The organism is Paracoccus zhouxuedongae (assembly GCF_041927815.1).
Lineage (GTDB): Bacteria > Pseudomonadota > Alphaproteobacteria > Rhodobacterales > Rhodobacteraceae > Paracoccus.
On record NZ_JBHFHM010000005.1, the window covers coordinates 1 to 57,671 of the forward strand.

Below are 57,671 nucleotides of genomic sequence, written 5' to 3' on the forward strand. Positions count from 1 at the left end.
TCCCACAGCGCGGCCTTGCGCAGGCTGGCCTCGACCACCGCGTCCAGTTCCTCACGCCCGCGGGCAAGGCCGTGGATACGCGGGCCGTAAGCCACGTTGTCATAGATCGACTTCGGGAACGGGTTCGGTTTCTGGAACACCATGCCGACCTTGGCGCGCAGCTGCACCGGGTCGACCTTGGCGTCATAGATATCCTGCCCGTCCAGCCGGATCAGGCCGGTCACGCGGCAGATGTCGATCGTGTCGTTCATCCGGTTCAGGCAGCGCAGGAACGTCGACTTGCCGCAGCCCGAGGGGCCGATGAAGGCCGTCACTGTGCGGTCAAGGATGTCGACATTCACCTTTTTGATGGCGTGGGATGTGCCGTAGAACACATCCACATCAACCGCCGAAATCTTCATGTCCTTGGCCGTCACGTCGCGCTTTGCCAGACTTTGGGTATTCATGATCCGCTGCCGGTTACGGGGCCAGTTCCTTGGCCGCATCTGCCCCTTAACGCGGGCAGGTGACAAGAATGCAAAAGTATTATGACAGTTTCATGACAGCCGGTCAGGGAAGGGCGTCAGCCGCCCCCCAACCCGCCGATTGCATTTCCGACAGGCGGCTGGCCGTCCGCTCGAACTCGAAGGCGCCTTCGCCCTCGACATACAGGCGGTCGGGAACATCGGCCGCAGAACAGATCAGCCGCACCCGCGCCTCATACAGGGCGTCGATCAGGGTGACGAAGCGGCGCGCGGCGTTGAAATTGTCCGACGACAGGCGGGGAATGTCCGACAGGATCAACACCCGCACCGCCGCCGCGATCGCCAGGTAATCGGCCGGGCCAAGCGGCTGGCCGCACAGATCCCAGAACCGCGCCCAGGCCACGCCGTCATGATGGCGGGCCAATGTCAGATCGCGCCCCTGCACCAGCAGAACGCGCGGCGCGCCCGCCGCGCCGCCGGTCAGGTCCGACCAGATCGCAGCCAATTCCGCCTCGGCCCGCGAATCCGCCGGGGTGAAATAGACCTGCGCGCCATGCAGGCGGTGCTGGCGATAATCGGTATCGGATCGCAGTTCATGCACCGCCAGCCGGTCGCGGATCAGCGCGATGAAGGGCAGGAAAAGCTGGCGATTAAGGCCATTCTTATACAGATCCTCGGGCGCGCGGTTCGAGGTGGTGACAACCGTCGTGCCCGCCTGGAAGAGGTAATCGAACAGCCGCCCGACGATCATCGCATCGGCAATGTCGCTGATCTGCATTTCGTCAAAGCACAGCAGACGGGCTTGCGCGGCGATGGCATCGGCCACCGGGCGCACGGCGTCGGAATGGCCCTTGGCGCGGGCCTCATTCAGGCGGGCCTGCACCTCTTGCATGAAGGCGTGGAAATGCACGCGGCGCTTGGCAGGCACCGCGACCTCATTGAAGAACAGGTCCATCAGCATTGACTTGCCGCGACCGACCCCGCCCCAGATGTAAAGGCCGGGCACGGTCGGCGGCGGCTCGGGCCGGGCAAACAGCCGCATCAGCCCGCCTGCCTTGGGCGGCGGCGCGGCCTCAAGCTGCTGGCGCACGACCTCCAGCGCGGCAAGCGCGGCGCGTTGCGCGGGATCGCCGCGCAGGTCACCGGCGGCGATGCGGCGGTCATAGATGGTGGTCAGCGGCACGGTCGTGGTCATGGCGCCCCTTTTACCCCGCCCCCCGGCACGGCGCCAGAGACCGCCGCGCATGAAAAAACCGGCCCCAAGGGGCCGGTTTTTGCCGCCAGGCGCGCGATCAGCGGCCCGAGCGGACGAAGCTGCTGCGGACGTCCGGGCCGATGCCCAGCCAGCCGGCGGTGACTTTCGCCAGGTGCTGTTCGATCTGCACCTTTTGGGTAAAGCCCTTGCGGTCGGCCTCGTTGCCGGCCTCGCCCACCAAGGCCGGCAGGTCGGCCTGGATGAACTGCGGCGCGGTCAGCGGCTGGCCTTTGGCGTCGAACACCTGGGCGGTATACTGGATGTTGTGGACGCCCGCGGTTTCCAGCGAATAGCGCACCTTCGGGGTGATCGCGTGGAACTGCTTCAGGGTCACGGCGATGGTCACCGGCTGCGGGCCGCGCAGGCCCTTGGTCCCCGCGGTGATGCCGTCGTCCATGATCTTGGCGACCTGGGCGCGACGATCGCCATAGGGCTCGCCATGCCAGACGATGTCATAGTTCGGGGTGTAGGTGTTGACCTCACTGGTGGTCAGGTTCTTGGGCACCGACACCTGAACGTCGCGGACGGTCCAGTTCTTCGATTTCGCCGGGTCGATCGGCTGATAGTCGGTGGACCACGAACCGCCACAGGCAGCCAGCGCACCGGTCGCCGCGGTCACGAGCAGAAACTTCTTGATCATCATGTCCTCATTCGTTGTGCGACGCAGACCGCGCGCAGCCAGCCAGGGCCGTGTTTCCGGCCCTGAATCGCCCTATCCTTGCCCGGATTTGCGGATTCGTTCAACAGTTCATGGCAGGGACGGGCGGCAAAACGTGAAAAATCCTATTTTCTGCCGGGATTTAACGACGGCAATGTAACAATTCCACGCCTTGCGTGTGGTGTTCAACCGCAGGGGTGACGTTGCGGAAGCGGCTGACAGCGGGCTGGAAATGGCGTCGATCCTGCCCCAGCATGGGCCACGGGGCGGCCATCAAGGGGGCGCGGGGATGGATGCGGTGATCATCGGAGGCGGGCTGGCCGGGCTGGTCGCGGCCCTTGGGCTGATCGAGCAAGGGTTGCGGGTCACGCTGGTCGACCGCGACACGCCCGACGCCTTGGGCGGGCTGGCGCGCGAAAGTTTCGGCGGTTTGATGATCGTCGGCAGCCCCGCGCAGGCCCGCAACGGCATCACCGACACGCCCGAGATCGCCTTGGCCGACTGGCGACGCTTCGGGGAACTGGCCGAGGGCGACCGCTGGCCGCTGGCCTGGGCGTCATCCTATGTCGAACACAGCCGCGCGGGGATCCATGACTGGCTGGCGGGGATGGGGCAAAAGTTCCTGCCGATGCCCTTGTGGGTGGAACGCGACGGCAATTCGGTGCCGCGTTGGCATGTCTGCTGGGGCACCGGCGCGGGGCTGGTCGCCACCATCCTGCGCGCCCTGAACGCGCATCCGCAGCGCGCCCGGCTGGACCTGCGCTTTGGCATTCACGTCCAGCGCCTGCTGACCGAGGCCGGGCGCGTCACCGGCGTCATCGGCAGCGATGCCTCGGGGGGCGAGGTCACCCTGCGCGCCGCCCGCGTCATCATCGCCAGCGGCGGGATCACCGGCGATGACGGGATGGTCCGCCGCCACTGGCACCGCGACTGGCAGCCCGCGCCACCCGTCATCCTGAACGGCGGCCACCGCTTCGGTGACGGCACCCTGCATCACGCGGCGCAGGCGGCGGGGGCGGCGGTCGTGCAACTGGACCGGCAGTGGAATTACGCCGCGGGCATCCGCCACTGGGCGCCGAAGAAGCCGCGCCATGGCCTGTCGCTGGTGCCGGTGCGCCATGCGGTCTGGACAGATGCCACCGGCCAGCGGGTGATGCCGCCGCTGCTGACCGGGCTGGACACGCGCGATCTGGTGACGCGGATCTGCGCGCTGCCGGGCGGTTATGGCTGGCAGGTGACGAACCGGCGGATCGCGCTGCGCGAACTGGCGGTGTCGGGGGCCGAGATGAACCCCTCGATCCGCGACGGCTCGCGCTTGCGGTTTCTGCGCGACATCCTGTTTGGCAATCGCTGGCTTTATGACACGCTGACCGGGCAGGCCCCGGATGTGGTGACGGCCGAGTCCCTGCCCGATCTGGTCGCCGCGATGAACCGGCTGGACAGCCCCGGCCCGCCCGTCGATGCCGACCGGCTGCTGGCCAGCATCGCGGGCTTTGATGCGCAGATCGCCCAGGGCGCCGCCGCCACCGATCCGCAGCTGACCGCCATCGCCCGGATGCGGCAGTGGCGCGGCGACCGGGTGCGGCTGGCGCGCGGGCAGCGCATCCTTGATCCCAAGGCCGGGCCGCTGGTCGCCATCCGCACCTTCGTCATCGCCCGCAAGACGCTGGGCGGCATCACGACCGATCTGTCCTGCCGGGTGCTGGACGCAGCCGACCAGCCGATCCCCGGCCTTTACGCGGTGGGCGAGGCGGCGGGCTTTGGCGGCGGCAATGCCAATGGCCTGCGCGGGCTTGAGGGCACCTTTCTGGGCGGCGCCATCCATACCGGGCGGCGGCTCGCCCAGGCCATTGCGGGGGGAAACTGACATGCGCGCCACCGCCGCCAGTCTGGCCGTCGCCACGCTTGAGGAACTGGGCATCCGCCGCACGTTCGGCATTCCGGGCGTCCACAATACCGAGCTTTACGATGCCGTCAGCCGGTCGAACCGCATCCGCCCGGTCTTGGTCACGCATGAGGGGGGCGGCGCCTTCATGGCCGATGCCGTCAGCCGCACCGCCACCGATGGTGAAATCGGCTGCCTGCTGATCGTGCCAGCCGCCGGTTTCACCCATGCCGCCAGCGGCATTGGCGAGGCGTTCCTGGGCGGCATCCCGATGCTGATCCTGACCGGCGGCGTGCGTCAGGACACGCGCTTTGGCCACAAGCTGCACGGCGTCGACCAGATGGAGCTGGCGCGCGGCATCACCAAGGCCGCCTTCCGCGTCACCCATCAGGATCAGGTGGTCGAGACCTTGCGCCGCGCCCATGCGATTGCCACGACCGGCCTGCCCGGCCCGGTGCTGGTCGAAATCCCGGTCGACCTGCAACTGTTCGACGCCCCCGTACCCGAGGCCGGGCCGTGGTCGCCGCCCGCGCCGCCGCCGCTGCCCGCTGCCGCCGATCTGGACCGCGCGGCAGCGATGCTGAACGGCGCGGCGCGCATCGGCATCTTTGCGGGCTATGGCGCGCGCCGGGCCACGCCCGATCTGATCCGCCTGGCCGAGGCGCTGCAAGCCCCGGTCGCCACCACGCTGCAAGGGCTGGCGGTGATGCCGGGGCGGCACCCGCTGCACGTGGGCTTCGGCTTTGGTCCCTCGGCGGTGCCTGCGGCGCAGGCGGCCTTTGCGGGGATCGACCTTCTGCTGACGGTGGGCGCGCGGTTCGGCGAAATCCCGACCGGCAGCTTTGCGATCACGCCGCCGCCCGCGCATATCCATATCGACATCGACCCCGATGCCATCGGACTGAACTATCCCGCCGATCCGGGGCTGGTGGGCGATGCGGCGGCAGTCCTGCCGGCGCTGCTGGAACGGCTGGCCGCGCGCCCGCACGACACCGCCCTGTGGGCGCGCATCGCCCAGGCCAAGGACGATCACCGCGCCGCCTGGGCGCAGCATGACAGCCGGGGCCGCGTCAATCCCGCGCTGTTCTTTACCGCGCTGCGCCGCGCCCTGCCCGACGACGCGATCACCGTTCTGGACGATGGCAACCACACCTTCCTGACGGCCGAGCTGTTCACCTTTGGCGCCGGGGCCACGCTGCTGTCGCCCACCGATTTCAACGCCATGGGCTATGCCGTCCCCGCCGCCATCGGCGCCAAGCTGACCGCCCCGGACCGCGAGGTGGTGGCGATCGTCGGCGACGGCTGCTTTACCATGACCTGCATGGAGCTGCTGACCGCGCGCGCCCAGGGCCTTGGGCTGGTCATCTTCGTGTTCAACGACGGCGCGCTGTCGCAGATCGCGCAGGCGCAGAAGCTGCCCTATGGGCGGCAGGCCTGCACCGATCTGCCGGGGCTGGACGTCGCCGGGGTGGCGCAGGCGGTCGGCGCCGCCTACATTACCATCGACAGTGCCGCGTCCATCGCCCCCGCCATCGGCCAGGCGCGACAGGTGGCGGCCGCCGGTCGGGTCGCCATCGTCGATATCGCCATCGACTACAGCCGCCCGACCGCCTTTACCAAGGGCACCTCGGCCAGCACCTTCCGGGGCTTTGCCGGGCGCCAGAAGCTGCGTTTTCTGACCCGCGCCCTGTCGCGGCGGATCAAGGGATGACCGACATGACCGACCTTCGCGCCCGTTTCGACCGGATGATGGCCGCCGCCCGCGCCAACCCCTCGACCCCCTGGGATCTGCGCGAAAAGCGGCTGAAGGCGCTGCTGGCCCTGGTCACCGACCATGAGGGCGCCATCGCCAAGGTCATTTCCGAGGACTTCGGTCAACGCGCCCGCGCCGAGACCAACCTGGCCGAGATCTTCCCCACCATCACCGGCATCCGCCACGCCCTGCGCCACGGCAAGCGCTGGATGAGGCCGCGCCGCGCGCCGATCTCGATCCTGTTCCGGCCGGCTTCGAACCAGATCCTGCCGCAGCCGCTGGGGCTGGTGGGGATCGTCGCGCCCTGGAACTATCCGCTGTTCCTGATCACCGGGCCGCTGACCAGCGCCTTTGTGGCGGGCAACCGGGCGATGGTGAAAGCGTCGGAATCGGTGCCGCGCTTTGCCGATTGGCTGGCCGCGACCGCGCCGCGCTATTTCGATGAGGATGACCTGGCCATCATCACCGGCGGCCCGGATGTCGCCCAGGCCTTTGGCGCGCTGCCCTTTGACCATCTGCTGTTCACCGGCTCGACGCAGATCGGCCGGCAGGTGATGGCCGCCGCCGCGCCGAACCTGACCCCCGTCACGCTGGAGCTGGGCGGCAAATCGCCGGTGATCATCACCGACACCGCCGATCTGGATCACGCCGTGGCGCGGATCATGACCGGCAAGCTGCTGAATGCCGGGCAGACCTGCGTCGCCCCCGATTACGTCCTGATTCCGCGCCCGATGATGGATGATTTCATCGCGCGGTCAAAGGCTTGGGTGGCAAAGCATTATCCGAAGATCGCCAAATCCGCCGATTACACCCGGATCATCAACGACCGCCAGTTCAGCCGCCTGACCGGCCTGCTGGATCAGGCGAACGACAGCGGCGCGGTGCTGCACCCGCTGACCGACGCCCATCCCGATGCCGCCAGCCGCCTGCTGCCGCCGGTGATCGTCACCGGCGCGGCGATGGATGGCGACCTGATGCAGCAGGAAATCTTCGGCCCGATCCTGCCGGTGATCCCGACCGACGGCCTGCCCCAGGCCATTGCCACGATCAACGCCCGCCCGCGCCCGCTGGCTTTGTATGTCTTTGCGCGCGACCTCGACCAGATCGCGGCGGTGCAGTCGGGCACCGTCGCGGGCGGCGTCTGCATCAACGAAACCATCATGCACGTCGCCCAGGACGACCTGCCCTTTGGCGGCATCGGCGATTCCGGCATGGGCGCCTATCACGGCCAGGCCGGGTTCGACACGTTCAGCCATCTGAAGCCGGTGTTCCATCAGGCGCGCTGGAACGGGCTGGGCCTGCTGGCCCCGCCCTATGGTCCCCGGTTCAAGTCGATGATGCGGCTGATCCGCAAGCTGGGCTGATCAGGACCGCAGCCCGACCTCTTTCAGGATACCGCGGCGCTTGGCCTCATAGTAATAGCCCTTGGCATACCACATGACGGCGCGGCTTTCGCTGCCATCGGCGCACATCCAGGCGCCGCGCAGATATTTCACCGCATAACGCAGGTTGGTATCGGCATCCAGCAGCGCCTCGGCGCTGCCACGATGACCCATGGTCTGCGCGGTCTGCGGCAGGATCTGCATCAGCCCGTAATAGGGACCGTTGCGAGCGCCCGGATTATAGTTGCTTTCGCGCTTGACCACGCGATGCACCAGACTGACCGGCACGTCATAGACCCGCGCATAATGGGCGATCAGGCGGTTCAGCTCGGCATTGGGGCCAGGATGGGCGGGGCCTTGCTCGAACAGTTCGGCCTGTTCGACGCGGGCATTGCTGCCCCCACAGGCGGTCAGCGGCAGGGCGGCAATCAACAGCAGGGCAAGGGCGCGCATCATGTCCTCAGGTCGTGGCTGCGCCAGCCATAGCGCCCCGCCGCGCCGCCGCAAAGCCCCCGAAAGCGGATGCGGCGCGCAGATCGGCGGCAGCTTGCCGATCAGGCCTGGCCCTCCTCCCAGACCGCGAATTCGGCGGCGCGCTTGCGGCGCAGGATCGCCTCGATCTTGGGCGACAGCGTCAGTTCCGCCTTGGGCGAGACGTTCAGTTGCTTGAACTGGATCTTGATCGACAGCCGGTCCTCAAGAAAGGCGATCAGCCGGGGCTGCGCCTCATAGCGGAACAGATGGGTGACGGCGATCTGGCCATCGGCATCGGTCAGGAACTTGGCCTGCGTGCCAAGCGCGGCATAGGGCGCGGGCTTGTCCTTGCAGAACTCGCGCACGAACTCATCGAAGGTGACACCACGGGTGCTGTTGGGATGGCCCACCAGATCGTCGCGCAGACGGTATCGATACCAACTGCCCAGCCAGTCGATCGGATGCCGCGTCACCGCCAGCGTTTCCAGATCCTTCGGCCCGCAGGTGGCGAAATAAGGCTCCAGAAATCGGCGGTAACGATAGACGGGCGTATGCTTCAACGTCGCCGGATCGCGCAACACAAGCGAGGCCCGCGGCGCCAAGGCCCCCTCGATCGCGGTGGTGCCGGTCTTGGGCACGGCCAGAAACACCAGCCTTTCGTTCCAGAACATCAGCATCGGTCACCCCCTTGGCCCTTGCTAACCGCTGCCGGGGCGCCAGGCAATTGCCGGGCCGCGTTCATGCTTCGTCAAGGGATTGGGCTTACGAAGATGACAAGGATGGCGATTCGGGGCGGATGATGCGCTGGCTGGTGGCAATGCTGATCTGGGCGGGGCTGGCGGTGGCGGCCATCGCGCGCGATGTCGCCGTGCGGTCGGGCGAACATGCCGACTTCTCGCGTCTGGTAATCGCCGGGGCGAAGGCCGATTGGGTCTGGCAGGCGGGCGATGGCGGCGGCACGCTGACCATCACGGATGGCGACGGCTTTGATCTGCAACGGGCCTTCGACCTTATCCCGCGCGATCGGGTGACGGATCTGACCGCCGATGGCTCGGTCTTGACCGTGACAGCCGCCCCCGGCACCACGGTCAGGGCCGCGCGGCAGGGGGATCTGTTCATCATAGACATATCCGGCACGCCAACCGCACCAAGCGCCGCCCCCCCGCCGCAAGTCGCGCTGCCCGCAGTGCCCCCGAAAGAGTTGGGCCAGATCGACGGCCCGGCAGGGTTGGGCCAGCCTGCCGCCACCGCACCCTCGGCCCAGGCCCAATCCATTGAACAGGCGCTGCTGTTCCGCATCGCCAAGGCCGCGGGCGATGGCAGCCTGACGGTCGCAGATCAGGCGACGCTGGACGCGCTGCGCCGCGCGGGCCTTCTGCCAGGCGCGCCGCCCCCGGCCGCACCTCAGCCCGAGGCCGCAGTTGAAGCCGGCGGCCCGTCACCGATCACCTGCGAACAGGCACTGGCCGCGCTGACCTTTGATCCCGCCGCACCCGATACGATCCGCGCCTATGAACAGGCCTATCTGGCGATGGACCGCGCCCGCAACGATCAGGGGTTGATCGACCTTGCGCGCGGCTATCTATCGCTCGCCCTGCCGGGTGAGGCCTTGGCGATCCTGTCGTTGCGCAGCGATCCCGACGATGGCACGGCGCGCGTCCTGACCGCAGCCGCCGCCGCGCTGGACAGTCGCGCGGATGACGGTGTGGATCTGCCCGGCCTCGCGCAATGCGGCGCGCAGGTCGAATTGTGGCAGATGCTGCGGGCGGATACCGGCCCCGGTCATGCCGATGCCTATGCGATATATCAGGCGATGCTGACGCTACCGCCACACCTGCGCGCACGGATGACCGAACGTCTGCTGCCCGTGTTGCGCCGCAACCCCGACAGCGCTTCAACCAGCCTGGCGCAACTGATGGACAGCCTCGCGCCCGCCTGCGCGCCCGATAGCCCTTGCCCCGGCGATCCGGGTGCGGCCGATCTGGGGCAAACCGTGCGCGGTCTATCGCAATTGCCCGCCCCATCGCTGACAGATCGGGCCGAGGCCGTGTTTCAACGCCTGTTGACCGACCCTGCACCGATAGCCATCGAGACCGCCCATAACCTTGACGCCATGGCCTTTGAGCGCGCGGCCGAGCCAGGCGGCCGATGGATGCGCGCGGCCGCCCTGCTGGCTTATGCGCGGGCGGGCGATCCCGCGACCGCTCTTGCGGGTCTGACCGGCATGACCACGCCTGGCGGTGGGAAAGCCACCGACCCGATCATGTCACGGGCCGCCGATGCCGTGGTGCAAACCTTCGCGTCCCAAGCCTCGGACGGCGAATTCCTGCGCCTGGCCTTTGCCCATGCCGCGCTACTGGACACCTGCTGCACCGCCTCGACCAGGGATCAGGTGCAGGCGCGCCTGGGCCAGCACGGGTTTGGCAGCAACCCCGCCACAATCACGACCCCGGCGACCGACCACAGCCCGGTGCCGGGCGCTGAAGCAGTCCACGCCCAGCCGCCCCGTGAGGTCGAGGCCGCCACTGCACTGCAATCCGCCACCTCTGCCCCCCACTCGCCGCCCGCGACGCAGGCCGATCAGCCGCCGCCGGTCGCCCCGGCAGGCCCTGACGCCGCCAAGCCTTCACCAACGCCCACCTTGCCGCCCGCTGACGTGGCGAATGAAACGACCTTGGTCGCGCGCAGCCGAAAGCTGACCAGCGATAGCGCGGCGCTGCGGGCATCGGTTCTGGCTGAACTGGACGCAACCGAACATCCAGCAGCAGACCCGGCCGCCGCCCAGGACGCACCTTCGCCATCGGACGCCCCGCCCACGGCGACAACCGCGACGCAGCCATGACCCGACGTTTTCCAGCATGGACCCCGCCAGGCGGCTGCCCTAGAACTGCGGGCCAAACGGCCCGCTCGCGGCCCGCCCTCGCCCGACTGGATAACGCCCGTGGCCATCACACTGTCATCGCTGACCGATCTGGACCGGCTTGGCTTCGACACGCTGATCGACGCCCGCACGCCGCTGGAACATGCCGAGGATCACCTGCCCGGCGCGGTCAACCTGCCGGTGCTGTCGAACCACGAACGGGCCGAGGTCGGCACGATCTACAAACAGGTTTCGCCCTTCAACGCCCGCAGGATCGGCGCCGCCCTGGTCGCGCGCAATGTCGCGGCGCATCTGCAAGGCCCGCTGGCCGACAAACCGGGCGGTTGGCGTCCCTTGGTCTATTGCTGGCGCGGTGGCCAGCGCTCGCAGTCGTTCGCCACGATCCTGGGCCAGGTCGGATGGCGCGCGGATTTCATCGCCGGCGGCTACAAAAGCTGGCGCAGTCTGGTGGTCGCTGCCCTGTACGACCGCGCGCCAACCGCGCCGGTCATTGTGCTGGATGGCAACACCGGCTCGGCCAAGACCGAATTGCTGAACCTGCTGCCCGAACGCGGCGTGCAGAGCATCGACCTGGAAGGGCTGGCCAACCATCGGGGGTCGCTGTTCGGCGCGCTTGGCCCGCAACCCAGCCAACGCGCGTTCGAGGGGCGACTGGCGCTTGCCCTTGCGCGCCTCGACCCGACCCGCCCCGTGGTTGTCGAGGCCGAAAGCGCCAAGGTCGGCAATTGCCGCCTGCCGCCCCGGCTGTGGCAGGCCATGTGCGCCGCCCCGCGCATCGCCATCGACGCGCCCCGCAGCGCGCGCGCCGACTATCTGACGCGCGCCTATACCGATGTCACCGCCGACGCCACCCGGCTGTCGGCCATTATCGACAAACTGCGGCCCTATCACGCCACCGACCAGATCGCCGCATGGCAGGCGATGGCTGCGGCGGGCCGGTTCACCGACCTGGCCGACGGGCTGATGGCCGCCCATTATGACCCGCGCTATGGCCGCCACCGCGGCCGAATGGCGGTCCCCATCACCGATCTGGTGCTGGACCGGCTGACCCCCGACGCCCTGCCCGAGGCCGCCGACCGTCTGGCCGCATTGATCCTGCGTTGATCGGCACCCGTCGGATGCCGCCACGGCGCGACCTCATGCCAGTTCGCGCCAACGATCCACCGCTGGGCCGCCGCAGCCTGACGCATGACCCGTCGCCGCCGACCGTTCGCCCCCTTGGCCTGGCCCTTGCCCTTCTTTCTTGCCCAAATACGCCTGCCGAACGCCGCCACCCCGCGTCACGTCCGGAAGACGCGGTAGATCGCCGGGATCACCAGCACCGTCAGCAGGGTCGAGCTGAGCAGACCGAACAGCAGCGAAATCGCCAGCCCCTGAAAGATCGGGTCGGTCAGGATAACCGCCGCCCCGATCATCGCCGCAATCGCGGTCAGCAGGATCGGCTTGAAGCGGATCGCGCCCGCCTCGATCAAGATTTCGGCCCTAGTCTTACCGGTCGGATCGGCATGACGAATGAAATCGACCAGCAGGATCGAGTTGCGCACGATGATCCCGGCCAAGGCGATGAAACCGATCATCGACGTGGCCGAGAACGGCGCGCCGAACAGCCAATGCCCCGCCATGATCCCCAGAAAGGTCAGCGGCACCGGCGTCAGGATCACCAGCGGCAGCTTGAAGGATCCGAACTGCGCCACCACCAGGATGTAGATGCCCAGCAGCGCCACCCCAAAGGCCGCGCCCATGTCGCGGAAGGTGACCCAGGTGACCTCCCATTCGCCGTCCCACAGCAGGGTCACGACGCTTTCATCCCGTGGCTGGCCGTTCAGCGCGATCTGCGGCTTGACGGCGCCGGTCCAGTCCATCGCCTCGATCCGATCGGCAACGGCCAGCATCCCGTACAGCGGCGCCTCGTAATCGCCGGCCAGTTCGGCGGTCACCATCTCGGCCTCGCGGCCATTGTGGCGAAAGATCGGGAAGCTGGCCTGTTCGTCGCGCAGGGTCACGACATCGCCCAGTTCCACGACGCCGCGCGCGCCGGGAAGCAGGTTGGCGGGGATCGGTGTGGTCAGCGCGGTCTGATCCATCACCCGGTCGGCCTTGTCGCGGCCCAGCGTGATCGGGATCGGCGCGCGCCCCTGGCCGCGATGCGAATAGCCGACGGTTCGGGTGCTGTTCAGCAGGCCCAAAGTGTCGAACACATCCTGTTCGGCAACCTGAAAGAAGTCCAGCTTGTCGGTGTCGGCCACGGCGCGCAGGCGGCGGGCCTGCGTGCCGAAACTGTCATCGACATCGACGATGAAGGGCACCGCCTCGAACGCCTCGCGGACGCGGGCGGCGGTGGCGCGGCGGGTCTCGGGGTCGGGACCGTAGATCTCGGCCAGCAGGGTGGCCATGACCGGCGGGCCGGGGGGCGGCTCGACGGTTTTCAGCACCGTGCCGGGCGGCAGATCCAGCCCCGCCAGCCGCTGCCGGATGTCCAGCGCGATGGCGTGGCTTTCGCGGTCGCGCGCCGATTTGGGAGTCAGGTTGACCTGCACATCGCCCATCTGCGGTTCGTTGCGCAGGTAGTAATGCCGCACCAGGCCGTTGAAGTTGAACGGCGCGGCGGTGGCGGCATGGGTCTGGACCGACAGCACCTCGGGCAGTCGGGTGACGTTTTCCGCCACCATCTGCGCCACCCGGTCGGTATCCTCGACGCTGGCGCCTTCGGGCAGGTCGATGATGACCGACAGTTCGGATTTGTTGTCAAAGGGCAGCAGCTTGACCGTCACATCCTTGGTATACAGCAGCCCGAGCGAGCCGAAGGACAGCACGACCGTCACCAGCAGGAACACCAGCGCCGAGGTCTTGGACCGCAGCACCGGCCGCGCCACGCGGGCATAGATCGCGCCCAGGGTGCCGCCGTGATGGGTGCTGTGGTCGGGGTCATGGGCGGGCGCGCGGCCGGCGACCTTGACCATCAGCCAGGGCGTGACCATGACCGCGACGAAGAAGGAAAAGATCATCGCGGCACTGGCATTGGCCGGGATCGGCGACATGTAAGGCCCCATCAGCCCGCTGACGAACAGCATCGGCAGCAGCGCCGCGACCACCGTCAGCGTGGCGACGATGGTGGGGTTGCCAACCTCGGCCACGGCCTCGATGGCGGCCTGAATGCGGGGCTTGCGCGCGTCCAGCGCCCAGTGGCGGGCGATGTTTTCGATCACCACGATGGCGTCGTCGACCAGGATGCCGATGGAGAAGATCAGCGCGAACAGGCTGACCCGGTTCAGCGTATAGCCCATGATCCAGCTTGCAAACAGCGTCAGCAGGATGGTGACCGGAATGACGATGGCGACCACCACGGCCTCGCGCCAGCCGATCGCCAGCCAGACCAAGGCGATGATCGACACCGTGGCCAGGCCCAGGTGGAACAGCAGCTCATTGGCCTTTTCATTGGCGGTTTCGCCGTAATCGCGGGTGACGGTCACCGTCACCTCATCCGGGATCAGATGGCCTTGCAGGCTGTGAACCTTGTGCAGGATGTCCTCGGCCACGACCACGGCATTCGCCCCGGCGCGCTTGGCGATGGCCAGCGTCACGGCGGGGCTGCGGTGGATCACGCCATCCGCGTCGCGGGTCACATGGGCGGCGATGTGGTCGGCGGCATCCGGCACAAAGGCCACATCGGCCACATCCGACAGCCACACCGCCCGCCCGTCGCGCGCGGTCAGCATCAGCCCGGCGATCTCGGCCGGGGCGGTCATCGTCTGGCCGACCGACAGGCCGATCATCTGGCCCTGGTCGCGCACCATGCCCGCCGAAAAGGTGCGGTTGGCCTGTTCGACCTTGCCCGCCAGCTGTTGCAGGGTGATGCCATACAGCGCCAGCCGCGCCGGATCGGGGGTGATGCGGATCGTCTCGCTCGCCTCGCCCACCAGATAGGTCAGGCCCACATTGTCGGCCTTGACCAGTTCGGCCCGCAGTTCGCGCGCCACCCGCGTCAGATCGCCCGCGGTCAGCGGCGATCCCGGCCGCGCCGACAGCGTCAGCGCGACAATCGCCACATCGTCGATGCCGCGCCCGATCACCAAAGGCTCGGGGATGCCGACCGGGATCCGGTCCATATTGGCGCGCAGCTTTTCATGCACGCGCAGGATCGCGGCGTCGGACGGCGTGCCGACCTTGAAGCGCGCGGTCAGCATGGCGCGGTCATCGGCGGTCTGCGAATAGACGTGATCGACGTCATTGATCGACTGGACGATGGTTTCCAGCGGCTCGGTCACCAGCTTGACGGCGTCGGGCGCGCGCAGGCCGGGCGCCTGCACAAGGATGTCGACCATCGGCACGGAGATCTGCGGCTCTTCCTCGCGCGGCAGGGTGATCAGCGCGATCATCCCCGCCGCAAGGGCCGCCATGATGAACAGGGGCGTCAGCGCCGAGGCGATGAAGGCGCGCGTCAGCCGCCCGGCGATGCCCAGCCGGGCCTCGGGCAGCGGGTCAGTCATGCCGCACCGCCGCGACTGGGCTCACGCGGTCGCCGGCGCTCAGACCGGTGACGATCTCGACCATCTGAACCCCGTCGATCAGGTGCTGCGCACCCGGAAGGACGACACGCTGCACCGGCCCGTCCGGCCCGTCCAGCGTCACCATGTCCAGACCGGCGCTGCGCCGGATCGCGGCGACCGGCACGACCAGCGCCTGCCGCTGGCCGACCGGCACCCGCACCAGCACCCGGGCATCGACAAAGGCGGCGTCCAGATCGGGCAGTTCGACATCGGCGATGACGCGACCGTTTTCGATCTGCGGATAGATGCGCGCCAGCCGCCCCTCGGTCGTGGTGCCGCCCAGATCGACCGGGATCGCCGCGCCCTGCGACAGCGCATCGGCATGGCGTTCGGGGATCGCCAGGCGCAGATAAAAGCCGCCGCCGCCGACCGTCGCCACCGCCTCGCCGGGCATCACCACCGCGCCCGGCGCCTGCGGCACCGTCAGCACCCGGCCCGCGACAGGCGCCAGCACCTGACCTTCGGCCTTTTGCTGTTCGATGACACGGGCCTGCGCCTGCTGGGCGGCGATCTGGCCGGCCAGCACATCGACCTGGGTGCGCAGGGCATCCAGCCGCTGCGCGGTGGTCACGCCGCGATCCTTCAGCGCCTCGCCGCGCTTCAGATCGGCCTCGGCATTGGTTTTCTGGGCGCTCAGCGCCTCGATCTGGGCGCGCGCGGCGGTCAGTTGAAAGTCCAGCTTGTCGTCATGAATCACCGCGATCGGCTGACCAGCGGTCACGCTGTCGCCCTCGGCGACAGTCAGATCGGCCAGGGTGCCGCCGATCCGGGCGCGGGCGGGCAGGCTGTCGCGCGCCTCGATCCGGCCATAAACCGGCTTCCAGTCGGTCAGCGTGACCGGCGCCAGCGGCACCACCTGCGCGGCCACCGCCCCCGTCGTCAGCAGCCACAGCAGCGCACCCCATTGCAGCAGGCCGGCCATCGCACCCTCATCGTTATATTCCTGAACATGAATATAACGCGCGGCGACGGCTTGTCCAGACTAGGTGTTCAGATCGGCAAAGTGCCCGCCCTGATCGGCCAGCCGCAGCAGCAGTGCCGAGGGCTGCCAGGCCACCGGATCTTCCGCCGCCATATCCCGCAGCCGCGCCGCGATCCCGGCCAAGCCCTGCGCATCGGCCCAGTGCAGCGGCCCGCCCTTGGCGCGCGGAAAGCCGTAGCCATGCAGCAGCGTCACATCGACATCCAGCGGGCGCTGCGCGATTCCCTCCTCGACCACCTTGGCGGCTTCATTGACCATCGCAGCCATGTAACGGTCGATGATCTGATCGTCGGAAAAGGCGCGCGGGGTCAGGCGCAGTTCGGCGCGCACGGCGTCCAGCAGCGCGGGCAGGTCGGGGTCGGGTCGGCCATTCGGCGTCTCGGCATCATAGATATAGTAGCCGCGCCCGGTCTTGCGCCCCAGATGGCCGCGTTCATACAGCCGGTCGGCAAAGACCGGCACCCGCTCGCGCGGATCGCGGGTCGCGGCCTGCCGCTGGCGGTTGAAATAGCCGATGTCGAGACCGGCCAGATCAGAGACCTGATACGGTCCCATCGGAAAGCCGAAGGCGCGCACCACGCGGTCGATCTGCGCAGGATCGGCGCCGTCCAGCACCATCGCATCGGCGGCCTTGCGATAGGCGTTCAGAATGCGGTTGCCGATGAAGCCATCACACACCCCGGCGCGCACCGCGATCTTCTTCAGCCGCTTGGCCAGCGCAAAGCCGGTGGCGACCACATCGGGCTGGGTCGCGTCGGCCACGACGATTTCCAGCAACTTCATCACATGCGCCGGGCTGAAGAAATGCAGGCCGATCACATCACCGGGCCGTGCCGTCGCCTGCGCGATCAGGTTGACGTCAAGGTAGGAGGTGTTCGTGGCCAGCACCGCGCCGGGCCGCGCCACCGCGTCGATCTGGGCGAAAACCTGTTGCTTGACGTCCAGTTTCTCGAACACCGCCTCGATGATGATATCGGCCTGGGCCAGCGGCGCATAATCGCTGACGGCGTGAAAGCGGCCCATCGCGGCGTCGCGGGCCAAGGGGGTCAGCTTGCCACGATCGACGGCGCCGGTCAGCATCCCGGCCACCCGATCCGCCCCTGCAGAGGCAGATGGCGCGTCGCGTTCGATCAGCGTGACATGCAGCCCCGCCAGCAGGCAGGCGGTGGCGATCCCCGCGCCCATCGTGCCGCCGCCGATCACCCCGATCCGCTCAAAGGCACGCGGCGCGATCCCGGCGATCTGGGCGGGCTGGGCGACCTTGCGTTCTGCGAAAAACGCATGGACCAGCGCCGCCCGCTGCGGGGTCTGCATCAGGTCCACAAAGGTCGCGCGTTCATGCGCGAGGCCTTCGTCAAAGCTGTGGGTCAGGCCAAAGGCAATGGCATCCAGCGCGCGCCCCTGCGCGACCTGGCCCGGCGCGCTGCGCGGCAGGCCGGCGCGCAGCCGGTCGATCAGCGCTGGATCGGGGGCGGGTGCAGGCAGATCGCGCGTCCGGCGCGGGGCAGTGCCCGTCAGGCGCCGCGCGGCCGCCATCGCCGCCGCCGTCAGTTCGGCATCGGGCACCACGGCATCGACCAGACCGGCGGCCAGTGCCTCATCCGCGCCGATCTGACGGGCGGAGGTGATCGCCTCGGCGGCCAAGGCCAGCCCGGCCAGACGCGGCAGGCGCTGCGTGCCGCCGGCCCCCGGCAGGATGCCCAGGGTGCATTCCGGCAGCCCCATCCGCGCACTGGCAGCCGAGATCCGGTGATGCGCCCCCATCGCCAGTTCCAGCCCGCCACCCAAAGCGGTGCCGTGGATGGCGGCCACCACGGGCTTGTCCAGCGCCTCGATGGCGTTGATGACATCGGGCAGGAACGGCGCCTGCGGCGGCTTTCCGAACTCGGATATATCGGCGCCTGCGACAAAGCTGCGCCCGGCGCAGATCAGCACCGCCGCGCCCGCCGCGTCATCGGCGGCAAAGTCGGCGGCGGCCTGCATCAACCCGGCGCGCACCGCCTGTGACAGCGCATTGACGGGCGGATGGTCGATGGTGATGACCCCGACCCCATCCTGATGGCGATAGCTGACAACACCCATGCGGCCCCCCCTTCGCTGCGCGTCACCCCATGAATCGGGCGCGCGGGGGCAAAGGTCAAGGCTTTGTCCGACCGGTCGGTCAGCTTTTGCGGCTTAGCGCCGGGCGACCGCCATCTTGGGGCCGAACAGGAACCAGGCGATGAAGCCGATCACCGGCAGCAGCACGATAATCGCGATCCACATGAGCTTGCGCCCGCCGGTCGCGTCGGAATTGATGACCGAGGCAATGGCGATCACATCCAGAACGAACAGGATGGCGCCGAACAGCCAGCTAATCAGACCCATGGAACTTTCGCCTTTCATCGCGGTTTTGCGGTCAACGTCGCCAACCGGCGCGGGTTCCCATCGTCAAGGTTGCTTTTCATGTCCGCCCGTCTTGTCACGTCTGCCCGTCTTGCCCTGTCCGTCGTTGCGCTTGGCCTGCTGGCCGCCTGTTCCACCTCGGCGCCCATCGGGATCACCCCGGTCACCGGCTTTCAGATCGACCGCTACCTGGGCACCTGGCATGAGATCGCACGGCTGGACCACCGCTTTGAACGCGGCATGACCCATGTCACCGCGACCTATGCCCTGAACCCGAACGGCACGGTGGCGGTGAACAACCAGGGACTTAAGCCCGGCTGCGAATGGGATCAGGCGCTTGGCCGCGCACGGTTTCTGGGTGATCCCGGCACCGCCAGCCTGGGGGTGACCTTCTTCTGGCCGTTCGAGGGCGGCTACCACGTTTTCGCGCTGGACCCCGACTATCGCTGGGCGATGATTTCCGGCCCCGATCGCGGCTATTTCTGGCTGCTGGCGCGCGATCCGCAGATGGACCCGGCGCTGCGCGACCGGCTGCTGGCCCAGGCCGAACAGGCCGGATTTGACCGCAAGGCGATGATCATCGTCGATCAGGGGCCGACCGACTGCCCGGCCCCCGACGCCGCGCGTTAAAGCACATAGCGCGACAGGTCGGCCGAGGCCGCCAGGTCGCCCAGATGCTTATCGACAAACCCCGCATCGACCGTGACGGTATCGCCGCCACGGTCGGGCGCGGTGAAGGACAGATCCTCGAACACCCGTTCCATCACCGTATACAGCCGGCGCGCGCCGATGTTTTCGACGCTGCGGTTCACCTCGGCGGCGATCCGGGCCAGGGCGGCGATGCCGTCATCGGTGAACGTCACGGCGACCTGTTCGGTGCCCATCAGCGCCTGATACTGGCGGGTCAAGGCGTTGTCGGTCTCGGTCAGGATGCGGATGAAATCGGCCTCGGTCAGCGGACGCAGTTCGACGCGAATCGGCAGGCGGCCCTGCAATTCCGGCAGCAGGTCGCTGGGCTTGGCGACGTGGAACGCGCCCGAGGCGATGAACAGGATGTGGTCGGTTTTCACCGGCCCGTATTTGGTGCTGACGGTCGTGCCCTCGATCAGCGGCAGCAGGTCGCGCTGCACCCCCTCACGGCTCACATCGGCGCCACGGGTTTCGGCGCGGGCCGCCACCTTGTCGATTTCGTCGATGAAGACGATGCCGTTCTGCTGCACCGAGTCAATCGCGGCGGCCTTGACAGCCTCGTCGTCCAGCAGCTTGTCGGCTTCCTCCTGGATCAGGATGTCATAGCTTTCGGCCACGGTCATGCGCTTGCGGGTGCGTCGCGCGCCAAAGGCCTTGCCGAAGAAATCCTGAAGGCCCTGCATCTGCGCCTCCATGCCCGGCATGTTGGCACCCATGCCGGGCATGGCGGGCATGGGCTCGGCCACGTCGATCTCGATCATGGTGTCGTCCAGATCGCCGCGCTTCAGCTTGTCGCGGAACATCTTCAACGTCGCCTCGCGCGCGCCGTCACCGGCGATGGCGGCCAGCACGCGATCTTCGGCAGCACGATGGGCGCGGGCCTTGACCTCATCCCGCATCCGTTCGCGGGTTTCGACGATGGCGGCATCGGCCAGATCGCGGATGATCTGTTCGACATCGCGGCCGACATAGCCGACCTCGGTGAACTTCGTCGCCTCGACCTTGATGAAGGGGGCGCGGGCCAGACGGGCCAGACGGCGGCTGATCTCGGTCTTGCCGACGCCCGTGGGGCCGATCATCAGGATGTTCTTGGGGTAAACCTCATCGCGCAGGTCATCGGGCAATTGCTTGCGCCGCCAGCGGTTGCGCAGCGCCACGGCCACCGCGCGCTTGGCATCGGCCTGCCCGATGATGAAGCGGTCAAGCTCGCTGACGATCTCGCGGGGGGTCAGGTCGGACATGGTTACCTCGTGTATGGGGGAAGGCGGTGCTTGCCCGGAAAGTCCGGCAAGGCCCGCAACAGCGCACCGCGCAGGGCCACCCACCAGGTGCCGATCACGGTGATCAGACCGCCCAGCAGGATCAGGATGGCCGCGTTGCGCAGCAGCGGGTTTTCAGTCGCGTCGATGAACCAGTAAAGGACGAAGGCGATATAGATGATGCCTGCCGTCAGGAAGGATCGCCGGTCGATGATCAGCGCCAGCAGGGTGATCAGCACCAGGGCGGCGGCGGTGGCCAGCATCCCGGCATTGCCGCCGATGTTCATCAGCGTGATCGCGGCGGTGTTCACCAATGCTGGGGCGGCCAGAAGATGCAGCCAGAAAGCGGTGGCCGAGGCCCGCCCGATCCGGTGCGGATCACGCAGGTCGAACCACATCGCCCCGGCAAAGGCCAGCACGCCAAAGCCCAGCGTCGACCAGGCGAAGGCGGAATTGCCGCGCAGATCCAGCAAGTTGCTGCCCTGACCATACAGCGCCACATCGACCAGCGCCGTCTCGGTGGCTGTCGCGCCATAAATCGCGATCAGTCCGAACCCCGCCAGCACGGCCATAGAAAACGGCAGGCGGAAGCGGCGGAACCACAGCGCCACGGCAGCGACCGCAACCAGGGCGGGAAAGGTCAGCGCCAGTCGCGGGTTCAGATCGACCCGAAGGGCAATTGCGACCCCCGACAGGAACACCCCGATCCCATAGGCCAGCACCAGCACCATCGACGGCAGGTTCATCCGCCGGTGCAGCGTGAAATAGCGCGCCAGCCACCAGGCCGCGACCGCCCAGATCGCCGGCAGGCCGATCAGCACCGACGGCCCCGCCGCCACGCCCAGCACCATCGACAGGCCGACGAACAGGATCACCAGCCCGACCGACACGAAGATTTCCGAAAAGCCACGGAAGAACTCGAACGGTTCGTCCTCGGCAGTCATGCTGTGGCGCTGCCCGGCGCGGGCCTGGGCCAGGGTCAGAACCCGGCTCGCCTGCGCCTCGGTCAGGTGACCGGCGGCCACGGCGGCGCGCAGATCGGTGTCATTCAGATTGGTCATCGGCCCTCCCGGCCCCGACTGCGGATGAGTATTTGGGCAAAGAGGAATGCAGCTTCCGCTTTGCCCGATCCTCAGGCGGCTGTGCCACCTGCCAGCGTTTCGACCGTCAGGCGGCCATTGGTATAGACACAGATATCGGCGGCGATCGCCATCGCCTTGCGGGCGATGGTTTCGGCATCCTGATCGGTTTCCATCAGCCCGCGCGCGGCGGCCAGGGCGTAATTGCCGCCCGACCCGATGGCGGCGACATCATGTTCGGGCTCCAGCACGTCGCCGGCACCGGTGATGACATAAAGCTGGTCGCCATCGGTGACGATCAGCATCGCCTCGAGGTTGCGCAGATATTTGTCCATGCGCCAGTCCTTTGCCAGTTCGACACAGGCGCGCTGCAACTGGCCGGGGGCGGATTCCAGCTTTTTCTCAAGCCGTTCCAGCAGGGTAAAGGCATCTGCCGTCGATCCGGCGAAACCGGCGATCACCTCATGCCCGCCGGGGCGCAGGCGGCGCACCTTGCGGGCGCTGCCCTTGATGACCGTCTGGCCCAAGCTGACCTGGCCGTCGCCCGCGATCACCACCTGACCGCCCTTGCGCACGCCGATGATCGTTGTGCCGTGCCAACCGGGAAACTTGTCTTCTGCCATCTGGCCCCTCATTCCTTTGCGATCAGATATGAGGGGCGCGTGCCCGTGGTGCAAGGCAAAGGCCGCGCTTGACCGGCGCGGTGGCGCTGATAGCGTGCCGTGCATGGATGATGTGCGCCGTTTGACGATTTACCTGGATGACGCAAGCCTGGCCCAACATCAGGCCGGGCAACACAATTTTTTCGCGCGGCTGACGGCGGCCCTGCGCGCCCGCGACTGGCGGGTGGATGCGCTGCCCGCCTCACCTGAGACGCGCGCCGCCGCGCCCGATCAGCCCGGCTATGCGCTGTTTCACATGGATGAGCCGACGCATGACCGCGCCCTGACCTGTCGGCGCGCCTATGTCGGGGCGTTCTGGCGGATCGAGGCAACGGGGCGCCGGTGGGATTGGCCGGTGGCCAAGGCGCAGTTCGACCCCGCTGCGATCGACGCCGCCGCCGCGCAGGGGTTCGCGCGCGGCTGGCGCAAGCGGCTGTTTGACGATCCGCAGGTGCCGCCGCCCAGCGATCTGGTGCTGATCGCTCTGCAAGGGCGGCTCGACCAGCAGCGCAGCTTTCAGTCGACCTCGCCCATCGCAATGATCGAGACGACGGCCCGCCATTTCCCGGATCGCCCGCTGCTGGCGACGCTGCACCCCAATGAGGTCCATACCGAAGCCGAGCGCAGCGCGCTCGATCAGTTGGCCACGACCTTTCCCAACCTGCGCATTCGCAAGGGCGGCAGCGATGCCGCGCTGCGCCAGGCCGGGCTGGTGGTGACGCAAAACAGCGCCACCGCCTTTCGCGGCTTTTTCCTGCATCGCCCGGCGCTTTTGTTCGGTGAGGTCGATTTTCACCACATCGCGGCATCGGTGCCGCGCGACGGGTTGGACCGTGCGGTTCAGGCGGCGCGGCAGCGCAGGCCCTCGTTCGACCGCTATCTGTTCTGGTTCCTGCGCCAGCAGGCGATCAATGCCCATGCGCCCGATACCGACGATCAGATCATCGCGGCGCTTTCCCGCCACGGCTGGCCAGTTGCATGAAAAAGGGGCGCCAGGCGCCCCTTTCCGGTCTGCATCTGGCGCGATCAGATCGCGCTGTCGATCCAGCTTTTCAGCGCGGCCTTGGGCGCGGCGCCGATCTTGTTCGACACGACCTGGCCGTCCTTGAACAGGAACAGCGCCGGGATGCCGCGCACGCCCAGAACCGCCGGGCTTTCCGGGTTCTCGTCGACGTTGACCTTGACGATCTTGACCTTGCCCGCATATTCGCTGGCCAGTTCCTCAAGCGAGGGGCCGATCTGCCGGCAGGGGCCGCACCATTCGGCCCAGAAATCGACGACGACGGGGATCGGGGATTGGCGCACTTCGGCGTCGAAAGTGGCGTCCGAAACGGCGACGGTGGCTCCGGCCATGGGTGGTCTCCTGCAAATGGCGTGGTCAGGGGGCAAGGTAGGGTCGCCCCCCGCGCGCGTCAAGCCAACCGCCCCGGCGCCGCTGCGGCAAAGGCCCGCGCCGCTAGATCGGCAGGCACCGGCATCAGCAGCCCGGTCGCCGTCCACAGGATCGCCAGTTCGACCGCGCGCCCCGGATAAATCTGCGTGACCGCCGCATGATAGGCCCCCAACTGCCGCAGCAGGCCGTCGGGGATGTCGTCAGCGGTGGCGGGCACTGCGGCGTTCGATTTGTAATCGACGATCCGCAGCCGATCGGCGGTGATCGACAGCCGGTCGATACTGCCGATCAGCGGCCCGGCACCGGGCCAGGGCGGGGGCGCGGCAATGTCGACCTCGGTCAGCACCTCGGCACCCGGCAGGTCCAGATCGGCGCGCGCCAGAATCGCCTGCGCGCGCGCCAGTTCTTCAGGCGTGGCCTCCAGCGCGGCGGCAAGGCTTGCGGGATCGGCCGCGCCGGGCAGCAGGTCCAGCAGCCGGTGCAGCCGATCCCCGGCCTGCATCGCCTGGGCGCGGATCAGTTCGGCCCCCGGTCCAGGCAGGTCCGAGGCCCCCGGCGCATCGGTTTCCGCCCGCACCATGGCCTTGGCCCCGCCAAGGCCCGTCGCGGTGACCGGCTGCGGGCCGGGCACGGGGGGCGGCGCGGGCGTCAGCGCCCAGTGGGGCAAAGGGTCGGCGGGCGCGGGCGCAGGAACGACGACGCCCCCCGAGGGGCCAAGCGCCGCAGCGCCAAGCGTCTGTGGCCAATCTCCATGCGCCAGCCGCAGCACCGGGCCGGGCAGGTCATCGCCCGCCGGATCGGCGCAGGATGCGGCGCCACAGCGCGCCAGACCGGCGGCGACATCGGCGTGCCAACTGGGCGCCGCCGCATCGCCTGCCGCCGCGACGATCAGCCAGCTTTCCGCCCGCGTCATCGCCACATACAGCAGCCGGGCGCGTTCATGGTGCTCGGCCAGGCTCGCGTCCTCGGCCAGCGTCGTCATCGCTGGCGGGCGGTCGGGCTGGGCAGCACGCCACAGCAGCGGGCCGCCGTCAGACACCGGCATCAGTTGCGGCGGCGCGCGTTCGGTCTTGGGCTTGGCGGTGTCGGGCATGATGACGATCGGCGCCTCAAGCCCCTTGGCGCCGTGGACGGTCATCACCCGGATGGCGTGGCCCGCCCCCTCCATCTGCCGCTTGACCTGCACGTCATCGGCATCCAGCCAGACCAGGAAACCGGTCAGGCTGGGCACCTCGGCGCGTTCATAGGCCAAAGCCTGCGCCAACAGCACGTCGATCCCATCTTCGGCCTCGGGACCAAGGCGCGCCAGCAGGCGTTCGCGGCCCCGGTGGCGGGTCAGCAGCCGGTCGATCACCTCATGCGGGCGCAGGAAATCGGCGCGGTCGCGCAGGTCGTTCAGCAGCGCCAGCGCCGGGCTGTCACCGGCGTTGCGCAGCGCCTCCCACAGGGTTGCAGGGCGGGGCTGGGCCAGGGCGAACAGCTCGGCCTCGGTCCAGCCGATCAGGGGTGAGCGCAGCACCTCGGCCAAGGCAAGGTCGTCATCGGGCGTCGCCAGCACCGACAGTGCCGCGCGAATGTCGCGCACGGCGATTTCGGCCGCCAGCTTCAGCCGGTCGGCCCCGGCCACGGCCAGCCCGGCGGCCTTGCATTCGGCGATGATGGCGCCGAACAGATCGGACCTTCGCTGCACCAGGATCAGCACGTCGCCTTCGGTGATCGGGCGCGGCGGATCGGCGGGACCACGGCCCGGCACCTGTTCGCGGTTGTCGATCATCGCCCGGATGCGGGCCGCGATCAGCCGCGCCAGTTCGATCGCCGGGCGGTCCGGGGCCTTCAGGTCGACCGGATCATCGTAATCGCGGATCTTTTCGGCATCATCGCCCACAATCGCAGGCCACAGATCGACCCGGCCCGGATGATCGCCGTGAAAGGCGATGTGATGCGGCGCACCGCCCAGACCGGCGGCGGCTTCGGCAAAGGTCGCGTCGACCGCCGTCAGGATCGCGGGTGAGGATCGGAACGAATGGGCCAGCGTCAGATCCTGCATCGGCTGCCCCGCGGCGGCAAAGGCCTCCAGAAAGGCGGCGCGGCGGCGGTCGAACTCGGTCAGGTCGGCACCCTGAAAGGAATAGATCGACTGCTTGCGGTCGCCCACGACAAACAGCGTGGGCGGGCGACGGCGCGCGCCCTCGCCCGCTGTGAACTCGCCGGTCAGCCGGTCGATCACCTGCCACTGGCCGGGGCTGGTGTCCTGCGCCTCGTCGACCAGCACGTGATCAATGCCGCCATCCAGCCGGAACAGCACCCAATCGGCAACCGAGGGGTCGGTCAAGAGCCGCCCGGCATGGGTGATCAGATCGTCGAAATCCAGCCAGCCGCGCGCCATCTTGGCGGCGCGGTAGCGGGCGAGGAAGGCGCGGGCAAAGCGGTGCAGGATAAGGCTGCGTTCCGCCGTCAGCAGCCCCAGGCGGCGCGGCCGGGCGGCCTCGACCCGCGCCATCAGGTCGTTCAGGCGGTCCAGGACCGCGGGTGGCAGCGCCTTTTGGCTGGCCTTGGTCGGCACCGCGCCGATCTTGGCGGTGAACGGCCCGGCCTTCGCTTTTGCGCCGTAAAGCAAGGCCCCTTCCAGCGCGGGCAGGGCCGTCAGGCCAAGGGGCATGGGCAGACCGGACAGCAGATCGGACAGCTTTCGATCATTCCCGCCCGCCGCCGCCAGCACCGGGATCAGCGCCGCGAACAGGTCGGCCTCGGCCCCCAGGAACACTTCGGCGGTCAGCCGCGCGGCGTCGTAGCCGGGCAGCAGGTCCAGCGCCGCGCGCAGATCATCGGGCGCCGGATCCGCCGACAACACCGCGGCATGGCGGATGATCGCGCCGGTCAGGCCGTCGATCGCATCGCCGCCAAAGATCGTCGCCAGATCGTCCAGCACGGCGCGGTCATCGCCGCTGGCCATGTCCTCAAGAATGTCGGCGGCCAGCAGGCGGGCAGTGCGGTCGTCCATCTCGGTGAACTGATGCGGCACCCCGGCCTCCAGCGGAAAGCGCCGCAAGAGGCCCGCGCAAAAGGCGTGGATCGTCTGGATCTTCAGCCCGCCCGGCGTTTCGATGGCGCGCGCGAACAGGCGGCGGGCACGCGCCAGAGCCGCGTCGTCGGGGGCCTCCTCACCCAGGGCCAGCAGCGCCTGGGTCAGATCGGCGGCAGGCAGCATCGCCCATTCGCCCAGCCGCCGCAGCAGGCGGTTCTGCATCTCGGCGGCGGCGGCCTTGGTATAGGTCAGGCACAGGATGCGCGCCGGATCGGCGCCGTTCAGCAAAAGCCGCGCCACGCGGTCGGTCAGCACGCGGGTCTTGCCCGACCCCGCATTGGCGGTCAGCCAGGTGGACCGGCCGGGATGCGCGGCCCGTACCTGGGCCAGGGTGGCGGCGTCAAAGGCGGGCTGGGTCATGGCATGTCCTGCGGCACGGGGTCATCGGCCAGCGACCATTCGCCAAAGCGCGACAGGTGATCGTAATCGCTGCGGTCGGTCAGCCGGTGCATGGCGCGGCGCGCGGTATAGCCCTGCGCCGGGTCGTCATAGGCCGCGATCAGCGCCGCCAACTGATCCCCGATGCGGTCCAGCGTGTCGTGATCGACGGGCAAGGCCACCTCGCGCGCGTCGCCGCCCAGGCGGATATAGCGCAGGTCGCTGACGTCGCGCGGGCCATCCAGCGCGGCAAAGGCCCCGGCGCGGGCCATCACCGCCTCAAGCAGAAGCTGCCGGTCATAGGCCAGCGCCTGCGTTTCCGACGGCGGTGTGCCGGATTTGTAGTCAAAGATCGCCGCCGTACCATCGTTCAGCAGGTCGATCCGGTCGGGCCGTGCGGTCAGGGTGAAATCCAGCGCGGGCAGCACCATTCGACCCTGCGCCTCGGCCTCCAGATGCGATGCCGCGATCAGCGGGCGACGCGCGGCCTCGGCGGCGATCAGCGCATCGGCGAAACCGGCAACGCGCGCCAGCCAGAACCGGCGCTGCGCGGGCCAGGGAACGGTCGCCTCGAACACTGCCTCCGCCTGGTTCAGCAGGCGGGCGCGGGCCTGCGCCGGGGTCTCATCCCCGTCGGGACGCTGCGCGATGAACGCCTCGATCACGTCATGCAGAGCGGTGCCGCGCAGCGCCGCATCGGGCGAAGGCCGGATCGGGTCCAGCGGGCGCAGGCGCAGGATGCGGCGGGCGTAGATCGCATAGGGGTCGCGCAGCAGCCGGGCGATGTCGGTGACCGGCAGTTCGCGCGGCCGCAGCGCCGCCCCCGGCCGGGGCGAGGGGCGCGGCGCGGGCTGGCGCACCGCCACCGGCAGATCGTCGCGCGGCAGATCCAGCCGCGCGGCCAGATCCAGCCAGACCTGACCCCGCGCCCGCGCCTGCGCCAGCACCTGCGGGCCTCCCCGATCCGGCAGCCCACCCAGCAGGTTCGCGATCCGCGACACCCAGCGGGATGGCACCATCTCGGCCTCGTCATCGCGGCGGGCATGGCTGATGACCACGCGCGGCGCGTTCACCGCTTGCTGGAAATCATGCGCCTGAAGGCCGATGCGCCGTTCCGGCAGCAGCAGCCCCGCCTGCATCCGCATCGGCCGCGAGAGCCAAGGGTCGGGCGCGGGCGCGGCGGGCCAACTGCCTTCGGTCAGCCCGCCCAGAATGACCAGATCGGCGGTGATCGCGCGGGCCTCTTGTGTGCCCAGGAACTGCACCTGCGGATGCACGCCGATCACCGGCGGCACCCGCAGGCCGGTCAGCAGGCCGCCCAGCAGATCGGCGAAATCGGGGGCCGACATCGCGCCGCCATGCGCGGCCTCGGCGGTCAGGCCGTCCAGAACGGCACGGGCGGCGCGGCCATCGGCCTGATCCCACAGCGCGGTTTCGCCCATCGGGCCGCCACCGATCAGCGCCAAGGCCGCGTCAAGCCGGGCGACCCAATCGGGCAAGGGCGCGGCCTCGGGTGGCTGGTTTAGCGCGGCGCAGACCTGGCTCAGCCACTCCGCCCAGGCCACCGCCACCGGATCGCCGCGCCGCGCGGCCCATGCGGTCAGCGCCGCGCCCTCGGGGAAGGCGGGGCCGCGACGGCGCAGATGCAGTTCCAGCGCGCGGGTCAGCCGCAGGTGATCGCCGCGCGCCGCGCCCGCCGCCGTCAGCGGATGCTTGAGAATCACCAGCAGCGTCTCGATCCCCACCCGGCGACCGAAAGCGGCGGCGACATGGCGGATCAGGCGGCCCGGCGCGGTCTGGGGCAGCGGCTCACCGGCGCTGTCATCGGGGCGGATGCCCCAGCGATCCAGCGCAGCGGCGACCCGCCGCGTCAGCACCCGGTCGGGGCTGATCAGCGCCGCCTGCTGCCCCGCATTGACCGCATCGCGCAGGATCAGCGCAATCGCCCCGGCCTCGGATCGCGGGTCGGGGGCGTCGATCAGCGTGACCCCGGCCATGGCGGCGGCCAGATCGGGCAGGTGCGGCCCCTCGTCCAGCCATTGATCGGTGACCGGTGCCGGGCGCAGCGCCATCGACACCAGCGCCGCGCGCTCGGGCACGGGCGCCCCTGCCCCCAGCCATCGGCCCACCTGCGACGGGCGCAGGCCGAGCGACTGCAACAGCGGGCGAAAACGGTATTGCGGGTGATCCTCGGCTGGGGTGGGATCGCCGTCCAGCGCCTCCCAGACCGCATCGGGAAGGTCGGTGTCGAAACCCGGCAGCACCACCGTGCCACCCGCCAGTCCGGCAATCGCCACCATCAGATCGCGCGTCGCCCCGCGCGACCCGGTAGAGCCTGCGATCACCACCGGATTTTCGGGCGGGCGGCGCTGCCATTCGGCGATCTGCCAGGCGACGGCGCGGGCCTGACGCGCGGCGGCATCGGGGGCGGCGCCATCGTCGAAATAGGGCGCGATCAGGTTCAGGAACCGCAGGCTGCGATCCCAATGCGCGGCGTGGCCTTCGACCTCGATGGCGGCCAGGCGGTCGGGGGTCACGCCCTCGGTCTGCATCTCGGCCAAGAGCGCCGCCAGGCTGTCGGCAAGCGCGTGAACCGAGGTGCCCGCCGCCATATCCGCCTGTCCCGCCGTCAGCCGCGCGACCAGTTGCGCCAGCTCCAACCGGCGGCGCAGGGAGGGCACAGCGGGCGGGAACGGCAGGCGCGGATCGGCGCCCAGATCGGTGACCAGCCGCAGGCGCGGCAGAAAGCCCGCGCCCGCCTCGGCGAAGGCTGTCCGCACCGACCGCATCATCCGACCGGCATTCAGGATCAGCGTGACGCGCGCCATCGCCTCGGGCGGCTGATCGGCCATCGCGGCAATCAGGCCACGCACCAGAAGCCGGGCGAAATCGGCACCGGGCGGCAGCGCATGGACGCCGGGCGGGATCATGGCGCGCCGCCCGCCAGGAGCGCCTCGGCCAGCGGGATCGACTGGGGCTGGCCGACATCGCACCAGCCGCCGGGATGGATCAGGCCGAACATCCGGCCCCGTGCGATCATCCGGTTCCACAGCAGGTTCAGCGAAAAGGCGTCCTGATCGATCAGCGCCAGATCGGCGGGGTCGATGGCCTGCGCGCCGGTATAGACAAAGGGGCCGGGGCGGGTGATCCGGCCCTGATCATCCAGCGCGAAATCGCCGCTGCCGCGATGGCCGGTGGCGCGGTCCAGCGGCACCAGCGCGACCAGCGCCCCCATGCCGGGCCGCCAGGCCGTGCGCAGCGCCGCCAGCACATTCGGCCCGGTCCAGACCGCATCGGTGTTCAGCGTCAGCACCGGCCCCGCACCCAGCAAGGGCAGAGCCTTGCGCAGGCCGCCCCCGGTTTCCAGCAGCTTGTCGGTTTCATCCGAAATCGCCACATCACGCCCGGCCAGATGCGCGCGGATCTGATCGGGAAGGTAGTGGACATTGGCCACAACGCGCGGCAGGCCCGCGCCCTGCGCCAGATCCAGCGCGTGATCCAGCAGGCAGCGCCCGCCGACCGGGATCAGCGGCTTGGGCCGGGTCGCGGTCAGCGCGCCCATGCGGGTGCCAAGCCCGGCGGCAAACAGCATCAGCGCATCGGGTGTTGTCCGCATTCGGCCCTCATCTGATCCAGTCGGTCATCGGTCGGCGCGGGCAGGTGGGCGGCCACGACCCGCGCCAGATCGGCCAGCGCCGGATGCGCCAGGTTGCGCTGGACATATCCCCAGACGCGCGGCAGCAGCGCGACATAACCGGCCTTGCCGCCTGCCCGGCACAGTCGCGCGAACACCCCCAGAATGCGGAGGTTCCGCTGCGCCGCGACCAGCGCATAGGCAGCGGCAAAGCGGTCGGGATCGGCCCCGGTCAGGGCGGCATAATGCGCGCGCTCGGCGGCCTCGATGGCGGGCGGCACGTCGCGCCGCGCGTCCTGCAGGGCCGAGGCAAGATCATAGGCCGGATGCGCCAGAACCGCGTCCTGATAATCCAGAAGGCCAAGCGCGGCGGAGCCGGGGCGATCCATCAGAATGATATTTTCAGCGTGAAAGTCGCGCAGCGCCAGCACCATGGCGCCGTCCAGAAGCCGGTCGGCGGCGGCGCGGATCGCGGCCTCAAGCGCGTCGGCGGCGGGGCTGGTGCCGGGGGCACTGTCGCCGGGCTGCGCGGTGGCATACCAATCGACGGCGATGCGGGTCATCTGCCCCAGCGCCTCGGGCGTCAGGACGGTCAGACCGTCGGGCGGGGCGTGGCGGTGCAGATCGGCCAGGAGCAATGTCAACGCGCGATAGGCCGCCGGCTCGGACAGGGGCTGCGCCGGGGGCGTGGTTCGCGGCACTGCCGGATCGTCGGGCGGCATTCGGTCCGGTTCACCGCCGGGCAGATCGGCATTCACAATGCCGCATTGGGGCCGGTCGGGATGTGGGAACAGCCGCCCGGCGCGCGCCGCCTGCGCGGTAGGGTGAAGGTTACTGGTTACGGCACCGTCGGGTGCTGCCAAAGGTTCGCCAGTGCCCTTCGCTGCGCCCTCCGCTGCGGCGTCGGCCTTGTCGCCGTCATGGCACGGTTCGTTGGGGCGGTTGGCGCCCGTCCCGGTGCGGTCAGGTTCGCCAGCGCCTTTCCACACAGTGTCAGCCTGGTCACCGTCGTGGCTCTGGTCGGTCGGCTGCGGCTGGGGCAGCCGCGCCAGCTCGTGCGCCAGCAGGCGGTCGCCCAGATCCTCAAGCAGGATCAGACCGGTTTCGGGGTCTGCGGCCAGAACCTCGGGCGCGCTGTAGCCGTGGCCGCGCAGCCAGTCGGTCATCCGCAGGAAGGGCGCGGGTGATCCGCAGGTGCCGGGCGGGGCGTCCATCAGGATCGCGCGGCGGCCATCGTCTCGCCACAGCCGCAGATAGCGCCGGGCCGAGGCATCGGCAGCCAGCGGCTGACGGGCGGCGTCACCCCAGTGATGACGCGCCAGAAAGGCGCTGATCTGCACCGACCGCGCCACGGCCACCGCCGCCACCCCCAGCATGGGCGCCCAGCGGGCCGGGCCAACCAGCCGGGCACGGCGACCAGGCAGCGCGGCGCCCGCCGATTCGACGACCGTCAGATCAACGTGCAGCGCCTCGGGCGGTGTCCCATCGCCTAGTCGGTCAGGCCATTCGATCAGGCAGATCGCCTGCCCCATCGCCTGATCCAGCCCCAGTTCGGCAACCTCGTCCGGGCCGGTCAGGCGATAAAGGTCGGCGTGCCAGATCTCATCCGCCGCAGCCTGATAGGTCTGCACAAGGGTAAAGGTCGGCGAGGGGATATCCTCGGCTTGGCCGTGCCGGGCCAGCCGCGCTGCGATCAGGGCGCGGGCGAGGTGCGATTTCCCAGCCCCGACCGGGCCGTTCAAAAGCAGCGTATCCCCCGGTCGCAGCCATGGCTCGATCGCCAGGGCCAGCGCATCGCTGGCGGCGGGGTCGGGCAAAGCCAGGGTCAGGTCAACGGGGGCGCAGCTCATGCCCCGTCTTAGCGCCCCGCCCCGCCTGAGGGAAGGCCGACGGACCTTGCCACCCGCCCGCCGCCGCCAGCCGCCGCCGCACTGCCATCGCCCCCGGCAGCCGCGCCGACCTCGCGCTATCCGTCCCGCCACCGCGGTCGCGCCCTGCCCTCCGCGCTCCGCCCTTGGCGCGAGGTCGTTCAGGCTGTCGTCTGCGGTCGCATCACCATCGCGGGTGAGCGGAAGGGAAAGCCCGGCGCCGCCTCGGCAAAGCCAGCGGATGCCAGGGCTGTGTCGGCCAAGGCCGCATCTGGCTTGGCGATGTCGGGCTGCGCAAGGGCTTCAGGTGCGGGCGACGGGGCCTGGACGCGACGGCGGGCCACGGCCGCCATCGCGCGGGCCTGGCGCGCGGCGGCGCCCATCGGCGGGGTCGCGGCGGGCAGCGGCGTCAGCTGCACCAGCAACATGCCGCCCGCAATCGGCCCGGCCTGCGCGGTCACTTGCCGATGACCGGGAAACGTCAGCACCCCGTGCCAATTGGCATGGGCGCCGATCGCCGCCCCAAGTGCGTCGCGCGCGTCAGGCTGCGCGCAATCGGCCAAGACCGCCCATTGCGCGTGATCGCCCGCCAATGCGGGGACGAGGGCGCGCGCCGCCGCATTGGCGGTCACCACGCCTCCCTCGCGTGAAATCACGCACAGCGGCAGGTCAAGATGATCCAGAATCTCGCGGCCCAGGTCGATCTCGGCCCGGAACTGGCGGGTCAGGCGCATCGCTGTCGAGATATCCTCGATCAGGAAGGCGATGGCGCCCCCCGGATGCGGGCGACCGGTCACGCGATAGGTCTGCCCGCCCGGCAGCGACCAGGTTTCGCAGTGATAGCCCGCCGCCGCTGCCGCCTCGAGCGTGACAAGCCGCTGGCGCCAACCGCGATAATCCTTGGGTTCGGGCATCATCCGCGCCTCGCGCAGGCGGTCGAGGAAGTCCTCGAAGCTGGGCCGTGCAGACAGGAAGGCGGCCCCCAGCGTGGTCAGATCGGTCAGCGCCGGGTTGAACACCTGCAAGCGGCGCTGACGGTCAAAGACGGCCAGGCCGATGGGCAGATCGGCGAAGGTCTTGGACAGCGTTTGCACAAACTCGCGCAGTTGCCCCTCGGCGCGGACGGCGGCATCGGCGGGTATGGCAAACCGCAGCCGGTCGCCGGTATCGGGACCGTCGTGCAGATCGAACCAGCGGCCCTTTGCCGCGGTGTCGCCAAGTGCCTGCTGGCGGGGCATGGCCTGGGCGTCGAAGGGCGCGAACAGCGTGGGCAAGGGCCAGGGATGGGCGTCATCCGGCCCCAGAACCAGCGCGCGATAGGCGGCGTTGGCCCAGATTACCTGACCCTGACCGGTTTCGCGCCAGGACAGGATCGGCGCAGCCTCGATCATCGTGCGCAGCCGGTCGGTGTCGTCATCCTGGGCCAGCCGCGCCAGATCGGCGGCGGGCTGCGCGCCGACAGCCGTCAGCGTGACGCGCAAGCGGTCATCGCGCCGGTCGAGGTTCAGGCGCAGCCGCGCGGCCCCACCGGCATCAGCCCCCACGAACACCTGCGCGCCCTGCCCCGCACCGCCCAGATCGGCCAGGGCCTGCGGAAAGCGCGGCGCCAGATAGGCAACCAGCCGCGACCAGTCCGAGGCCGCCGGCGGCAGCCCCCCCAGCAGATCCAGCGCCGCGGGCGTGGCGTCGATCAGACGGTCGCCCTCAAACAGAAAGACGGTCTGACGGGCCGCCGCCTCGGCCTCGGCCTGGGCGCGGTTATGGCGCAATCGGATGCGCGCCAGAAGTTGCGGTATCACCGCCATGACCAGCGCCGTCATCACGATCAGCCCGGCCAGCACCCAGTTTTGTGCCATGATTCGCCCCGGTTATATGTCTGTCCCGGTCGGACACTGGCCGATCAAGGGTTAAGACGGGGTTAACCGGGGACGGTTATTCGGGCATGGAGGGGTTGCGGCCCAAGCCACCGGGGGGCGGCGCGGCCTCAATCCGGTTGCGCGGCCAGACCAGTTCGACCACCGCGCCGGTCCGGCCCTGGTTCTCGGCATCGGTCAGGAACGGATCGGCGGCATTGGCAAAGCGCAGCCGCGCGCCGCTGCGTTCCAGCAACGTCTTGGCAATGAACAGGCCCAGGCCCATGCCGTCATAGCCCGGCCGTTCGCTGCCGCGCCGCTGACCCAGAAACGGATAGCCGATCTGCGACAGGATCTGCGGCGGAAAGCCCGGACCGTCATCGGTGATGCGCAGCCGCAACTGGCTGTCGGTCCAGTCGCTGTCGATCCAGACATGGCCGCGCGCGAAATCGACCGCGTTCTGAATCAGGTTGCGCAGGCCATGGATCAATTCGGGCATCCGCTGAACGATCAGCCCGCCGTCTCCATGCTCTTGAAACGAAACGGTAATACCGGCGCGGCGGGCCTGATGCGGCTCGGCGGCTTCGGCCAGCAGCGCGGCCAGAGGGGCGTGGCGCAGGTGCAGATCGTCGCGGCCGATGCGGCCCATGTCGCGCAGGATGGCGCTGCATCGGTCGGCCTCGGACCGGATCAGCGCGGCATCCTGCGCCAGATCGGGATGATCCGGCGCGACCCGGCGCAGGTCGCTGGCCAGTTCGGCACTGGCCAGCTTGATCGTGGCCAGCGGGGTGCCCAGCTCATGCGCGGCGGCGGCCACCACGCCGCCCAGATCGCACAGCCGTTGTTCGCGCGACAAGGCAAGCTGGGTGGCGAACAACGCCTGCTCCATCGCCTGCATCTCGACCGCGACACGGCGCGCGTAAAGGCCAAGGAAGACGACGCCGATCACCACCGCCAGCCAATGCCCGAAGGCCACTTCGGCGGGCATGGCGATCACCCCGCCATCGCGCAAAGCCATCGGCGGCGCCCAGATCGCCAGGGCGGTGACCAGAACCACCGTCAGCGCGCCCAAAGCGACCGTCTGCCGACTGCGCAGCGCGGTCGCGGCAATCGTCACCGGCGCCAGCACCAGCAGCGCAAAGGGATTGTGCATCCCGCCGGTCAGCCCCAGCAGCACCACCAGTTGCACCGTATCAAGGACCAGCATGGCCAGCGCCTCGGATTCCGAAAGGCGGCGGCGGGCGGGATACAGCGCCATGATCGCCAGATTGGCCGCCATCAGCACGCCGACGGCGATCAGGCTGGGCCACAGGTGGATGTCGATGTCAAACCGGTGCCAGGCCACCAGCAGCGCCGCCGACTGCCCGATGGCCGCCGTCCAGCGCAGCAGGATCAGCGTGCGCAGGCGGATCCGTTCGCCGCTTAGCACGGGCTGCAAGTCATCGGTCGCTGTCATTTCTGTCACGCTGCGGGGCGCCCCGCGAAAGATAGGCGCCGGATGCGACAATTCGCGCCCCGAATTCGCGCCCCGACAGGGATTGATAGATGCTGCCGGGCAGGCGATCAATATGTGGGCCGAAATGCCGCAGTTGGCGGATCGGCCGCAGCCGGAAAGGAACCGCCATGACGCTGACCCCTCGCACCGCCGCGATTGCCGCCACCGCGCTTGCGCTGATCGGATTGGGGGCGGGCTGGTGGGCCGTCAACCGGGGCGGCGCCAGCGCCGATGCCTTTGCGCAATGCCGCCAGGGGGTCGTGTCGGGCGGCGGCGCGATCGGCGGGCCGTTCACACTGGTCGATGAAAACGGAAAGACCGTCACCGATCAGGAAGTGTTTACCAAGCCCAGCCTGCTGTATTTCGGTTACACATTCTGCCCCGATGTCTGCCCGCTGGACAGTGCCCGCAATGCCGAAGCCGCGACCCTGCTTGAGGAAAAAGGCATGGATGTGACGCCGGTGTTCATCTCGGTCGACCCCGCGCGCGACACGCCCGAGGTGGTGCGCGATTTCACTGATGCGCTGCATCCGAAAATGATCGGCCTGACCGGCAGCCCCGAACAGGTGGCCGCCGCCAGCCGCGCCTATCGCACCTATTACAAGGCGCAAAGCCCGGATGACGATTATTATCTGGTCGATCATTCGACGCAGACCTATCTGGTGCTTCCGAAAACCGGCTTTGTCGAGTTTTTCAACCGCGACGTCAGCCCGCAGCAGATGGCCGACCGGGTGGAATGCTTCGTCAAGGCGGCCTCCTGACGGGGGACGATTTGACCTTGCTCGCCATGCTGCCTAGATTGGCGCAAAGCCATCCGAGGACATGATGACCGACAGCGCCCAAACCGACCTAGGCCCAGATCGCAGCCTGCTGTTGGTCGATGATGATGCGGTGTTCGTGCAGCGCCTGGCCAAGGCGATGGAAAAGCGTGGTTTTCAGACGCGCACCGCGGAAAGCGTGGCGGATGGCAAGGCCGCCGTCAGCGCCGCGCCCCCGGCCTATGCGGTGATCGACCTGCGGCTTGAGGACGGCAACGGCCTTGACGTGGTCGAGGCCCTGCGCGAGCGCCGCCCCGATGCGCGCATTATCGTGCTGACCGGATATGGCGCGATTGCGACCGCCGTGGCGGCGGTCAAATTGGGCGCGACGGATTATCTGTCGAAACCTGCCGATGCAGATGACATCATGAATGCGCTGCTGGTGCGTGGCGAAACGCTGCCGCCGCCGCCGGAAAATCCGATGTCGGCCGATCGGGTTCGCTGGGAACATATCCAGCGCGTCTATGAACAATGTGATCGCAATGTCAGCGAAACCGCCCGGCGGCTTTCGATGCATCGCCGGACATTGCAGCGCATTCTGTCAAAGCGCAGTCCGCGTTAACCATTTTCGGTTGCCTTGCATTTTCGGGCCGGCTGGTATTATCTGCCGGCAATGACCATTTTGGGGACCGGAAATGAACCTGAATCTTGACGATCTGTCGCTGTCCGAATTGCGCGAATTGCGCGGCCGGATCGACCGCGCCATTGCCTCGTTCGAGGATCGCAAGCGCCGTGAGGCGCTGACCCGGCTTGAGGAAAAGGCCCGCGAACTGGGCTATAGCCTGGCCGATCTGACCGGCGCCGGGCGCAAGCGTCGCGCCAACGCGCCGCGTGCGGCGAAATATGCCAATCCGGCCAATCCGTCGGAAACCTGGTCAGGCCGTGGCCGTCGCCCCGCCTGGGTGAATGAGGCCCTGGCCGCCGGCAAGGGCCTGGACGATCTGACGGTGTAATCAGCCCTTTTGCTGGCCGTCGATGGCGGCCAGCAGATCCGCATGGCGGGCGATGTAATCGGCCCGCACCTGCGCCGGCGGACGCAGGGCGATCGCCATCCCATCAACCAGCCCCGTCGGGGGCTGGGTGAACAGCCGGTCGGCCTCGGCCTGCGAAAAGCCCGCGATGGCGGTCGCCTCCATCCAGGCCGAGATGCCATCGGCGCGCTTGATCGCGGCCTTGATCGGCGCGGGGATCTGCGCGGGCAGGCCAAAGCGGCGGTGGATCGCTGCCGTCAGCCGCTGATCCAGCGCCGCATATCCCGCCCCGACCGCCGCCTTGACCGGGCTGATCATGTCGCCGATCACATATTCAGGCGCGTCATGCAGCAGCGCCGCCAATTGCCAGACCGGCCCGCAATCGGGATTGGCGCGGGTAAAGATCCGCTCCACCAGCAGCGAATGTTCGGCCACCGAATAGGGCCAGTCGCCCTGCGTCTGCCCGTTCCAGCGTGCGACGAATGCCAGCCCATGCGCGATGTCGGCGACCTCGATATCCATCGGCGTGGGATCCAGCAGATCCAGCCTGCGCCCCGACAGCATCCTTTGCCAGGCGCGGGGCGCGGCAGTGCGGGGCGTTCGGCGGGGTTTAAGCGGCTGTGACATGGCCGCGACATAGACCGACCGCCCCCGCCTGTGAACCCGCTCCGTGGAACCGGGTGGCGATTTTCCCCCCGGTTTTGCGCCGCTGCCGCGATCTGCCACATTGTCATGCGATTAAACTGGGTTAATCTGCCTGGGCCTGTTGCGGTCTTGCGCGGGCGCATCAACGACAGTGGAGACGGACATGGGCAAGCGCGACGAGCTGATCGCAAAATACGCAGCCGATCTGAAGGACAAATGCGGCATGACGCCGGATATGGACCTTTTGACCAAAGTGACCATCGGCTGCGGCCCGGCGATCTATCGCAGCGATGCCGAGCTGGTGGCCGCCAGCCAGCAATCCGAACTGGACACGATCAAGCAGAACTTCCTGATCAAGAAGCTGGGCCTGAAGGACGGACCCGAGCTGGACGCCGGCATCGACGCCGCGATCGAGACCTATGGCCGGTCGAACCGGTCGAAGTTCCGCCCGGTGCTTTACTACCTGCTGGTCAAGCATTTCGGACGTGAATCGGTCTACGCCTGATCCGCGATCATCGCCTTGATCCGCGCGGCATGGCCCGGGGGCGCCGCGCGGACAGCCTCGGTCAGGCTGGCGACGGCCTGGCCCAGATCGCCCTCGGGGACGATGCGGTCGATCAGGCCCCAGGACAGGGCCTCCTCCGCGCCGATCTTCTGCCCCGCCATCAGGATCATCGCGCTGCGTGACCGGCCGATCAGCGCCGCCATCCGCCGCGGGTCAGATGGCTGCGGCAGAAAGCCAAGCCGCATCACCGGGTAAAAGAACGCGGCCCCCGGCACGGCGATGCGCAGATCGCAGGCCAGCATCATCCCCAACGCGCCGCCCGCGCAGGTGCCGTTCAGCGCCGCAATGGTCAGGCAGGGCAGCGCCGCGACCGCCGCCGACAGCCGTTCCCAGACGGCATCGGTGGCCAACCCGGCCCGCGCCTGATCCAGATCGGCCCCAGCCGAAAACACCCGCCCCACGCCGGTCAGCACAAAGGCGCGCAGGTCGGGATCGGTGGCGGCCTGGCGTGCGGCGGTCTCGACGGCCTCCAGCATGTCGCGGGTCAGCGAATTGGCCTTGTCGGGGCGGTTCAGCGTCACCGTCGTGACACCTTGGTCGGTTGTGATGACGATCATGTCACTGCCCCCCGTGATCGTGGAACTTGGCGCGTCAGTGACGATGTGGCACAACTGGAATGGCCTTGACCAGATGGTCGCGGGGCAAGCGGAAAAAGAGGTATTGGAATGACGATGCGGATGCGGTTGACCGCCGGGGTGGCGGCTTTTGCGTTGATGGGCGGCACCGCCTGGGCCGATGTTACCCCCGAACAGGTCTGGCAGTCTTGGCTGGACTATTACAAGGCCAGCGGCGTGACCGTGACCGAAGGCGCGCGCAGCCAGCAAGGCGATACCCTGCTGCTGACCGATGTCGTCATGGAATCCTCCGCCCCCGTGAACTCGCCCGAGGACGGCAAGGCCACCATCACCCTGCCGCAGATCAGCCTGCGCGACATGGGCGATGGTCGGGTGGAGGTGACCATGGCCGAGACCTCGGACTTTGTGTTCACCGGCGAGAATGCCGAAGGCAAACCGACCGAGGCCAAGGGCAAGCTGGTGCAGTCGGGCATGACCTCGGTCGTTTCGGGTCGGCCCGAGATGATGAATTACGACGTCAAGATGCCGACCGTCACGCTTTCGATCGATGAGGTGGCCGAGGATGGCAAGCCGGTGCCGATGGGACTGACCGCGACGCTGACCGACACGACCGGCACCTATGTGATGGATCAGGCCAGCGGCCAAAAGGTCGTCGCGGCGCTGAAATCCAAGGGCGCGTCGGTGGCGATGAAGGGCGAAGACCCCGACAGTGACGGCACCTTCGACCTGAACTGGACGCTGACCGACCTGGCGATGGACAGCACCACGCTGCTGCCCGCGGGCGTCAACGCCGAAGATCTGAACGCCGCGCTTCACGCCGGGATGGATGTGCAGGGCACCATGACCTATGGCCCGGGCACCATCACCGCGACCTTTGCCGGAAAGAATGAGGATGGCAGCGACAACAACGGCAGCCTGAACGGCACCGACAATGGCGGCAGCGGCAGCTTTCAGATGTCGCAGGCGGGCATGAACTATGACCTGCAAAGCAACGGCGGCAAGGCCACGCTGACGATGGCCAGCCTGCCCTTCCCGATGGAATATGGTGTGGGGAAGGCAGTGATGGGCCTGACCATGCCGCTGGTGAAATCCGACACCGCCGCGCCCTATGGGGTCCGGTTCGGGATGACCGGGCTGACCTTCTCGGACGGGCTGTGGGCAATGTTCGACCCCGAACAGAAGCTGCCGCGGGATCCGATCAATCTGGACATCAACCTGGCCGGTCTGACCAAGCTGACCGCCGATCTTTTCGATCCGGCGACGATGGCGCCCGAAAACGGCGATGTGCCGTTTGATCCGCAGACGCTGGACATCAAGTCGCTGGCGATCAGCGCCGTTGGGGCCAGCCTGACCGCGAATGGCGCGCTGAAGTTCCTGCCTGCGCCCACGCCGCCCGCGACCGAGGGGATGGAAGGCATGGACGGCATGTCGGGCATGGACGGCATGTCGGGCGACGCTGGCACCAAGAACACGCCGGACGCCACCGATCCCGAGGCAGCCGAGCCTGATATGGCCGAACAGGGCGTCCTGCCGGTCGGCACGATCGAGGCCCGCGCCACCGGTGTTGACGCGCTGCTGGATAATCTGGTCGCCATGGGCTTTGTCCCGGAAGATCAGGTGGCGGGCTTCCGCATGATGCTGGCGCTGTTCGCGACCGCCGATGGCAAGGGTGGCCTGACCTCGAAGGTCGAGTTCCGCGAAGACGGCGGCATCTATGCCAACGATCAGCGCATCCAGTAACGCGGATGCAGGCAGATCTTGAAAGTCTGACCGCCGCGCTGCTGGATGCGGCGCGGCGGGCGGGGGCTGAACAGGCCGACGCTTTGGCGGTGGCCGGGCGGTCGGTCTCGATCGATGTCCGGGGTGGGCGGCTGGAACAGGCCGACAGCGCCGAGGGCGTCGATCTGGGCCTACGGGTGCTGATCGACGGGCGGCAGGCCTGCGTGTCCTCCTCATCCACGCGGGCCGACACCTTGGCGGAAATGGCCGAACGCGCCGTCGCCATGGCCAAGGACGCGCCGCGCGATCCGCATGTGGGGCTGGCCGATCCCGCCGATCTGGCCGCCGACCGCGATGCGGGGCGGCTGGAACTGGAAGATCCGGCCGCCGACCCGGACCCTGCCGATCTGCAAGCCCTGGCCGAACGGGCCGAAGCCGCCGCCGCTGCGGTGGCGGGCGTGTCGCAGGTCGAATCCGCCTCGGCTTCATTCTCACGTCGTCGGCTGTTCATGGCGGCCAGCAATGGTTTTGCGGGCGGCTATGGCCGGTCGGGCCATGCGGTTTCGACCATTGCCATCACCGGACAGGGCACCGCGATGGAACGCGACATGGCCGCCGAGGGGCGGGTGTTCGCCGCCGATCTGCCGGCGCCCGAGGCCATCGGCCAGTTGGCGGGCGACCGGGCCGTGGCGCGCGCGGGTGCGCGCAAGGCGCCGACCGGGGCGTTTCCGGTGCTGTTTGACGAACGCATCAGCGCCGGGCTGATCGGGCATCTGCTGGCGGCGGTCAACGGGCTGGCGATTGCGCGCGGGGCGTCGTGGCTGCGCGAGGCGCTGGATCAGCCGGTGCTGCCCACCGGGCTGGACCTGTTCGAGGATCCGCACCGCGCCCGCCGCACCGGCTCGCGCCCCTTTGATGCCGAGGGGCTGGCGACGCGCCCGCGCCATATCGTGCGGGATGGCCGTCTGATGGGCTGGACGCTGGATCTGGCGACGGCGCGCAAGCTGGGCATGACCTCAACCGCCAGTGCAGCGCGCGGCACCGGCAGCGCGCCGGCGCCCAGCGTCTCGAATGTGGCGCTGACGCAGGGGGCGGCCAGCCGCGACGATCTGATCCGCGACATGGGGACCGGGCTGATCGTGACCTCATTCCTGGGGGCCTCGATCAATGCCACGACCGGCGATTATTCGCGCGGCGCGGCGGGCTTCTGGGTGGAAAACGGCCAGATTGCCTATGCGGTGAACGAAACCACCATCGCCGGCAATCTGCGCGACATGCTGATGCGGCTGACCCCCGCGAATGATGCCCGCACGCATCTGTCGCAGGTCGTGCCCAGCCTGCTGGTCGAGGGGCTGACGCTTGCCGGGGCCTGACCTGGATCTGCTGATCGCGGCGGCATGGGCGGCGGGCGACACCGTGCGCCCGTTCTTTCGCAACGCCGCCCGCGCCTGGGAAAAGGACGGCGGCGCAGGCCCGGTGACCGAAGCCGACCTGGCCGTCAACGCCGTGCTGGAACGCATCCTGCGCGAGGCCCGCCCCGATTACGGCTGGCTGTCCGAGGAAAGCCCCCCGGACGACCGCCGCGCCCATGCCCGGCGCAGTTTCGTCATCGACCCGATCGACGGCACCCGTGCCTTTATCGAGGGTCAGGACAGCTTTTCCCATGCGCTTTGCGTGGTCGAGGACGGCCAGCCGATTGCCGCCGTCGTCTATCTGCCGATCCGCGACCGGCTTTATGCCGCGCAGGCGGGCGGCCCCGCGACCCGCGACGGCCAGCCGATCGCGGTGTCGGCGCGCGCGGGGGTGGCGGGCGCACAAATCCTGACCACCAAGGCCAGCCTGTCGGCCGAGCATTGGCGGGGCGACGCCCCCGCCTTTGAACGGGTGTTCTGCCCCTCGATCGCCTGGCGGCTGTGCCTGGTGGCGGAAGGGCGCTTTGACGGCATCCTGTCGTTCCGCCCGACCTGGGATTGGGACATCGCCGCCGGGTCGCTGATCGCCGCGCAGGCCGGGGCGCGGGTCACCGATGCGCGCGGCCAGCCGCTGCGCTTCAACGGCCCCGCAGCGCAGAACGATGGCATCTGGGCCGCGCCGCCCGCCCTGCATGGCGCGCTGCGCGACCGGATGGCGCTCTAGACGTCCAGGTTTTCGACGCTCAGCGCGTTCTGCTGGATGAACTCGCGCCGGGGTTCGACGACATCGCCCATCAGCTTGGTGAAGATGTCGTCCGCCTCGGCCAGATCGTCGATCTTGACCTGCAACAGAGTCCGGGCCGAGGGGTCCAGCGTGGTTTCCCACAGCTGTTCCGGGTTCATCTCACCCAGGCCCTTGTAGCGTTGCAGGCTCAGGCCCTTTTCGCCCTCATCCAGGATCGCCTCAAGCAGGGTGACCGGGCCATGGATCGGGATTTCGCGATCCTTGCGCAGCAAGGCGGCAGGGCCGGCATAGACTTCCGACAGCTTGTCGGACAGCGCGCCAAGACGCCGCGCCTCGCCTGAACGCAGGACCGCACCGTCCAGCACGCGCGCCTCCTCGACGCCGCGCAGCATCCGGGTGAAGCGCAGGCCGTGATCCTGGGTCGGACGGCCCTGCCAGCCGCGTTCATATTCCAGCGCCACCTGATCCAGCCGCCGGGCCACCGCATCGGCGGTGCCCTGCGCATCGGCATCGACCTGACCGGCGCGGAAGGCCCCGGCGATCGCCGCCTGCTCCAGGATATGATGGGCATAATGGGTGGGGAAGGCACGCAGGATGCGGCGCACGCTGCGCGCATCCTCGACCAGCCGGATCAGGTCGGCGCCGCTGATCTGCTCACCACTGGCCAGACGCAGGATCGCGCCTTCAACCCCTTGGGCGATCAGATATTGTTCCAGCGCGGCCTGATCCTTCAGATAAACCTCGGACTTGCCGCGCGCGACCTTGTACAGCGGCGGCTCGGCAATATACAGGTGCCCCGCCTCGATCAGCGACGGCATCTGACGGAAGAAGAAGGTCAGCAGCAGCGTGCGGATATGCGCGCCGTCCACATCGGCATCGGTCATGATGACGATCTTGTGGTAACGCAGCTTGTTCAGCGCGAATTCGTCGCGCCCGATGCCGGTGCCAAGCGCGGTGATCAGCGTGCCGACCTGATCGCTGGACAGCATCCTGTCGAACCGCGCGCGTTCCACGTTCAGGATCTTGCCGCGCAGTGGCAGAACGGCCTGGTTCTTGCGGTCGCGGCCCTGCTTGGCAGAACCACCGGCGCTGTCACCCTCGACGATGAACAATTCGGCCTCGGCGGGGTCTTTCACCTGACAATCGGCCAGCTTGCCGGGCAGGCTGGCCACATCCATCGCAGTCTTGCGGCGGGTCAGTTCGCGCGCCTTGCGGGCAGCCTCGCGCGCAAGGGCGGCCTCGATGATCTTGCCGACGATGATCTTGGCCTCGGAGGGGTTCTCCTCGAACCATTCCGACAGCTTTTCGTTCACCAGGTTTTCGACCGCCGGCCGCACCTCGGAACTGACAAGCTTGTCCTTGGTCTGGCTGGAAAACTTGGGGTCGGGCACCTTGACCGACAGCACGCAGGTCAACCCCTCGCGCGCGTCATCGCCGGTGAAATCGACCTTTTCGCGCTTGGCGATGCCACTGGATTGCGCATAGGCGTTGATCACCCGCGTCAGTGCGGCGCGGAAACCGGCCAGATGGGTGCCGCCATCGCGCTGCGGAATGTTGTTGGTAAAGGGCAGCACAGTTTCGTGGTAGCTGTCGTTCCACCACATCGCGACTTCGACCCCGATGCCGCCGCGCTCACCGGTGATGAAGATCGGCGCGGGCATCGCACTGGTCTTGGACCGGTCCAGATATTTCACGAACTCGCGCACGCCGCCTTCGTAATACAGTTCCGATCGCAGCGGCTCGGCCGGGCGGTCGTCCTCAAGAATGATGCGCACGCCGCTGTTCAGAAAGGCCAGTTCGCGCAGCCGGTTTTCCAGGGTCTTGAAGCTGTAATCGAGGTTCGAGAAGGTGCCGTTCGGGTCGTTCACCTTGGCCGAGGCCAGAAACCGGACTTCGGTCCCCTTTTGCCCCGGCACGGCATCGCCGACCACGCGCAGGGCTTCGGCTGTCGCGCCATGTTCAAAGCGGGCGTAATGCTCCTTGCCGCCGCGCCAGACACGCAGCTCCAGCCAATCGGACAGCGCGTTGACCACCGACACGCCGACGCCGTGCAGACCGCCCGACACCTTGTAGCTGTTGGAATCGAACTTACCGCCAGCATGAAGCTGGGTCATGATGACCTCGGCGGCGCTGACGCCCTCGGTCGGGTGCATGTCGGTGGGTATGCCACGGCCATTGTCGCGCACGCTGACGCTGTGATCGGCATGGATCTTGACATGGACGAAATCGGCATGACCGGCCAGGGCTTCGTCAATGCCGTTATCGACCACCTCATAGACCATGTGATGCAGACCCGACCCATCGTCGGTGTCGCCGATATACATGCCCGGACGCTTGCGAACGGCCTCCAACCCCTTGAGAACCTTGATGGAATCCGCACCGTATTCTTCGGGCTTGTTATTGTCTTCGGCCATGCGTCCGCGCCTTTGTTCCTGGTCCGCATCTTATAGTGGTTCGGCCCGTCAATGTCACGTCCGGGACACAAGATTTAGGGGTTGCGCCACTGGTCCACGACCCCCGAGACGCCACCCGCTTCCCCCACCTCGAAGCCCTGCGCGCGCCCTTGCAGGCCGTCGAACAGCTCGGCCCCGGTGCCGGTCATGAAGGCCTGCGCACCAAGCGCGCAAACTTCATCATACAGCGCGGCGCGGCGGTCGGCATCCAGATGGGCCGCAACCTCATCCAGCAGCAGGACGGGCGGCGCCCCCGTCTGCGCCGCCAAGGCGCGCGCATTGGCCAGCACGACCGAGATCAGCAGAGCCTTTTGCTCGCCCGTGGAACACAGCGCGGCGGGCTGCGCCTTGGCGCGATAGACGGCTGCCAGGTCGGCGCGATGCGGGCCTTCCAGCGTGCGCCCGGCGACGCGATCCCGGTCGCGGGCGGCGGCCAGGGCCTCGGCGGGTTGCGCCTCACCGGTCTCGATGGCGAGGTCGGCAGCGGGAAAGGCAGTCGCGGCCCCCTGCTGCGCGGCCAGCACCCGATCCAGCGCGGCGGCCCGGTTGGCGGCGATCCGCGCCCCCTCCTCGGCCATCCGCGCCTCAAGCGCGCCATACCAGCGGTCGTCCCGAATATCGTCGCGCAACAGTCGGTTCCGTTCGCGCATGGCCTTGTCATAGGCCAGCACGGCCTCGGCGTGATCGGGGGCGAAACTCAGCGTCAGCCGATCCAGAAACCGCCGTCGCCCCTCGGCGGCCTCGATCCACAGCCGGTCCATGGCGGGCACCAGCCAGACCATCCGCATCAGCCGCCCAAGCGCCACCTGCGAAACCGCCTTGCCATTCACACGCACGACGCGCGCGCCGCCCTCGGCAAAGGTCTCGATCTCGTCGCTGGCGGTCAGGCCGGTGATCTTCCACCCCGGCCCGCCGCGCATCGCCAGATCCTCGGGCGCAGCGCGGCGCAGGCCACGGCCCGGCGACAGCATCGACACGGCCTCAAGGATGTTGGTCTTGCCCGCACCATTCGGACCCCAGATCGCCACCGGCCGGCCGTCCAGCGGCAGCACCAGCCGCCGGTGCGACCGAAACAGCGTCAGCGTCAGCCCGGACAGCACGCCCCGCCCTTTCTTCTTGGTCCAGATATCCCCGCCGGAGCCATCGCCCGGAACGGGCGATTACACGCGCATCGGCATCACGACGTAAACCGCCGACATGTCGCCGCCTTCGCGCATCAGCGTCGGGTCGCTGGAGGAATTGAACAGGAACACCGCGTTTTCCCGATCCACCTGGCTGGCGATCTCTTGCAGGTATTTGGCGTTGAAACCGATTTCCAGCGGCTCATCGGCATAGGCCACGGCCAACTCTTCCTCGGCGGCACCGGCATCGGGGGCGTTGACCGACAACACCAGCCGATCCTCGTCCAGCGACAGCTTGACGGCGCGCGACCGTTCGCTGCTGACAGTGGCCACGCGGTCGACGGCCTTTGCGAAATCGGCGGCGTCAACCTCAAGCCGGCGGGTGTTGCCCATCGGGATGACGCGGGAATAGTCCGGGAAGGTGCCGTCGATCACCTTCGATGTCAGGGTGATCTGCGGCGTGGCAAAGCGCACCTTGGTTTCGCTGACCGACACGGCAATCTGCATGTCGTCGTCATCCAACAGCTTGCGCAACTCGCCCACGGTCTTGCGCGGGACGATCACGCCCGGCATGTCGCCCGCACCATCGGGCAGCGCCGCGTCGATCCGCGCCAGCCGGTGACCGTCAGTCGCCACCGCGCGCAGCACCGGCCCGTCCTCGGACTGCGAGACATGCAGATAGACGCCGTTCAGATAATAGCGCGTTTCCTCGGTCGAGATGGCGAACTTGGCCTTGTCGAACAGCCGCCGCAGCACCGGCGCGGGGGCGGCGAAATTGGCGGTATATTCGCTGGAGGCCATCACCGGGAAATCTTCGCGCGGCAGCGTCGCCAGGCTGAAGTTCGACCGCCCGGCCTGCACCGACAGCCGCCCGGTCGAGGCGTCGGCGGTCAGATTGACCAGCGCGCCATCGGGCAGCTTGCGCACGATTTCATGCAGCATGACGGCGCTGACCGTTGTGGCGCCAGCGCGTTCGACATGGGCGGGGGCCTTGTCCACCACCTCGATGTCCAGATCGGTGGCGCGGAACGACACGCCATCGCCCTGCGCCTCGATCAGCACGTTGGCCAGGATCGGAATGGTGTTGCGCCGTTCCACGACCGACTGCGCCTGAGACACAGCTTTCAGCAGCGCCGCGCGTTCGATGGCGATTTTCATGACCTTATCCTTCAGCGGTGCGGCCCGCGAAGGGCCGGTCTTGGGCGGAAACTGTCACGCCTTCCGCCGTCATCGTCAAGTCTGGCTGCGGAGGGATTCACGCTTCGAGCAGGCGTTTCAGCATCCCCAGATCCTCGGCCAACTGGCTGTCCTGGGCGATCAGCTCCTCGACCTTGCGCACGCCGTGCATGATCGTGGTGTGATCGCGACCGCCAAAGCGGCGGCCGATTTCGGGCAGCGACCGGGTGGTCAACTGTTTCGACAGATACATCGCCACCTGCCGGGGCCGCGCCAGGGTTCGCACCCGCTTGGGGCCAATCATGTCAGACAGGCGGATATTGTAATGCTCGGCCACCTTGCGCTGGATGTCCTCGATGGTGACGCGGCGGTCGCTGGCGCGCAGGATGTCGACCAGACATTCCTGGGCCAGATCAAGGGTGATCTCGCGCCCCACCAGGCTGGCAAAGGCGAACAGCCGGGTCAGCGCGCCTTCCAGCACGCGGACATTGGTGGTGATGCGATGGGCCAGGAACTCAAGCACGCCGTCGGCGATCACCACATCAGGATTCGCGGCGCGGAAGGCGTCGGTCTTGGCCTGAAGGATGCCCAGCCGCAGTTCGTAATCGGTCGGGTGCAAATCGACGATCAGCCCGCATTGCAGGCGCGACTTGATGCGGTCCTCAAGATCCTTGATCTCACCCGGCGCGCGGTCGGCGGAAATGACGATCTGCTTGCCCTGATCGACCAAGGCGTTGAACGTGTGGAAGAACTCCTCCTGGGTGCTGTCCTTGCCGGCGATGAACTGCACATCATCGACCATCAGCACGTCGACGCTGCGGAACATTTCCTTGAAATCCATGACGGTGCGTTCGCGCAGGGCCTGAACAAAGCGATACATGAATTGTTCGGCCGACAGATACAGCACCCGGCGTTCGGGGAAGCGGCTGGTCAACTCGCGTGCGATGGCGTGCATCAGGTGGGTCTTGCCCAGGCCGACGCCGCCATACAGGAACAGCGGGTTGAAGTTGACGGCGCCACCCTCGGCCACGCGGCGGGCGGCGGCATGGGCCAGTTCGTTGGGCTTGCCAACCACGAAACTGTCAAATGTGAACCGCTGATCCAGCGGCGCGCCGGGCAGGTCATCATCGGCGCGCGCGGCGGGGCTGGGGGCGCCCTGGCTGCGCGCTGCGGGCAGATCGCGGCGGGCGGTGGCGGCCACGCGGAACTCGATTCGATCGACGCCCGCGTCACCGCGCGACAATTCGCGCTGGATCGCATCGGCAAAGTTGCGTTGCACCCAATCGCCAAAGAATCGGGTCGGCACGGCCAGCACGGCAGTCCGATCCTCGACACCTTGCCAGCGGATCGGTTCGATCCAGGTCGAGAAATTGTTCTGCCCCACGCTTTTCAACAGCGCGTCGCGGGCCTGCCCCCAGTGGTCTTTGTGCATTCGTCGAATCCGGCGCGTCCGATCTGTCCCCCACGAATCCGGTGCCGGACGGCTGCACCGAGTCGTGCTTTCCGCGCCCGGGGGGACGGGATCAGACGCCGAATCGCAATAGATCGACGCGCCGCCGAGCCAGCGGCAGAAACCCCTTACCAGCCCCTCCCCCATGGCAGTGGGGGTCAGGGCAATCATCGACAGCGGACGTTACCGTCCCATGGCCCCGGCGACCCGTTGGCGGGTGCTTTCGTTCGATGGTTTCTGGCAGGAAACCATCATTCGGACAGGGCCTGTCCCCCAGGCGACGTGAATCGCAGGGACAAGCTAACGCGGGGGCCAAGCGGGCCGCAACAGAACTTCGCGCTTGACTCTGCAAAAGCGGAATCGAATCTGCCGATTGCGCGAAATCCGCCACGCGCGGGGCAAAAATCCATAAAAATCAATAATTTGCCGAAAATGACAAAGGGGCACCCCTGCGGGTGCCCCTTTGTCGTCATCCGTGGGTCTGTCGGCCCTTCTGTCGGCCCTCAGGCCGCGGCCGCCAGCGACTTGATGCGCGACGACAGGCGCGAGATCTTACGCGCCACGGTGTTCTTGTGCAGGATGCCTTTGGTCACGCCGCGCGCCAGTTCGGGCTGGGCTTCACGCAGGGCGACCACCGCCGCTTCCTGGTTGCCCGAGGCGATCGCCTCTTCGACTTTGCGCAGGAAGGTGCGGATACGCGAACGACGCGCCTTGTTCACGGCGGTGCGGCGCTCGGTCTGGCGTGCGCGCTTCTTGGATTGGGGCGTATTGGCCATGTCTCTCGAATCCGATCAGTTCGGGGGAAATCTTGAAGCCGCGCTTCTAGGCGCGCCGGGCGATCCTGTCAACCGGGCTTGGCCTATTTGTCGCGGAACTGTGCCTCGCGTTTTTCCAGGAATGCGCTCATGCCTTCCTTCTGATCCTCGCTGGCGAACAGCGAATGGAAAATCCGGCGTTCAAACAGCAGGCCCTCGCGCAGCGTGGTTTCATAGCTGCGGTTCACCGCCTCTTTCACCACCATCACCGCGACCTGCGATTTCGAAGCGATCTTCTTCGCCGCAGCCATCGCCTCGGCCACCAGCTTGTCGGTGGGCACGACGCGCGAGACGAGGCCCGAACGCTCGGCTTCGGCGGCATCCATGAAGCGGCCGGTCAGGTTCATGTCCATCGCCTTGGACTTGCCCACGAACCGGGTCAGCCGCTGGGTGCCACCGATGCCGGCGACCACCCCCAGGTTGATCTCGGGCTGGCCGAACTTGGCGTTTTCGGCGCAGATGATGAAGTCGCACATCATCGCCAGCTCGCAGCCGCCGCCCAGAGCATAGCCCGCGACCGCCGCGATGATCGGCTTGCGGGTGCGCAAAAGCGCCTCGGTCTGGGGGGTGAACAGGTCTTCGGTGAACACCTCGACAAAGGTTTTCGACGACATTTCCTTGATGTCGGCCCCCGCCGCGAAAGCCTTTTCGCTGCCGGTCAGGACGATGCAGCGCACCTTGTCATTGGCATCGGCATCTTGCAGCGCCTCGGCCAGTTCGGTCAGCAATTGCTGGTTCAGCGCGTTCAGCGCCTCGGGCCGGTTCAGGCGGATCAGCGCCACATAATCTTCGATTTCCACATTCAGCGTCTGATAGGCCATCGGGCACCTCCTGGCTGCGACATGCCCATTGTCCTAACAGCGTGCCGCCATTTGGCAAGTCACCTCTGGCAGGTCGGGCAATAGAAGGTCGACCGCCCGGATTGCACGATGCGGCGGATGGTGCCGGTGCAGCCGGGGGTGGCGCAGGGCGCGCCCTCGCGGCCATAGGCGCGGAAGGCGTGCTGGAAATAGCCAAGGCTGCCGTCGGTCTGGCGGTGGTCGCGCAGGGTCGATCCGCCGGCCTCGATCGCTTCGGACAGAACGTCGCGAATGATTGGGACAAGGGCGGCGACGCGGGTGGCAGCGATGCGGCCACCGGCGCGGCGGGGGTCGATCCCCGCCCGGTTCAGCGCCTCGCAGACATAGATATTGCCCAAGCCCGCGATGACGCGCTGATCCAGCAGCAGCGCCTTGGCGGGGGCGGCGCGACCGCGAAACCGCGCGATCAGGTGATCTTCGTGGAAGTCATTGCCAAAGGGTTCCGGCCCCAGACTGGCCAGCAGCGGATGCGCGGCCAAAGCGTCGGTCGGCGTCAGATCCATCGCCCCAAAGCGGCGGGCATCGTTGAAGGTCACGGTCGCGCCGCCCTCCATCGCCATCACAACATGGTCGTGGCGCGGATCGTCGCCCGCGGCATGGGTGAAATCGCCCGGCATCACCCCATCGATCCGCACCCGACCCGACATGCCCAGATGCCAGATCAGCGTCTCGCCGGTGCTGAGATCGGCCAGAAGGTATTTCGACCGCCGCCCCAGCCGGTCGACCCGCGCCCCGGTCAGCCGCTCGGCCATGCGGTCAGGCAGGGGCCAGCGCAGATCGGGGCGGCGCACCGTGGCCTGCGTGATGCGCGCGCCCTCCATCACCGGCAACAGGCCGCGACGGACGGTTTCAACCTCGGGCAGTTCCGGCATCATCTTCCCCTGTGCAGCCTGCCGCATTGTGTTGCGCGCCCCGCGCCCGTAAACAAGGGCAGCTTTCAGGATGACGCCCATGACCGACCCCAACGGCAAGACCACCCATTTCGGCAACCGCACCGTGGCCGAGGACGAAAAGGCCGGGCTTGTCCACGGCGTCTTTTCCCGCGTCGCCAGCCGCTATGACGTGATGAACGACCTGATGAGCGTGGGCATCCACCGGCTGTGGAAAGACGCGATGATGGACTGGCTGGCGCCGCGCCCCGGCCAGCGGCTGCTGGATGTGGCGGGCGGCACCGGCGACATCTCGTTCCGGTTCCTGCGCCGCGCGCCGGGCGCCCATGCCACGGTTTGCGACATGACCCACCCGATGCTGGTCGAGGGGCGCAAGCGCGCCGAGGCCGAACAGATGGCCGAAAGCCTGAACTGGGTGACGGGCGACGCCATGTCCCTGCCCTTTCCCGACAACAGTTTCGACGTCTATACGATCAGCTTTGGCATCCGAAACGTGACCCGCATCGCCGACGCCCTGTCCGAGGCCTGGCGCGTGCTGCGCCCCGGTGGTCGGCTGATGGTGCTTGAGTTCAGCCAGATCCCGGTGCCGGCGCTGCAATGGGCCTATGATCGCTATTCCTATAACGTCATCCCACTGATGGGGGAAATCGTCGCCAAGGATCGCGACAGCTATCAGTATCTGGTGGAATCGATCCGCAAGTTCCCCGATCAGGACAGCTTCCTGGCGATGATCCGCGCGGCGGGTTTCGGCAATGCCAGCTATCGCAACCTGTCGATGGGCATCGCCGCGCTGCATTCCGGCTGGAAGCTGTAACATGCGCGGCCCCCATAACATCTGGCGGCTGATCCGCACCGGGGCGACCTTTGAACGCACCGGGGCGATGGGCGTGGCGCTGGACGCGATGCAGGCGCCGCGGCGCCTGCGGATCGCGGCGCATGTGCTGGGCTGGCCCTTCCGCTGGCTGGGCTACAAGGGCGATCCGGCGCTGCCGCCGGTGACGCGGGCGATCACCGCGCTTGGCCCGGCCTATATCAAGTTCGGCCAGATCCTGTCGACGCGCCCCGATGTGGTGGGCGCCGATCTGGCCGACCAATTGCGCGTGCTGCAAGATCGGCTGCCGCCCTTTCCCACCGATCAGGCCCGCGCCGCCATCGAGGCCGAGCTGGGCCAGCCCATTGCCGCCGCCTTTTCCACCTTCGATCCGCCGGTCGCCGCCGCATCCATCGCGCAGGTCCATCCCGCGCATCGCGCCGACACCGGAGCCAAGGTCGCGGTCAAGGTTCTGCGCCCGGGCATCGAACGCGCCTTCCGCCGCGACATCGACGCCTTTCACTTCGCCGCCCGGCTGATCGAGGCCCTGTCGCCCGCCTCGCGCCGGTTACGCCCCACCGACATCATCGCCCATTTTGAAAGCGTGGTGATGGGCGAACTTGACCTGCGGCTTGAGGCCGCCTCGGCATCCGAGTTCGTGGCCAATACCGAAGCCGACACCGGCCTGACGACGCCGCGCCCGCATTGGGATCTGTCGGGGCGCAGCGTGCTGACAAGCGACTGGGCCGAGGGCGTTTCGGTCGGTGATGTCGCGGGGCTGCGCGCCGCCGGTCACGACCCGCATGTTCTGGGCGAACGGATCCTGCAACTATTCCTGAAACACGCGCTGCGCGACGGATTTTTCCACGCCGACATGCACCATGGCAACATGAAGGTCGGCGCTGATGGTAACATCATCCTGTATGATTTCGGCATCATGGGGCAGATCGACGAATACACCCGTCGCGTCTATGCCGAGATCCTGATGGGCTTCATCGCGCGTGATTATCGCCGCGTCGCCGAGGTGCATTTCGAGGCCGGCTACGTTCCCCGTGACCGCGATGTGAACGCCTTTGCCCGCGCCCTGCGCGCCGTGGGCGAGCCGATCTTCGGCGTCGATGCCGACAAGATCAGCATGGCCAAGCTGCTCGCCTATCTGTTCGAAGTGACCGAGCGTTTCGGGATGCAGACCCGTACCGAACTGATCCTTTTGCAACGCACCATGGTGGTGGTCGAGGGCGTCGCCCGGTCGCTGCATCCCCAGATCAACATCTGGGAGGTCGCCCGCCCGGTCGTGGAAAGCTACATCCGCACCAACCTTGGCCCCCGCGCCCTGGCGCGCGACCTGTTGCGCACCGCGCAGACGTTGGCCCGCTTCGGGCCGCAACTGCCGCATCTGGTCGAGGACAGCCTGAACGCCCGTCTGAACCCGCCCCCCGTCACCCCACCCCGACGCTATCGCAAGGGGCTGGCGGCGGCCGCCATGGGCGGCGCATTGGTGGCGCTTGGTGTGCTGATCGGCGCCTGGCTGTAGGCGGTCGGTGTTGCGCGGGTCATGATCTGTTCAGTCGGGCAGCCGACAGGCGTCTTCTGTCGCGGCTGCCGCGGCAGACTTCCCGCGCTTCAGCCCTGCACTCCGCCGCGCAGCACCCCGGGTTAGGACGGCGCTTGCAGTCAGCACGATGTGCCCGGCCTGCCATCGCAGTCCAATGGCCCTGCCGCGCGAGAGCGACGCCAGACCGCCTCCGCCAGGCGCGCCAGTCATGCTGCCGCCAGAGGCGCTGCACATCGTGATACCGCAGGTCGCGCAGTGAGCAAAGCACCCGTCGGCACGCCTGCAACCGGGGCGGGCATCGACGCGGAACCTCCGCCCGCGCGATCGTCTATGGTGCAGCGCCGCCGGGGCACCCGGTCCCGGTTCGCATCCCGGCGATGTCGGAACGGCGGTCGGGTGACAGCCCAAGGTCGGCGCCACTACAACGCCGTGTGATCGCGCAGCCTTCACGCGCGCTGTGTGCCGCAGCAAAGCCACAGCGCTGCCCCTGCTGAACCACCGGCAGAAACAAGGGCCGCCCGCCAATGTCCGCCTACGCCCCAGCCCGACCCGAGGCCCGCGCCGCGCCAATCAGCGCCGGATCCCGTCGCCGTTGCCCAAGCCTGAGGTCCGCGTTCATGGTCAGCGCCTGCTCCACCCGCTGAACGGCGATTTTCCTTTTCATGTCGTCCCGATCAGGCACCGCCTGAATCCGCTAAACCGCCATGGCGGACGGCCGCAGCGCGACGACACTACGAAAGCGTCGCCATCGCGGCATCGACTGTGACGCTGGTCCCGAATCCGAACGCCGAAGCGCCGGCCAACGGGCTCACCCGCCCCCGGTCACGCCGTGTGCAGGCGATACCGTGGTCCGCCATGGCCTCAGCGCCCGCTCAGGCGGTCGTCGCGGCGCCTGCCCCAAGGTCGACCCGGCCAAAGTGAATACCATTTCGCCGCAGCGCCACGTCGCGCGAGTGGTAGCGCATGGGCAAGACACGCCGTTCCCACGCCCACCGCTGGAGCTGCTCTAAAAAGACCAATCGCCCGCGGTTTTCTTAGACGACCGCCCGCATGCCCAGATTTCGGAACGCCATCATGATGCCCTTCCCAATCATGATGACCGGCTGCGGCTGCGAGATTTTCACCAAGGGGTGCCTTGGCGCGCGACGATGCGCGCCCGCAAACAGGCCATTTGCGTTGCGGCGCCAGTTTCGGTCAGGTGAATACACCGCCGTAGCGAGCGCCCGCCCTGCCCCACCCCCACCCGCCACGGAAAGATCAGCTATCCCCGGCAAAGCGCGATCCACCCAGTTCATGACCCGCGACGGGCCATGCACCACCTGCTTCCCACCAACCCAAACGACCCGCATCAGCCGGGGGGCTGGCGCATCGCCGTCACCTTGCTCGCCTCGATGACGATGCCGCCGCGCAGAACCAATTCGGTGCCCTTTTTGCCGATCTGTGCTTCGGTCACGCGCGCATAGACGGGCACGGCATCCTCGCCCAGCTTCTTGTCGCCATCCCAGCTTTCCAGACGAAATCCATACACGCCCGGCGGCCAATCCTGACGGGTCTTGACCTCGGCGGGCCAGGTCAGGCCGCCACTGACCGGCGCAATCTCGGCCCGCCCCAGGTCGCGGCCGTTGGCATCGGTGAAAACCAGCACGGCCTTGTCCGCACCCGTCTTGGGTTCGATCATCAGCGACGTGCTGCGACCGTCGTGATAGGCGGGCGCGGCAACGCGCACATCCATCCCGACCCAGTTGGCAAGCTGACCCAGCCCGGTTGCACCCAGGCTGGCGGTCATCGCCTCAAGCAGATCATTGGTCCGCACCTGCTGTTCCACGCCCGAAAATGTCGCCAACTGCACGGCATAGTCGGCCGATTCGATGGGATTCATCGGATCCTGATTCTTCATCTGCGTGGTCAGCATTTTCAGAAACGTCTCGAAATCGCTGCTGATCTTGGGCTTGCTGCCCGAAGTCGCACCCGTTGCCGGCGTCGCGGGCTTGCCAGAGGTGGTCGTCGTGGTCGTCGGGTTTGTCACCGCATCAATCGCCATGGTGCATGTCCTTTCTCAGATCCTGATATCCAGCCGACCATCAAGTTGCCGGCTCGGCAGTCGCGGCAAAGTTTGTGGCAGACCAACGGGGCCAGGCCGCGGCGGCGGGTCATCCATGCCCTCAGCCGGATCACTGACCGCCGGCGCGTCCGGGCGCTGCTGCGGGTTGCCACCAAAGCTGAAGCTGACATCGCCATAACCCAGTTCGCGGAAATCGCGCGCCAGTTGATCGATATGGCGCCGCATCATATCCAGCGTCTCGGGGCGCTCGGCCTGAACGATCAGGCGCAGGCCATCGTCTTGCGGAGACAGCAGCATCCGAACCTTGCCAAGCTCTTCAGGGGTCAGGGTCAACTCGATCGGGCGATCCGTCGGTGCGTCAAAAACCGCCGCCAACTGCTGCGGCAGATCAGCGGGGGGGTTATGCGCCATCGGTAGAGGCGCCGCCTGAGGAGGAGGCGACGCAACCGCCGGCTCCATCGCCTTCGCATGCAGGCCGAGGCCACCATGCCACGGCTCGGCAGGCCATGGCGGCTCGGGCGTGGAGGGCGTCATGTTGGGTACGGCAGGGGCCATGTCGAGCGTTGAAGGCCCGTCGCGCGGGATGGGACTGGCCATCTGGGGAACGGGCATCGAGGGCAGGTCGAGCCCACGAGCGGCCATGGGCGATTGGTCGGGCGGTTGCGACTTGGCAGCCGTCGCCTGCTGGCCGGTCATCCCACCCGCCGCCACGCCCCGTTTTTCCAGGGCGGCCGTCGGCAGCACGGTTACCTGCGCGGTGGAGTCCGCCACCGGGCGCGACTGGCGTGACGGATGACCGTGGTCGAAAGTCGCGGGTTGTGGCGCCTGAGTCACCGGCTGCGCGGTAGCCGGAGCCTGCGACGTGGAGGACGCCTGCGCCACGCCATCATCTGGTGCGGCAGCCTGCGTTGGCGTAACCCGCGGCGTCATGTCGCCCACGGGCATGGTCGCCCGCGGCAGCACCGG

General features: G+C 68.1%; 46 protein-coding genes (1 of these 46 running past the window's edge). 16 read left to right on the plus strand and 30 right to left on the minus strand.

The annotated features are described in order from the left end of the window. From ACEYYA_RS07320 to ACEYYA_RS07330, 3 genes are all read right to left on the minus strand, one after another. Positions 1 to 446: phosphate ABC transporter ATP-binding protein (locus ACEYYA_RS07320; RefSeq protein ID WP_374799134.1), on the minus strand; the 446-nt coding region annotated here is incomplete at its 3' end. Between the two features lie 103 nt (positions 447 to 549). Next, on the minus strand, positions 550 to 1,659 hold the full coding sequence (gene zapE / locus ACEYYA_RS07325) for a cell division protein ZapE (protein ID WP_374799136.1): 1,110 nt from the start codon (positions 1,657 to 1,659) through the stop codon (positions 550 to 552). A 97-nt stretch (positions 1,660 to 1,756) separates the two neighbouring features. After that, entirely contained in the window at positions 1,757 to 2,362 is a 606-nt protein-coding gene (locus ACEYYA_RS07330; protein WP_374799138.1) for a DUF6778 family protein, read from the minus strand. 304 nt (positions 2,363 to 2,666) lie between these two features. Here ACEYYA_RS07330 and ACEYYA_RS07335 point away from each other — a divergent pair, with 304 nt between their 5' ends. From ACEYYA_RS07335 to ACEYYA_RS07345, 3 genes are read left to right on the plus strand one after another with little or no spacing between them, the layout of a single operon-like run. After that, positions 2,667 to 4,244, plus strand: coding sequence for an FAD-dependent oxidoreductase (locus ACEYYA_RS07335; protein WP_374799140.1), 1,578 nt, complete (start codon positions 2,667 to 2,669; stop codon positions 4,242 to 4,244). A 1-nt stretch (position 4,245) separates the two neighbouring features. Continuing rightward, positions 4,246 to 5,973 carry a thiamine pyrophosphate-binding protein gene (locus ACEYYA_RS07340; protein ID WP_374799142.1) on the plus strand — a complete coding sequence of 576 codons (1,728 nt, stop codon included), beginning with the start codon at positions 4,246 to 4,248 and terminating at the stop codon, positions 5,971 to 5,973. A gap of 5 nt (positions 5,974 to 5,978) precedes the next feature. Then, the gene (locus tag ACEYYA_RS07345) at positions 5,979 to 7,379 is read left to right on the plus strand and encodes a coniferyl aldehyde dehydrogenase (RefSeq protein ID WP_374799144.1); all 1,401 of its coding nucleotides are present in this window, start codon (positions 5,979 to 5,981) and stop codon (positions 7,377 to 7,379) included. Here the strand turns inward: ACEYYA_RS07345 and ACEYYA_RS07350 are convergent, their stop codons facing one another. Then, positions 7,380 to 7,850 (minus strand): transglycosylase SLT domain-containing protein, encoded by a 471-nt coding sequence (locus ACEYYA_RS07350; protein WP_374799573.1) that lies wholly within the window; start codon positions 7,848 to 7,850, stop codon positions 7,380 to 7,382. It abuts the gene before it with no gap. Positions 7,851 to 7,951: 101 nt separating this feature from the next. Next, positions 7,952 to 8,548, minus strand: a complete 597-nt coding sequence (locus ACEYYA_RS07355) for a gamma-glutamyl kinase (RefSeq protein WP_374799146.1) — start codon at positions 8,546 to 8,548, stop codon at positions 7,952 to 7,954. Positions 8,549 to 8,667: 119 nt separating this feature from the next. On the opposite strand from ACEYYA_RS07355, the gene ACEYYA_RS07360 reads away from it, so the two are divergent. Both ACEYYA_RS07360 and mnmH read left to right on the plus strand, forming a co-directional pair. Further along, complete coding sequence (locus ACEYYA_RS07360) at positions 8,668 to 10,713, plus strand: RodZ family helix-turn-helix domain-containing protein (RefSeq protein ID WP_374799148.1); 2,046 nt, start codon at positions 8,668 to 8,670, stop codon at positions 10,711 to 10,713. A 99-nt stretch (positions 10,714 to 10,812) separates the two neighbouring features. Beyond that, positions 10,813 to 11,856, plus strand: coding sequence for a tRNA 2-selenouridine(34) synthase MnmH (mnmH, locus tag ACEYYA_RS07365; protein ID WP_374799150.1), 1,044 nt, complete (start codon positions 10,813 to 10,815; stop codon positions 11,854 to 11,856). 176 nt (positions 11,857 to 12,032) lie between these two features. Here the strand turns inward: mnmH and ACEYYA_RS07370 are convergent, their stop codons facing one another. The 4 genes from ACEYYA_RS07370 to ACEYYA_RS07385 form a co-directional block, all read right to left on the minus strand. Continuing rightward, entirely contained in the window at positions 12,033 to 15,239 is a 3,207-nt protein-coding gene (locus ACEYYA_RS07370; RefSeq protein ID WP_374799152.1) for an efflux RND transporter permease subunit, read from the minus strand. Next, positions 15,232 to 16,221 (minus strand): efflux RND transporter periplasmic adaptor subunit, encoded by a 990-nt coding sequence (locus tag ACEYYA_RS07375; RefSeq protein WP_374799154.1) that lies wholly within the window; start codon positions 16,219 to 16,221, stop codon positions 15,232 to 15,234. Before ACEYYA_RS07375 ends, ACEYYA_RS07370 begins: the two co-directional genes overlap by 8 nt. 60 nt (positions 16,222 to 16,281) lie before the next feature. Then, a complete protein-coding gene (locus ACEYYA_RS07380) occupies positions 16,282 to 18,363 on the minus strand; it encodes an FAD-dependent oxidoreductase (RefSeq protein ID WP_374799156.1) in 2,082 nt (693 codons plus the stop codon). Between the two features lie 93 nt (positions 18,364 to 18,456). Next, positions 18,457 to 18,648, minus strand: coding sequence for a PLDc N-terminal domain-containing protein (locus ACEYYA_RS07385; protein ID WP_374799158.1), 192 nt, complete (start codon positions 18,646 to 18,648; stop codon positions 18,457 to 18,459). A 78-nt stretch (positions 18,649 to 18,726) separates the two neighbouring features. Between ACEYYA_RS07385 and ACEYYA_RS07390 the strand changes: the two genes are divergently transcribed. After that, a complete protein-coding gene (locus ACEYYA_RS07390) occupies positions 18,727 to 19,296 on the plus strand; it encodes a lipocalin family protein (protein ID WP_374799160.1) in 570 nt (189 codons plus the stop codon). Here the strand turns inward: ACEYYA_RS07390 and hslU are convergent. The 3 genes from hslU to hslV form a co-directional block, all read right to left on the minus strand. Further along, positions 19,293 to 20,597, minus strand: coding sequence for an ATP-dependent protease ATPase subunit HslU (gene hslU, locus ACEYYA_RS07395; protein ID WP_374799161.1), 1,305 nt, complete (start codon positions 20,595 to 20,597; stop codon positions 19,293 to 19,295). The two genes, ACEYYA_RS07390 and hslU, sit on opposite strands and share 4 nt — an antisense overlap. A 2-nt stretch (positions 20,598 to 20,599) precedes the next feature. Beyond that, entirely contained in the window at positions 20,600 to 21,676 is a 1,077-nt protein-coding gene (locus ACEYYA_RS07400) for a hypothetical protein (protein ID WP_374799163.1), read from the minus strand. Between the two features lie 71 nt (positions 21,677 to 21,747). Then, positions 21,748 to 22,317: an ATP-dependent protease subunit HslV gene (hslV, locus tag ACEYYA_RS07405; RefSeq protein WP_374799165.1), complete on the minus strand. Its 570-nt coding sequence runs from the start codon at positions 22,315 to 22,317 to the stop codon at positions 21,748 to 21,750. A gap of 121 nt (positions 22,318 to 22,438) precedes the next feature. Here hslV and ACEYYA_RS07410 point away from each other — a divergent pair, with 121 nt between their 5' ends. After that, positions 22,439 to 23,338, plus strand: a complete 900-nt coding sequence (locus ACEYYA_RS07410; protein WP_374799167.1) for a hypothetical protein — start codon at positions 22,439 to 22,441, stop codon at positions 23,336 to 23,338. Positions 23,339 to 23,382: 44 nt separating this feature from the next. Here the strand turns inward: ACEYYA_RS07410 and trxA are convergent, their stop codons facing one another. From trxA to regB, 7 genes are all read right to left on the minus strand, one after another. Beyond that, positions 23,383 to 23,709, minus strand: coding sequence for a thioredoxin (trxA, locus tag ACEYYA_RS07415; RefSeq protein WP_374799169.1), 327 nt, complete (start codon positions 23,707 to 23,709; stop codon positions 23,383 to 23,385). A 59-nt stretch (positions 23,710 to 23,768) separates the two neighbouring features. After that, a complete protein-coding gene (addA, locus tag ACEYYA_RS07420; protein ID WP_374799171.1) occupies positions 23,769 to 27,194 on the minus strand; it encodes a double-strand break repair helicase AddA in 3,426 nt (1,141 codons plus the stop codon). After that, positions 27,191 to 30,142: a double-strand break repair protein AddB gene (gene addB / locus ACEYYA_RS07425; protein ID WP_374799173.1), complete on the minus strand. Its 2,952-nt coding sequence runs from the start codon at positions 30,140 to 30,142 to the stop codon at positions 27,191 to 27,193. The genes addA and addB overlap by 4 nt, the downstream gene beginning before the upstream one ends. Next, on the minus strand, positions 30,139 to 30,828 hold the full coding sequence (locus ACEYYA_RS07430; RefSeq protein WP_374799175.1) for a nucleotidyltransferase family protein: 690 nt from the start codon (positions 30,826 to 30,828) through the stop codon (positions 30,139 to 30,141). The genes addB and ACEYYA_RS07430 overlap by 4 nt, the downstream gene beginning before the upstream one ends. Then, on the minus strand, positions 30,804 to 32,696 hold the full coding sequence (tsaE, locus tag ACEYYA_RS07435; RefSeq protein ID WP_374799177.1) for a tRNA (adenosine(37)-N6)-threonylcarbamoyltransferase complex ATPase subunit type 1 TsaE: 1,893 nt from the start codon (positions 32,694 to 32,696) through the stop codon (positions 30,804 to 30,806). The genes ACEYYA_RS07430 and tsaE overlap by 25 nt, the downstream gene beginning before the upstream one ends. 179 nt (positions 32,697 to 32,875) lie before the next feature. Continuing rightward, a complete protein-coding gene (locus ACEYYA_RS07440; RefSeq protein WP_374799179.1) occupies positions 32,876 to 34,570 on the minus strand; it encodes a PAS-domain containing protein in 1,695 nt (564 codons plus the stop codon). A 76-nt stretch (positions 34,571 to 34,646) separates the two neighbouring features. Then, the gene (gene regB, locus ACEYYA_RS07445) at positions 34,647 to 36,023 is read right to left on the minus strand and encodes a sensor histidine kinase RegB (RefSeq protein WP_374799181.1); all 1,377 of its coding nucleotides are present in this window, start codon (positions 36,021 to 36,023) and stop codon (positions 34,647 to 34,649) included. A gap of 167 nt (positions 36,024 to 36,190) precedes the next feature. On the opposite strand from regB, the gene ACEYYA_RS07450 reads away from it, so the two are divergent. The 3 genes from ACEYYA_RS07450 (at position 36,191) to ACEYYA_RS07460 (ending at position 37,833) form a co-directional block, all read left to right on the plus strand. Further along, on the plus strand, positions 36,191 to 36,823 hold the full coding sequence (locus ACEYYA_RS07450; protein WP_374799183.1) for an SCO family protein: 633 nt from the start codon (positions 36,191 to 36,193) through the stop codon (positions 36,821 to 36,823). Between the two features lie 64 nt (positions 36,824 to 36,887). Then, positions 36,888 to 37,442, plus strand: a complete 555-nt coding sequence (locus ACEYYA_RS07455) for an ActR/PrrA/RegA family redox response regulator transcription factor (RefSeq protein ID WP_374799185.1) — start codon at positions 36,888 to 36,890, stop codon at positions 37,440 to 37,442. Positions 37,443 to 37,515: 73 nt separating this feature from the next. Then, a complete protein-coding gene (locus ACEYYA_RS07460) occupies positions 37,516 to 37,833 on the plus strand; it encodes an H-NS histone family protein (RefSeq protein ID WP_374799187.1) in 318 nt (105 codons plus the stop codon). Here the strand turns inward: ACEYYA_RS07460 and ACEYYA_RS07465 are convergent, their stop codons facing one another. Then, positions 37,834 to 38,478, minus strand: coding sequence for an HD domain-containing protein (locus ACEYYA_RS07465; protein ID WP_374799188.1), 645 nt, complete (start codon positions 38,476 to 38,478; stop codon positions 37,834 to 37,836). It lies immediately after the preceding gene. Positions 38,479 to 38,659: 181 nt separating this feature from the next. Here ACEYYA_RS07465 and ACEYYA_RS07470 point away from each other — a divergent pair, with 181 nt between their 5' ends. Next, positions 38,660 to 39,001, plus strand: a complete 342-nt coding sequence (locus tag ACEYYA_RS07470) for a DUF2853 family protein (protein WP_374799190.1) — start codon at positions 38,660 to 38,662, stop codon at positions 38,999 to 39,001. On the opposite strand, the gene ACEYYA_RS07475 is transcribed toward ACEYYA_RS07470, so the two are convergent. Then, positions 38,992 to 39,618 (minus strand): enoyl-CoA hydratase/isomerase family protein, encoded by a 627-nt coding sequence (locus tag ACEYYA_RS07475; protein WP_374799192.1) that lies wholly within the window; start codon positions 39,616 to 39,618, stop codon positions 38,992 to 38,994. The two genes, ACEYYA_RS07470 and ACEYYA_RS07475, sit on opposite strands and share 10 nt — an antisense overlap. Before the next feature lie 108 nt (positions 39,619 to 39,726). Between ACEYYA_RS07475 and ACEYYA_RS07480 the strand changes: the two genes are divergently transcribed. Genes ACEYYA_RS07480 through ACEYYA_RS07490 form a run of 3 tightly spaced genes read left to right on the plus strand, consistent with a single transcriptional unit; the run spans position 39,727 to position 43,491 of the window. Next, the gene (locus tag ACEYYA_RS07480) at positions 39,727 to 41,376 is read left to right on the plus strand and encodes a DUF2125 domain-containing protein (protein ID WP_374799194.1); all 1,650 of its coding nucleotides are present in this window, start codon (positions 39,727 to 39,729) and stop codon (positions 41,374 to 41,376) included. Positions 41,377 to 41,381: 5 nt separating this feature from the next. Continuing rightward, positions 41,382 to 42,728 (plus strand): TldD/PmbA family protein, encoded by a 1,347-nt coding sequence (locus tag ACEYYA_RS07485; RefSeq protein WP_374799196.1) that lies wholly within the window; start codon positions 41,382 to 41,384, stop codon positions 42,726 to 42,728. Continuing rightward, complete coding sequence (locus ACEYYA_RS07490; protein WP_374799198.1) at positions 42,715 to 43,491, plus strand: 3'(2'),5'-bisphosphate nucleotidase CysQ; 777 nt, start codon at positions 42,715 to 42,717, stop codon at positions 43,489 to 43,491. The genes ACEYYA_RS07485 and ACEYYA_RS07490 overlap by 14 nt, the downstream gene beginning before the upstream one ends. On the opposite strand, the gene gyrB is transcribed toward ACEYYA_RS07490, so the two are convergent. The 7 genes from gyrB to mutM all read right to left on the minus strand — a co-directional run bounded on the left by gyrB (position 43,488) and on the right by mutM (position 52,259). Continuing rightward, on the minus strand, positions 43,488 to 45,926 hold the full coding sequence (gyrB, locus tag ACEYYA_RS07495; RefSeq protein WP_374799200.1) for a DNA topoisomerase (ATP-hydrolyzing) subunit B: 2,439 nt from the start codon (positions 45,924 to 45,926) through the stop codon (positions 43,488 to 43,490). The genes ACEYYA_RS07490 and gyrB overlap by 4 nt on opposite strands. A 74-nt stretch (positions 45,927 to 46,000) precedes the next feature. Next, a complete protein-coding gene (gene recF / locus ACEYYA_RS07500) occupies positions 46,001 to 47,065 on the minus strand; it encodes a DNA replication/repair protein RecF (RefSeq protein WP_374799202.1) in 1,065 nt (354 codons plus the stop codon). Positions 47,066 to 47,125: 60 nt separating this feature from the next. Then, positions 47,126 to 48,244 (minus strand): DNA polymerase III subunit beta, encoded by a 1,119-nt coding sequence (gene dnaN / locus ACEYYA_RS07505; RefSeq protein ID WP_374799204.1) that lies wholly within the window; start codon positions 48,242 to 48,244, stop codon positions 47,126 to 47,128. A 97-nt stretch (positions 48,245 to 48,341) separates the two neighbouring features. Continuing rightward, positions 48,342 to 49,694: a chromosomal replication initiator protein DnaA gene (gene dnaA, locus ACEYYA_RS07510; protein WP_374799206.1), complete on the minus strand. Its 1,353-nt coding sequence runs from the start codon at positions 49,692 to 49,694 to the stop codon at positions 48,342 to 48,344. 521 nt (positions 49,695 to 50,215) lie between these two features. Continuing rightward, on the minus strand, positions 50,216 to 50,488 hold the full coding sequence (gene rpsT, locus ACEYYA_RS07515; protein ID WP_374799208.1) for a 30S ribosomal protein S20: 273 nt from the start codon (positions 50,486 to 50,488) through the stop codon (positions 50,216 to 50,218). A gap of 83 nt (positions 50,489 to 50,571) precedes the next feature. After that, positions 50,572 to 51,348 carry an enoyl-CoA hydratase gene (locus ACEYYA_RS07520; protein ID WP_374799210.1) on the minus strand — a complete coding sequence of 259 codons (777 nt, stop codon included), beginning with the start codon at positions 51,346 to 51,348 and terminating at the stop codon, positions 50,572 to 50,574. Positions 51,349 to 51,407: 59 nt separating this feature from the next. Beyond that, positions 51,408 to 52,259, minus strand: a complete 852-nt coding sequence (mutM, locus tag ACEYYA_RS07525; RefSeq protein WP_374799212.1) for a bifunctional DNA-formamidopyrimidine glycosylase/DNA-(apurinic or apyrimidinic site) lyase — start codon at positions 52,257 to 52,259, stop codon at positions 51,408 to 51,410. A 79-nt stretch (positions 52,260 to 52,338) separates the two neighbouring features. On the opposite strand from mutM, the gene ubiE reads away from it, so the two are divergent. Next, positions 52,339 to 53,091, plus strand: coding sequence for a bifunctional demethylmenaquinone methyltransferase/2-methoxy-6-polyprenyl-1,4-benzoquinol methylase UbiE (ubiE, locus tag ACEYYA_RS07530; protein WP_374799214.1), 753 nt, complete (start codon positions 52,339 to 52,341; stop codon positions 53,089 to 53,091). 1 nt (position 53,092) lies between these two features. Continuing rightward, positions 53,093 to 54,622, plus strand: a complete 1,530-nt coding sequence (gene ubiB / locus ACEYYA_RS07535) for a 2-polyprenylphenol 6-hydroxylase (RefSeq protein ID WP_374799216.1) — start codon at positions 53,093 to 53,095, stop codon at positions 54,620 to 54,622. A 1,369-nt stretch (positions 54,623 to 55,991) separates the two neighbouring features. Here the strand turns inward: ubiB and ACEYYA_RS07540 are convergent. After that, entirely contained in the window at positions 55,992 to 56,684 is a 693-nt protein-coding gene (locus ACEYYA_RS07540; RefSeq protein WP_374799218.1) for a flagellar hook capping FlgD N-terminal domain-containing protein, read from the minus strand. 15 nt (positions 56,685 to 56,699) lie between these two features. Further along, positions 56,700 to 57,671: the 3' portion of a flagellar hook-length control protein FliK gene (locus ACEYYA_RS07545; protein ID WP_374799220.1), read on the minus strand. Its footprint extends 732 nt past the window's final position; 972 of the gene's 1,704 nt are visible here — the last part of the coding sequence; its start codon lies beyond the right edge, outside the window; its stop codon occupies positions 56,700 to 56,702.

Excerpts from the sequence above, each read along its gene's own strand:
- ACEYYA_RS07355 (WP_374799146.1), bottom strand. The coding sequence starts at position 8,548 with ATGCTGATGTTCTGGAACGAAAGGCTGGTGTTTCTGGCCGTGCCCAAG.
- ACEYYA_RS07375 (WP_374799154.1), bottom strand. The coding sequence starts at position 16,221 with ATGGCCGGCCTGCTGCAATGGGGTGCGCTGCTGTGGCTGCTGACGACG.
- ubiB (WP_374799216.1), top strand. The coding sequence starts at position 53,093 with ATGCGCGGCCCCCATAACATCTGGCGGCTGATCCGCACCGGGGCGACC.
- dnaN (WP_374799204.1), bottom strand. The coding sequence starts at position 48,244 with ATGAAAATCGCCATCGAACGCGCGGCGCTGCTGAAAGCTGTGTCTCAG.
- ACEYYA_RS07460 (WP_374799187.1), top strand. The coding sequence starts at position 37,516 with ATGAACCTGAATCTTGACGATCTGTCGCTGTCCGAATTGCGCGAATTG.
- tsaE (WP_374799177.1), bottom strand. The coding sequence starts at position 32,696 with ATGAGCTGCGCCCCCGTTGACCTGACCCTGGCTTTGCCCGACCCCGCC.
- ACEYYA_RS07350 (WP_374799573.1), bottom strand. The coding sequence starts at position 7,850 with ATGCGCGCCCTTGCCCTGCTGTTGATTGCCGCCCTGCCGCTGACCGCC.
- ACEYYA_RS07440 (WP_374799179.1), bottom strand. The coding sequence starts at position 34,570 with ATGGCACAAAACTGGGTGCTGGCCGGGCTGATCGTGATGACGGCGCTG.
- ACEYYA_RS07390 (WP_374799160.1), top strand. The coding sequence starts at position 18,727 with ATGTCCGCCCGTCTTGTCACGTCTGCCCGTCTTGCCCTGTCCGTCGTT.
- mutM (WP_374799212.1), bottom strand. The coding sequence starts at position 52,259 with ATGCCGGAACTGCCCGAGGTTGAAACCGTCCGTCGCGGCCTGTTGCCG.
- ACEYYA_RS07340 (WP_374799142.1), top strand. The coding sequence starts at position 4,246 with ATGCGCGCCACCGCCGCCAGTCTGGCCGTCGCCACGCTTGAGGAACTG.
- ACEYYA_RS07480 (WP_374799194.1), top strand. The coding sequence starts at position 39,727 with ATGACGATGCGGATGCGGTTGACCGCCGGGGTGGCGGCTTTTGCGTTG.
- ACEYYA_RS07455 (WP_374799185.1), top strand. The coding sequence starts at position 36,888 with ATGACCGACAGCGCCCAAACCGACCTAGGCCCAGATCGCAGCCTGCTG.
- ACEYYA_RS07385 (WP_374799158.1), bottom strand. The coding sequence starts at position 18,648 with ATGGGTCTGATTAGCTGGCTGTTCGGCGCCATCCTGTTCGTTCTGGAT.
- ACEYYA_RS07475 (WP_374799192.1), bottom strand. The coding sequence starts at position 39,618 with ATGATCGTCATCACAACCGACCAAGGTGTCACGACGGTGACGCTGAAC.
- ACEYYA_RS07540 (WP_374799218.1), bottom strand. The coding sequence starts at position 56,684 with ATGGCGATTGATGCGGTGACAAACCCGACGACCACGACGACCACCTCT.
- ACEYYA_RS07450 (WP_374799183.1), top strand. The coding sequence starts at position 36,191 with ATGACGCTGACCCCTCGCACCGCCGCGATTGCCGCCACCGCGCTTGCG.
- rpsT (WP_374799208.1), bottom strand. The coding sequence starts at position 50,488 with ATGGCCAATACGCCCCAATCCAAGAAGCGCGCACGCCAGACCGAGCGC.
- ACEYYA_RS07470 (WP_374799190.1), top strand. The coding sequence starts at position 38,660 with ATGGGCAAGCGCGACGAGCTGATCGCAAAATACGCAGCCGATCTGAAG.
- zapE (WP_374799136.1), bottom strand. The coding sequence starts at position 1,659 with ATGACCACGACCGTGCCGCTGACCACCATCTATGACCGCCGCATCGCC.
- hslV (WP_374799165.1), bottom strand. The coding sequence starts at position 22,317 with ATGGCAGAAGACAAGTTTCCCGGTTGGCACGGCACAACGATCATCGGC.
- ACEYYA_RS07335 (WP_374799140.1), top strand. The coding sequence starts at position 2,667 with ATGGATGCGGTGATCATCGGAGGCGGGCTGGCCGGGCTGGTCGCGGCC.
- dnaA (WP_374799206.1), bottom strand. The coding sequence starts at position 49,694 with ATGCACAAAGACCACTGGGGGCAGGCCCGCGACGCGCTGTTGAAAAGC.
- hslU (WP_374799161.1), bottom strand. The coding sequence starts at position 20,597 with ATGTCCGACCTGACCCCCCGCGAGATCGTCAGCGAGCTTGACCGCTTC.
- addA (WP_374799171.1), bottom strand. The coding sequence starts at position 27,194 with ATGACCCAGCCCGCCTTTGACGCCGCCACCCTGGCCCAGGTACGGGCC.
- ACEYYA_RS07430 (WP_374799175.1), bottom strand. The coding sequence starts at position 30,828 with ATGCGGACAACACCCGATGCGCTGATGCTGTTTGCCGCCGGGCTTGGC.
- ACEYYA_RS07485 (WP_374799196.1), top strand. The coding sequence starts at position 41,382 with ATGCAGGCAGATCTTGAAAGTCTGACCGCCGCGCTGCTGGATGCGGCG.
- ACEYYA_RS07345 (WP_374799144.1), top strand. The coding sequence starts at position 5,979 with ATGACCGACCTTCGCGCCCGTTTCGACCGGATGATGGCCGCCGCCCGC.
- ACEYYA_RS07370 (WP_374799152.1), bottom strand. The coding sequence starts at position 15,239 with ATGACTGACCCGCTGCCCGAGGCCCGGCTGGGCATCGCCGGGCGGCTG.
- ACEYYA_RS07520 (WP_374799210.1), bottom strand. The coding sequence starts at position 51,348 with ATGGCCTATCAGACGCTGAATGTGGAAATCGAAGATTATGTGGCGCTG.
- addB (WP_374799173.1), bottom strand. The coding sequence starts at position 30,142 with ATGATCCCGCCCGGCGTCCATGCGCTGCCGCCCGGTGCCGATTTCGCC.
- ACEYYA_RS07330 (WP_374799138.1), bottom strand. The coding sequence starts at position 2,362 with ATGATGATCAAGAAGTTTCTGCTCGTGACCGCGGCGACCGGTGCGCTG.
- ACEYYA_RS07400 (WP_374799163.1), bottom strand. The coding sequence starts at position 21,676 with ATGACCAATCTGAATGACACCGATCTGCGCGCCGCCGTGGCCGCCGGT.
- trxA (WP_374799169.1), bottom strand. The coding sequence starts at position 23,709 with ATGGCCGGAGCCACCGTCGCCGTTTCGGACGCCACTTTCGACGCCGAA.
- gyrB (WP_374799200.1), bottom strand. The coding sequence starts at position 45,926 with ATGGCCGAAGACAATAACAAGCCCGAAGAATACGGTGCGGATTCCATC.
- ubiE (WP_374799214.1), top strand. The coding sequence starts at position 52,339 with ATGACCGACCCCAACGGCAAGACCACCCATTTCGGCAACCGCACCGTG.
- ACEYYA_RS07380 (WP_374799156.1), bottom strand. The coding sequence starts at position 18,363 with ATGGGTGTTGTCAGCTATCGCCATCAGGATGGGGTCGGGGTCATCACC.
- ACEYYA_RS07360 (WP_374799148.1), top strand. The coding sequence starts at position 8,668 with ATGATGCGCTGGCTGGTGGCAATGCTGATCTGGGCGGGGCTGGCGGTG.
- ACEYYA_RS07465 (WP_374799188.1), bottom strand. The coding sequence starts at position 38,478 with ATGTCACAGCCGCTTAAACCCCGCCGAACGCCCCGCACTGCCGCGCCC.
- regB (WP_374799181.1), bottom strand. The coding sequence starts at position 36,023 with ATGACAGCGACCGATGACTTGCAGCCCGTGCTAAGCGGCGAACGGATC.